General features: G+C 44.5%; 55 protein-coding genes, 1 riboswitch and 1 other annotated feature (2 of these 57 running past the window's edge). Of the genes, 40 read left to right on the forward strand and 15 right to left on the reverse strand.

All coding sequences use genetic code 11. The features are described 5' to 3' along the window. The 3 genes in view from lolC to lolE are tightly spaced (each overlapping or abutting the next) and all read left to right on the forward strand, a layout consistent with a single transcriptional unit that may run on beyond the window. On the forward strand, positions 1-567 hold the final stretch of the coding sequence (gene lolC / locus CWO08_RS09465) for a lipoprotein-releasing ABC transporter permease subunit LolC (protein WP_102478377.1). It extends 642 nt beyond the left edge of the window; 567 of the gene's 1,209 nt are visible here — the last part of the coding sequence; the start codon falls outside the window, past its left edge; it ends in the stop codon at positions 565-567. After that, the gene (gene lolD / locus CWO08_RS09470) at positions 560-1,252 is read left to right on the forward strand and encodes a lipoprotein-releasing ABC transporter ATP-binding protein LolD (RefSeq protein WP_102478378.1); all 693 of its coding nucleotides are present in this window, start codon (positions 560-562) and stop codon (positions 1,250-1,252) included. Before lolC ends, lolD begins: the two co-directional genes overlap by 8 nt. Beyond that, complete coding sequence (gene lolE, locus CWO08_RS09475; protein ID WP_102478379.1) at positions 1,253-2,497, forward strand: lipoprotein-releasing ABC transporter permease subunit LolE; 1,245 nt, start codon at positions 1,253-1,255, stop codon at positions 2,495-2,497. Positions 2,498-2,689: 192 nt separating this feature from the next. On the opposite strand, the gene CWO08_RS09480 is transcribed toward lolE, so the two are convergent. Then, the gene (locus CWO08_RS09480) at positions 2,690-3,202 is read right to left on the reverse strand and encodes a DUF2062 domain-containing protein (protein WP_048658288.1); all 513 of its coding nucleotides are present in this window, start codon (positions 3,200-3,202) and stop codon (positions 2,690-2,692) included. Between the two features lie 17 nt (positions 3,203-3,219). Between CWO08_RS09480 and CWO08_RS09485 the strand changes: the two genes are divergently transcribed. From CWO08_RS09485 to pyrF, 11 genes are all read left to right on the forward strand, one after another. After that, positions 3,220-5,550, forward strand: a complete 2,331-nt coding sequence (locus CWO08_RS09485; RefSeq protein WP_108020345.1) for a DNA internalization-related competence protein ComEC/Rec2 — start codon at positions 3,220-3,222, stop codon at positions 5,548-5,550. Positions 5,551-5,581: 31 nt separating this feature from the next. Continuing rightward, positions 5,582-7,330: a lipid A ABC transporter ATP-binding protein/permease MsbA gene (gene msbA / locus CWO08_RS09490; RefSeq protein ID WP_102478381.1), complete on the forward strand. Its 1,749-nt coding sequence runs from the start codon at positions 5,582-5,584 to the stop codon at positions 7,328-7,330. Between the two features lie 14 nt (positions 7,331-7,344). After that, positions 7,345-8,352 (forward strand): tetraacyldisaccharide 4'-kinase, encoded by a 1,008-nt coding sequence (lpxK, locus tag CWO08_RS09495; RefSeq protein WP_102432599.1) that lies wholly within the window; start codon positions 7,345-7,347, stop codon positions 8,350-8,352. Further along, positions 8,333-8,512, forward strand: a complete 180-nt coding sequence (locus CWO08_RS09500) for a Trm112 family protein (protein WP_004736429.1) — start codon at positions 8,333-8,335, stop codon at positions 8,510-8,512. Before lpxK ends, CWO08_RS09500 begins: the two co-directional genes overlap by 20 nt. Continuing rightward, positions 8,512-9,258: a 3-deoxy-manno-octulosonate cytidylyltransferase gene (kdsB, locus tag CWO08_RS09505; protein ID WP_009847141.1), complete on the forward strand. Its 747-nt coding sequence runs from the start codon at positions 8,512-8,514 to the stop codon at positions 9,256-9,258. Before CWO08_RS09500 ends, kdsB begins: the two co-directional genes overlap by 1 nt. Before the next feature lie 276 nt (positions 9,259-9,534). After that, on the forward strand, positions 9,535-10,215 hold the full coding sequence (cmk, locus tag CWO08_RS09510; RefSeq protein ID WP_017060237.1) for a (d)CMP kinase: 681 nt from the start codon (positions 9,535-9,537) through the stop codon (positions 10,213-10,215). Positions 10,216-10,321: 106 nt separating this feature from the next. After that, a complete protein-coding gene (gene rpsA, locus CWO08_RS09515; RefSeq protein WP_010439921.1) occupies positions 10,322-11,992 on the forward strand; it encodes a 30S ribosomal protein S1 in 1,671 nt (556 codons plus the stop codon). 121 nt (positions 11,993-12,113) lie between these two features. Then, on the forward strand, positions 12,114-12,398 hold the full coding sequence (gene ihfB / locus CWO08_RS09520; RefSeq protein WP_010439923.1) for an integration host factor subunit beta: 285 nt from the start codon (positions 12,114-12,116) through the stop codon (positions 12,396-12,398). A gap of 129 nt (positions 12,399-12,527) precedes the next feature. Next, entirely contained in the window at positions 12,528-12,800 is a 273-nt protein-coding gene (locus CWO08_RS09525) for a LapA family protein (RefSeq protein ID WP_017066774.1), read from the forward strand. 12 nt (positions 12,801-12,812) lie between these two features. Then, on the forward strand, positions 12,813-13,988 hold the full coding sequence (gene lapB, locus CWO08_RS09530; RefSeq protein WP_016769333.1) for a lipopolysaccharide assembly protein LapB: 1,176 nt from the start codon (positions 12,813-12,815) through the stop codon (positions 13,986-13,988). 123 nt (positions 13,989-14,111) lie between these two features. Further along, the gene (gene pyrF, locus CWO08_RS09535) at positions 14,112-14,807 is read left to right on the forward strand and encodes an orotidine-5'-phosphate decarboxylase (protein ID WP_017078954.1); all 696 of its coding nucleotides are present in this window, start codon (positions 14,112-14,114) and stop codon (positions 14,805-14,807) included. 104 nt (positions 14,808-14,911) lie between these two features. Here the strand turns inward: pyrF and CWO08_RS09540 are convergent, their stop codons facing one another. Both CWO08_RS09540 and CWO08_RS09545 read right to left on the reverse strand, forming a co-directional pair. Then, a complete protein-coding gene (locus tag CWO08_RS09540; protein WP_048658293.1) occupies positions 14,912-15,667 on the reverse strand; it encodes a tRNA-(ms[2]io[6]A)-hydroxylase in 756 nt (251 codons plus the stop codon). Positions 15,668-15,810: 143 nt separating this feature from the next. After that, on the reverse strand, positions 15,811-16,575 hold the full coding sequence (locus CWO08_RS09545; RefSeq protein WP_048658294.1) for a hypothetical protein: 765 nt from the start codon (positions 16,573-16,575) through the stop codon (positions 15,811-15,813). 322 nt (positions 16,576-16,897) lie between these two features. Here CWO08_RS09545 and cysB point away from each other — a divergent pair, with 322 nt between their 5' ends. Together cysB and CWO08_RS09555 are read left to right on the forward strand one after the other, a co-directional pair. Continuing rightward, the gene (cysB, locus tag CWO08_RS09550) at positions 16,898-17,872 is read left to right on the forward strand and encodes an HTH-type transcriptional regulator CysB (RefSeq protein WP_017060244.1); all 975 of its coding nucleotides are present in this window, start codon (positions 16,898-16,900) and stop codon (positions 17,870-17,872) included. A 152-nt stretch (positions 17,873-18,024) separates the two neighbouring features. Then, positions 18,025-19,227, forward strand: coding sequence for a methyltransferase (locus tag CWO08_RS09555; protein WP_108020346.1), 1,203 nt, complete (start codon positions 18,025-18,027; stop codon positions 19,225-19,227). Between the two features lie 158 nt (positions 19,228-19,385). Here CWO08_RS09555 and ald read toward each other — a convergent pair whose 3' ends face one another. After that, positions 19,386-20,510 (reverse strand): alanine dehydrogenase, encoded by a 1,125-nt coding sequence (gene ald, locus CWO08_RS09560; protein ID WP_017060246.1) that lies wholly within the window; start codon positions 20,508-20,510, stop codon positions 19,386-19,388. A gap of 156 nt (positions 20,511-20,666) precedes the next feature. Between ald and lrp the strand changes: the two genes are divergently transcribed. The 6 genes from lrp to CWO08_RS09590 all read left to right on the forward strand — a co-directional run bounded on the left by lrp (position 20,667) and on the right by CWO08_RS09590 (position 28,527). Beyond that, on the forward strand, positions 20,667-21,161 hold the full coding sequence (gene lrp / locus CWO08_RS09565) for a leucine-responsive transcriptional regulator Lrp (RefSeq protein WP_004734558.1): 495 nt from the start codon (positions 20,667-20,669) through the stop codon (positions 21,159-21,161). A 163-nt stretch (positions 21,162-21,324) separates the two neighbouring features. Further along, complete coding sequence (locus CWO08_RS09570) at positions 21,325-24,483, forward strand: DNA translocase FtsK 4TM domain-containing protein (protein WP_108020347.1); 3,159 nt, start codon at positions 21,325-21,327, stop codon at positions 24,481-24,483. A 75-nt stretch (positions 24,484-24,558) separates the two neighbouring features. Further along, complete coding sequence (gene lolA / locus CWO08_RS09575; protein WP_108020348.1) at positions 24,559-25,155, forward strand: outer membrane lipoprotein chaperone LolA; 597 nt, start codon at positions 24,559-24,561, stop codon at positions 25,153-25,155. A 64-nt stretch (positions 25,156-25,219) separates the two neighbouring features. Beyond that, positions 25,220-26,575: a replication-associated recombination protein A gene (locus CWO08_RS09580; protein ID WP_276605534.1), complete on the forward strand. Its 1,356-nt coding sequence runs from the start codon at positions 25,220-25,222 to the stop codon at positions 26,573-26,575. A gap of 142 nt (positions 26,576-26,717) precedes the next feature. Then, complete coding sequence (gene serS, locus CWO08_RS09585; RefSeq protein ID WP_010439959.1) at positions 26,718-28,025, forward strand: serine--tRNA ligase; 1,308 nt, start codon at positions 26,718-26,720, stop codon at positions 28,023-28,025. Positions 28,026-28,260: 235 nt separating this feature from the next. Beyond that, positions 28,261-28,527 carry a DksA/TraR family C4-type zinc finger protein gene (locus CWO08_RS09590; protein ID WP_048658302.1) on the forward strand — a complete coding sequence of 89 codons (267 nt, stop codon included), beginning with the start codon at positions 28,261-28,263 and terminating at the stop codon, positions 28,525-28,527. Positions 28,528-28,663: 136 nt separating this feature from the next. On the opposite strand, the gene bioA is transcribed toward CWO08_RS09590, so the two are convergent. After that, positions 28,664-29,941 (reverse strand): adenosylmethionine--8-amino-7-oxononanoate transaminase, encoded by a 1,278-nt coding sequence (gene bioA / locus CWO08_RS09595; RefSeq protein ID WP_102431575.1) that lies wholly within the window; start codon positions 29,939-29,941, stop codon positions 28,664-28,666. A 162-nt stretch (positions 29,942-30,103) separates the two neighbouring features. Between bioA and bioB the strand changes: the two genes are divergently transcribed. From bioB to bioD, 4 genes are read left to right on the forward strand one after another with little or no spacing between them, the layout of a single operon-like run. Continuing rightward, complete coding sequence (gene bioB, locus CWO08_RS09600; protein WP_048609384.1) at positions 30,104-31,156, forward strand: biotin synthase BioB; 1,053 nt, start codon at positions 30,104-30,106, stop codon at positions 31,154-31,156. Further along, positions 31,143-32,306 (forward strand): 8-amino-7-oxononanoate synthase, encoded by a 1,164-nt coding sequence (gene bioF / locus CWO08_RS09605; RefSeq protein WP_102431574.1) that lies wholly within the window; start codon positions 31,143-31,145, stop codon positions 32,304-32,306. The genes bioB and bioF overlap by 14 nt, the downstream gene beginning before the upstream one ends. Then, entirely contained in the window at positions 32,307-33,110 is an 804-nt protein-coding gene (bioC, locus tag CWO08_RS09610) for a malonyl-ACP O-methyltransferase BioC (RefSeq protein WP_102431573.1), read from the forward strand. It begins immediately after the preceding gene. Beyond that, positions 33,107-33,790: a dethiobiotin synthase gene (gene bioD / locus CWO08_RS09615; RefSeq protein WP_048658306.1), complete on the forward strand. Its 684-nt coding sequence runs from the start codon at positions 33,107-33,109 to the stop codon at positions 33,788-33,790. Before bioC ends, bioD begins: the two co-directional genes overlap by 4 nt. A gap of 113 nt (positions 33,791-33,903) precedes the next feature. Here the strand turns inward: bioD and CWO08_RS23965 are convergent, their stop codons facing one another. Beyond that, a complete protein-coding gene (locus tag CWO08_RS23965; RefSeq protein ID WP_017078977.1) occupies positions 33,904-34,071 on the reverse strand; it encodes a hypothetical protein in 168 nt (55 codons plus the stop codon). Between the two features lie 277 nt (positions 34,072-34,348). On the opposite strand from CWO08_RS23965, the gene htpX reads away from it, so the two are divergent. Further along, positions 34,349-35,212: a protease HtpX gene (gene htpX, locus CWO08_RS09620; RefSeq protein ID WP_108020349.1), complete on the forward strand. Its 864-nt coding sequence runs from the start codon at positions 34,349-34,351 to the stop codon at positions 35,210-35,212. A gap of 293 nt (positions 35,213-35,505) precedes the next feature. Here the strand turns inward: htpX and purB are convergent, their stop codons facing one another. The 3 genes from purB to mnmA form a co-directional block, all read right to left on the reverse strand. Next, on the reverse strand, positions 35,506-36,876 hold the full coding sequence (gene purB, locus CWO08_RS09625) for an adenylosuccinate lyase (protein ID WP_017057059.1): 1,371 nt from the start codon (positions 36,874-36,876) through the stop codon (positions 35,506-35,508). A gap of 143 nt (positions 36,877-37,019) precedes the next feature. Next, on the reverse strand, positions 37,020-37,637 hold the full coding sequence (gene hflD / locus CWO08_RS09630) for a high frequency lysogenization protein HflD (RefSeq protein ID WP_009848813.1): 618 nt from the start codon (positions 37,635-37,637) through the stop codon (positions 37,020-37,022). Positions 37,638-37,680: 43 nt separating this feature from the next. Beyond that, positions 37,681-38,817, reverse strand: a complete 1,137-nt coding sequence (gene mnmA / locus CWO08_RS09635; RefSeq protein WP_017068076.1) for a tRNA 2-thiouridine(34) synthase MnmA — start codon at positions 38,815-38,817, stop codon at positions 37,681-37,683. A 204-nt stretch (positions 38,818-39,021) separates the two neighbouring features. Here mnmA and CWO08_RS09640 point away from each other — a divergent pair, with 204 nt between their 5' ends. Together CWO08_RS09640 and CWO08_RS09645 are read left to right on the forward strand one after the other, a co-directional pair. Beyond that, the gene (locus CWO08_RS09640; RefSeq protein WP_010439986.1) at positions 39,022-39,291 is read left to right on the forward strand and encodes a hypothetical protein; all 270 of its coding nucleotides are present in this window, start codon (positions 39,022-39,024) and stop codon (positions 39,289-39,291) included. A 102-nt stretch (positions 39,292-39,393) separates the two neighbouring features. Then, positions 39,394-40,698, forward strand: coding sequence for an inosine/guanosine kinase (locus CWO08_RS09645; RefSeq protein WP_102431572.1), 1,305 nt, complete (start codon positions 39,394-39,396; stop codon positions 40,696-40,698). A 194-nt stretch (positions 40,699-40,892) separates the two neighbouring features. Here the strand turns inward: CWO08_RS09645 and CWO08_RS09650 are convergent, their stop codons facing one another. Then, on the reverse strand, positions 40,893-41,303 hold the full coding sequence (locus CWO08_RS09650; RefSeq protein ID WP_102433210.1) for an H-NS family nucleoid-associated regulatory protein: 411 nt from the start codon (positions 41,301-41,303) through the stop codon (positions 40,893-40,895). A 364-nt stretch (positions 41,304-41,667) separates the two neighbouring features. Next, a riboswitch (Lysine riboswitch) is annotated at positions 41,668-41,845 on the forward strand. A 112-nt stretch (positions 41,846-41,957) separates the two neighbouring features. On the opposite strand from CWO08_RS09650, the gene CWO08_RS09655 reads away from it, so the two are divergent. The 9 genes from CWO08_RS09655 (at position 41,958) to hisIE (ending at position 51,220) form a co-directional block, all read left to right on the forward strand. Then, the gene (locus CWO08_RS09655) at positions 41,958-43,550 is read left to right on the forward strand and encodes a Na+/H+ antiporter NhaC family protein (protein ID WP_102433209.1); all 1,593 of its coding nucleotides are present in this window, start codon (positions 41,958-41,960) and stop codon (positions 43,548-43,550) included. 190 nt (positions 43,551-43,740) lie between these two features. Beyond that, positions 43,741-43,876: a sequence feature (His leader region), on the forward strand. Between the two features lie 53 nt (positions 43,877-43,929). After that, positions 43,930-44,826 (forward strand): ATP phosphoribosyltransferase, encoded by an 897-nt coding sequence (hisG, locus tag CWO08_RS09660; RefSeq protein WP_009848806.1) that lies wholly within the window; start codon positions 43,930-43,932, stop codon positions 44,824-44,826. Next, positions 44,826-46,127 (forward strand): histidinol dehydrogenase, encoded by a 1,302-nt coding sequence (gene hisD / locus CWO08_RS09665; protein ID WP_102433208.1) that lies wholly within the window; start codon positions 44,826-44,828, stop codon positions 46,125-46,127. The genes hisG and hisD overlap by 1 nt, the downstream gene beginning before the upstream one ends. 9 nt (positions 46,128-46,136) lie before the next feature. After that, positions 46,137-47,177 (forward strand): histidinol-phosphate transaminase, encoded by a 1,041-nt coding sequence (gene hisC, locus CWO08_RS09670; RefSeq protein WP_102433207.1) that lies wholly within the window; start codon positions 46,137-46,139, stop codon positions 47,175-47,177. A gap of 131 nt (positions 47,178-47,308) precedes the next feature. Continuing rightward, positions 47,309-48,397, forward strand: a complete 1,089-nt coding sequence (gene hisB, locus CWO08_RS09675) for a bifunctional histidinol-phosphatase/imidazoleglycerol-phosphate dehydratase HisB (protein ID WP_108020350.1) — start codon at positions 47,309-47,311, stop codon at positions 48,395-48,397. 25 nt (positions 48,398-48,422) lie between these two features. Further along, complete coding sequence (gene hisH, locus CWO08_RS09680; protein ID WP_017630681.1) at positions 48,423-49,037, forward strand: imidazole glycerol phosphate synthase subunit HisH; 615 nt, start codon at positions 48,423-48,425, stop codon at positions 49,035-49,037. Between the two features lie 43 nt (positions 49,038-49,080). Continuing rightward, positions 49,081-49,818, forward strand: coding sequence for a 1-(5-phosphoribosyl)-5-[(5-phosphoribosylamino)methylideneamino]imidazole-4-carboxamide isomerase (gene hisA, locus CWO08_RS09685; protein ID WP_012604374.1), 738 nt, complete (start codon positions 49,081-49,083; stop codon positions 49,816-49,818). Further along, positions 49,800-50,573, forward strand: a complete 774-nt coding sequence (hisF, locus tag CWO08_RS09690) for an imidazole glycerol phosphate synthase subunit HisF (RefSeq protein ID WP_017630683.1) — start codon at positions 49,800-49,802, stop codon at positions 50,571-50,573. The genes hisA and hisF overlap by 19 nt, the downstream gene beginning before the upstream one ends. Further along, complete coding sequence (hisIE, locus tag CWO08_RS09695; RefSeq protein ID WP_009848800.1) at positions 50,570-51,220, forward strand: bifunctional phosphoribosyl-AMP cyclohydrolase/phosphoribosyl-ATP diphosphatase HisIE; 651 nt, start codon at positions 50,570-50,572, stop codon at positions 51,218-51,220. Before hisF ends, hisIE begins: the two co-directional genes overlap by 4 nt. 183 nt (positions 51,221-51,403) lie before the next feature. Here hisIE and CWO08_RS09700 read toward each other — a convergent pair whose 3' ends face one another. The 4 genes from CWO08_RS09700 to CWO08_RS09715 form a co-directional block, all read right to left on the reverse strand. Continuing rightward, positions 51,404-51,928 carry a YchJ family protein gene (locus CWO08_RS09700; RefSeq protein ID WP_102433205.1) on the reverse strand — a complete coding sequence of 175 codons (525 nt, stop codon included), beginning with the start codon at positions 51,926-51,928 and terminating at the stop codon, positions 51,404-51,406. A 118-nt stretch (positions 51,929-52,046) separates the two neighbouring features. After that, positions 52,047-53,264: an EAL and HDOD domain-containing protein gene (locus CWO08_RS09705; protein WP_019824325.1), complete on the reverse strand. Its 1,218-nt coding sequence runs from the start codon at positions 53,262-53,264 to the stop codon at positions 52,047-52,049. A gap of 123 nt (positions 53,265-53,387) precedes the next feature. Then, on the reverse strand, positions 53,388-54,122 hold the full coding sequence (gene lpxH / locus CWO08_RS09710) for a UDP-2,3-diacylglucosamine diphosphatase (protein ID WP_102433203.1): 735 nt from the start codon (positions 54,120-54,122) through the stop codon (positions 53,388-53,390). Positions 54,123-54,199: 77 nt separating this feature from the next. After that, positions 54,200-54,694 carry a peptidylprolyl isomerase gene (locus CWO08_RS09715; RefSeq protein ID WP_017060275.1) on the reverse strand — a complete coding sequence of 165 codons (495 nt, stop codon included), beginning with the start codon at positions 54,692-54,694 and terminating at the stop codon, positions 54,200-54,202. Between the two features lie 190 nt (positions 54,695-54,884). Between CWO08_RS09715 and cysS the strand changes: the two genes are divergently transcribed. Together cysS and CWO08_RS09725 are read left to right on the forward strand one after the other, a co-directional pair. Next, the gene (gene cysS / locus CWO08_RS09720) at positions 54,885-56,270 is read left to right on the forward strand and encodes a cysteine--tRNA ligase (protein ID WP_108020351.1); all 1,386 of its coding nucleotides are present in this window, start codon (positions 54,885-54,887) and stop codon (positions 56,268-56,270) included. Between the two features lie 97 nt (positions 56,271-56,367). Next, a complete protein-coding gene (locus CWO08_RS09725) occupies positions 56,368-56,946 on the forward strand; it encodes a thymidine kinase (RefSeq protein ID WP_048658319.1) in 579 nt (192 codons plus the stop codon). 125 nt (positions 56,947-57,071) lie between these two features. On the opposite strand, the gene CWO08_RS09730 is transcribed toward CWO08_RS09725, so the two are convergent. Further along, positions 57,072-57,671, reverse strand: partial view of a YdcF family protein gene (locus tag CWO08_RS09730; RefSeq protein ID WP_102433201.1) — the 3' portion only. Its footprint extends 66 nt past the window's final position; the window shows 600 of its 666 coding nt (coding positions 67-666); its start codon lies off the right edge, out of view; its stop codon occupies positions 57,072-57,074.

The following is a 57,671-nucleotide window of genomic DNA, read 5'->3' on the forward strand; positions in this document are numbered from 1 at the left end:
TACAAATCAGATACCATTTCAGGCTGGAGACTATTTTTTGAAGACCCGTTTGAAGTCGCAGAGTTATCGACTCAACCATTACCTGAAGGTTGGTTGTGGAGTGATTGGCGAGACCAACGTGGCGAGCTGTTTCAAGCGGTGCGCATGGAAAAGAATATGATGGGCTTGATGCTTGGTCTTATCATCGGTGTTGCTGCATTTAATATTATTTCCGCGCTTATTATGGTGGTGATGGAGAAGCAGTCTGAAGTCGCGATTCTTAAAACACAAGGCATGACCGATGGTCAAGTCATGGGAATCTTTATGGTTCAAGGTGCAAGTAGTGGCGTTATTGGGGCGCTCTCTGGTGGAGTGTTGGGCGTTGCCCTAGCAATGAACCTTAATACCATTTTAGAGGCGATGGGGGTTGCTCTATTCTCATTTGGTGGCCAACTACCAATTTTAATCAACCCAATTCAAATCGCCGTTGTTGTGGTTTTGGCTATCGCACTTAGCTTGATTGCCACTGTATTCCCTTCTTATCGTGCATCGTCTGTGAAACCTGCTGAGGCCCTTCGTTATGAGTAATTTTCTTCAATGTAATGATATCCGTAAAACGTACCGTGAAGGCTCGTTAGATACAGAGGTGCTCAAGGGAGTCAGCTTTGAAATCGAAAAGGGTGAGCTAGTAGCAATCATCGGCACCTCTGGCTCGGGCAAAAGTACCTTGCTACATATCTTAGGCGCGCTTGATGATGCCTCTGCAGGCAGTGTGAGTTTTCTTGGTCAGGACTTAGCATCTTTGAGTTCAAATAAGCAAGCGAAGCTTCGCAATCAACATCTCGGTTTTGTTTATCAATTCCACCACCTTCTTTCTGATTTTTCTGCACTAGAAAACGTAGCTATGCCGTTACTTATTGGCGGCGAGAAACCTGCGAAAGCAAAACAAGAAGCTCAACTGTTACTTGATAAAGTTGGGTTAAGTCACCGTGTTGATCACCGACCTTCAGAACTTTCTGGTGGTGAAAGACAGCGTGTGGCAATTGCTCGTGCATTGGTAAACAAACCTGCTTTAGTTTTAGCTGATGAGCCGACTGGTAACCTTGACCACAATACCGCACTGTCAATTTACGACTTAATGCGTGAGCTCAACCGTGAATACGATACCGCCTTTTTAGTGGTGACCCATGATGGCGAACTCGCAGCCAAAATGGACCGTCAATTGCACATGCAAGATGGCTTGTTGGTTAACGTAGAAAAAGAGGAGAGCTAAGTGTTTTCTTCTTTATCTCTATTGATAGGCGGTCGATTTAGCCGAGCGAAACAGCGAGACAAGATGGTGTCGTTCATCTCTTTGTCTTCGACAATCGGCATTGCGGTTGGTGTCGCCGTGATCATTATCGGCTTGTCGGCCATGAATGGTTTTGAGCGTGAGCTTGAATCACGCGTGCTTTCTGTTATTCCACACGGTGAGTTTGAGGGCGTGAACGAGCCAGTAACTCGCTGGGAACATGTGATCGAACAGTCCGAAAAAAACGACAAGGTTGTGGCAGCTGCGCCTTATGTAAAAATTACAGCGCTTGCTGAAAAGGGCAAAGAGTTGAAAGCGATCGAAGTGCGCGGCGTTGACCCTAAGCGTGAGCAAGAAGTCTCGAGCTTGTCTAACTTCATCGACAAACAAGCTTGGAGTGAATTTAAGTCGGGGCAACAACAGATCATCTTGGGCTCAGGTGTAGCATATGTGCTTGGCGCTAAAGTCGGTGATTATCTGACTTTGATGATTCCAACGGTGAATGGTTCTGTGAAGGTTCAGGCGCCAAAACGTGTTCGAGTGAAAGTGGTGGGTTTGCTGACGCTTAATGGTCAGATAGACCACAGCTTGGCTCTAATCCCTATTGGTGATGCTCAAGTCTACGCAAACTTAGGTGAAGCGGTGACTGGAGTCTCTTTAAAAGTGACCGATGTGCTGAACGCGAACTCTATTGTGCGCGAAGTGGGCAATCAGCTTGATGTGTACGTGTATCTACGAAGCTGGCAACAGAAGTTTGGCTTCTTGTATCGAGATATCCAATTGGTTCGCACCATCATGTATCTGGTGATGGTACTGGTTATTGGCGTCGCTTGTTTCAATATTGTCTCGACTTTAATGATGGCAGTGAAAGACAGAGCATCAGAGATCGCGATCTTAAGAACCATGGGTGCATCAGATGGTCTAGTGAAGCGCATCTTTGTTTGGCAGGGCGTATTCTCAGGTGTGTTAGGCAGTTTAGTGGGGAGTGCGATAGGTGTGTTGGTGGCACTTAACCTCACTACGCTTATTAAAGGGCTTGAAAAGCTGGTCGATCACCAGTTCTTGTCCGGTGACATTTACTTTGTCGACTTTTTGCCATCACAGTTGGATATGACGGATGTTGTTGTTGTGTCCGGTACTGCGATTGTGTTGAGTTTGCTGGCGACATGGTATCCAGCATCACGAGCGGCGAAGTTAAATCCGGCCTCGGTGCTTAGTTCTAAATAATCAGCAGTCAGTTCTCTAGTAGATACAAAAAAGGATCCCAATGGGATCCTTTTTTATTGAATTCAATTCGTGTTCTTTACGACTTTCGTTACATGCCAATCTTGCAGAGGTCAGCGGCTCATCTGATTTTAACTTGTGTGCATTTTAAGTGAAGCGCATACAAGGTTAGATTGAATGACAAGGAACGGTCGTTCAGTACCTTGCTTGTCGCTTTTTCCAACTTCTTACTACTGAGTAACGCCATAAACCGCGAATACCAAAGTAGCCAGTCATTGCTGAAACCACCCCACAAATCAGACAACCCAATAAGAACGGAGGCCCAATGGTGCTCATCTGCGCCAAGATGAAGTCCCAAGACAATTCGAAGTGAAAGGCTTGCGGCGGAACATGCATAACAAACGCCCCGACTTTATAAGCAAAGTAGAAGAGAACGGGCATGGTGACCGGGTTACTGATCCAAACAAGTGCGACAGCCAGAGGCAGATTAACGCCACATGCGACGGCAAGGCCTGCAGACATAATCATTTGACTTGGTAGAGGGACAAACGCCATGAATAACCCAACAGCGAACGCGCCAGCCGCAGAGCGACGATTAAGGCACCATAAGTTGGGGTTGTACAAAACATTGCCAAAAACTTTCAATGCTTTCTGACGCTTGATTAACTCATGGTCAGGCATAAATCGTTTGATAAACTTTCTTGGCATAGGAGGAAGCTACTCTCTTGTTTAACACTTGGTTCTTGATTTCATTTGCTGCGACAGTTGTGTCTGCCAGCTTCTGGCCTGTGATGCCACATTGGGTTTGGGCACCATTGATGCTGTTGCTACTGCTAGCATCAACAAAGTATAGCGTTTTCCGGAGTGCAAGAGGTCCAGTAACAGCATTGATACTAGTTATCTGCCTAGGGAATGCGATTGAAATACAAACGAGTCGCTTATTCCAATCAGGGCAGAATACTACCATAAATGCTTCGGTTGTTAGCCTTTTTAGTGAAAATAGCCACGGTTTTGAAAGCGTAATAGTAGCCAGATCAATTAGCGGCGAAAAATTAATCTCTCCTCAATTGATAAAATTGCGTTTATTCACCCCTTTTAAGTTAACGCTTGGAGATGATGTCAATTTATCTGTGTCCATAAAGCCTGTATGGGGCAAACTCAATGAAGCAGGCTTTGATTTAGAAAAGTACTTGTTTAGTGCAGGCGTGGTTGCCAATGCAACTTACAGGGCCGATACCAAATATCGAATACACTCTAGCACCAACTTGCGAGCCCAATGGTTTGAAACCAGCCTTGAAAGGTTAAGTCGGCTGACAAACCAAGACCTCATTATGGCTTTAAGCTTTGGGTATCGGGAGCTCATTCATCCTCATCGGTGGGATTTACTTAAAAGTAGTGGCTTAATTCATTTGATGGCTATCTCGGGACTCCATATCGGGATTGCCTTTGGTTTCGGTTATCAGTTAGGCAAGATATTCAGGTTACTTTCACCTTCATATCTTTGGCTTCCTACGATGTTCGGGCTCGGTTTGGCCTATTTCTATAGTTGGTTTGCTGGGTTCACGCTGCCAACTTTAAGAGCTTTAGTGATGTGCGTCATCGCCAGTTATTTTTTGTGGCGTGGGCAGAATATCAGTTTGCTTCGGTATGTCGCTTTAAGTCTGTGCGTGGTTCTGCTGATTTGGCCGTTTTCAGTCTTGTCGAGCAGTCTTTGGTTGTCCTTTGGTGCATTGGGCGCCGTTCTATATATCGCTTTAAATTGTCAGCCTTCATCTTCAGTCTCTACATTTTTCGATCGAGTATTGTTGCTCATTAAGATCCAACTGATACTTACACTCCTGATCGCGCCGTTTTCCATGCTGTTTTTCAAAGGGGTCAGTTTAGTCTCTGTTTTCTACAATTTACTTCTTTTGCCTTGGGTATCGATGGTGACGATCCCGCTGTTGTTTCTGGCAATGTTTCTTAGCTTAATATCGGAGTCAGTGTCTAGTACGCTTGAACTCGGAGTGATAGAGAATGGTTTTGTTAGCCAACTGTGGAAGTTGGTCGACTTGTCGCTTGAGCCTCTCGTATATAGCCTTCCTTTCTCTGAGCGATTTTGGATTCAAGTCGATAATCATACAATTGAGTTATTTGTATTCCTTATTTTGTTTTTCGGCTTTGTTGGTCGATACCTCAAGCAAGCACTATCGATATTGCTAATTGCGCTGTTTGTGCTGTGGTGGGAATTCAGCAAACCCCAGCAAGAAAAGCTAACCATCGATATATTGGATGTTGGACACGGGTTGTCTTTAGTGTTGGAAAAGAACAATCAGATTGTTGTTTATGATCTTGGCAATGCGTGGCCAGGAGGCTCGGTTGTTGAGTCTTTGTTGATTCCTACTTTGAATCAGCGGGGGATTCATGAATTAGAAGGCGTGATTGTGAGTCATTTCGATTCTGACCATGCTGGTGGTTATCCGGCGTTGCTTGAAAACTACAACCCTAAGTGGATAAGAACCAGTCAGAATATTAATCAACAACCCCAATCTACCACTCCAGCTCTGCCTAATATTCAAGCATGTACTCTTGGTGAGGTTTGGAACTGGCAAGGTATTGTTTTTGAAGTGTTATGGCCTCCCAAGCAAGTGAAGAGGGCGTACAACCCACATTCGTGCGTGGTCAAGATATCAGACTCAAATACAGATTTCTCGATGTTGCTCACTGGCGATGTTGAACTAGTAAGTGAGTGGTTACTTGCCCGTGAAGGTGAACGGCTTAGGAGTAATGTCATGTTGGTTCCGCATCATGGCAGTGATTCGTCATCGATTAAGTCGTTTATTGAGGCCGTGTCACCTCAGCTGGCGATAGCTTCTCTAGCCAAAGGAAATCAGTGGGGAATGCCAAGTGCGTCTGTTGTTGAACGCTATCAGGAAGCGGGGAGTACTTGGCTAGATACTGGAGACAGCGGACAAATAACCATCACTCTTAGCAAAGAAGGTTGGCAATATCATGCGATTAGAGAACAACAAGGCGGGCAGTGGTATAGGCAGATGCTTCGTAAGGGAGTAGAATAGATAGATTATTGTGAGAAAATTAAGCGATTCTATGTCAACACAAACAGATGAAACTACCTGGGTCACATTTAAAAGACTTTGGACTTATATTCGACTATATAAGGCCGGCCTAGGTGTTGCGGTAATTGCGCTTATTATAAATGCCGTTTCTGATACCTATATGATTTCCTTACTAAAGCCGTTACTTGATGAAGGCTTTGGTAATGCTGAATCTGACTTTTTACGTACACTTCCACTTATTATCTTTGCCATGATGTTCGTTCGTGGTGTCAGTGGTTTTGTTTCAACCTACTGTTTGAGCTGGGTCTCTGGCAATGTGGTTATGGAAATTCGTCGTAAAATATTCAGCCATTTCATGCACATGCCTGTGTCTTTCTTCGATAAAGAACAGACTGGTGCTCTGCTATCCCGAATTACTTACGATTCAGAGCAAGTGTCTGCAGCAACCAGTAAAGCGTTAGTCAGTATTGTCCGTGAAGGTGCAAGTATTATTGGCTTACTGACGCTGATGTTCTGGAACAGTTGGCAGTTGTCTTTGGTGTTATTCGCTGTAGCACCTCTTGTGGCGTGGGCGATCAGTATCGTATCGAAGCGATTCAGAAAGATCTCTAAGAACATGCAGACGAGTATGGGCCATGTGGCGTCGTCTGCAGAGCAAATGTTGAAAGGGCATAAAGTGGTTCTAACTTACGGTGGTCAAGATCTAGAAAAACACCGCTTTGATAAAGTTAGTAACCAAATGCGCCAACAAAGCATGAAGCTAATCACTGCTCAAGCGGCCGCTAACCCAATTATTCAAATGATCGCATCAGTTGCGATTGTTGTTGTTCTATTCCTTGCTAGTGTCGATTCTATTAAAGCAGAACTAACGCCAGGTACATTCACGGTTGTGTTCTCTGCAATGTTTGGTTTGTTGCGTCCACTAAAAGCGCTAACTAACGTAACATCTGAATTCCAACGCGGTATGGCAGCAAGTACGACGCTATTTGGTTTGATGGACCTAGATACAGAACAAAACAAAGGCACGTTGAAACCTGAAACCGTAACCGGTGAAGTTGCAGTAAAAGATGTGACGTTTACTTATGATGGTGCAGAGAAACCTGCTCTCGATAAGGTCAGCTTTAATATACCGAAAGGTAAGACAGTTGCGCTTGTTGGGCGGTCTGGTTCGGGTAAGAGTACCATTGCTAACCTATTCACTCGTTTTTATGACGTAGACTCTGGCTCAATTGAGCTTGATGGCCACGACATTCGCGATTACGAATTGAGAAATCTGCGTGAGCACTTTGCTCTCGTTTCTCAAAATGTGCATCTGTTTAACGATACAGTCGCGAACAACATCGCTTATGCAGCAGAAGAGCAATATACTCGCGAACAGATTGAACACGCGGCTAAACTTGCTCATGCAAGCGAATTTATCGAGGGCATGGAAAATGGCATTGATACGGTTGTGGGCGAGAATGGCGCGAGTCTTTCTGGTGGTCAAAGACAGCGTATTGCGATTGCCCGAGCTCTATTGAGAGATGCACCTGTTTTGATTCTTGATGAGGCAACATCTGCACTGGATACAGAGTCAGAGAGAGCGATTCAATCCGCACTAGAAGAGCTGCAGAAAGACAAAACAGTATTAGTTATTGCACACCGACTCTCTACCATCGAGCAAGCCGATGAAATTCTAGTGGTTGATGATGGTCATATTGTAGAAAGGGGAGCACATGCTGAGCTAATCGCGCATGATGGCGCCTATGCACAATTACACCGAATTCAGTTCAGTGGATAAGATTAGGTCTTGTTGTGATCGAAAAGATTTGGTTTAACAACCACCCGTTGAAATACCTTCTCTGGCCGCTGTTGTGGCCACTGAGTCTGCTGTTCAAAATGATCAGCGGTCAACGTCGTGATGCTTATCTATCGGGGAAGAAAGAGGCTTACCGTCCACCATTGCCAGTAATTGTTGTTGGTAATATTACCGCTGGTGGTAATGGTAAAACACCGGTCGTAATTTGGTTGGTTGAGATGCTCCAGGCCAATGGTTTTAAGCCTGGTGTCGTTTCTCGTGGCTACGGTGCAAAAGCACCAAGCTATCCGCTGGTTTTGGATGAGAATACGCCAGCAGAACACTCTGGTGATGAACCTCGTTTGATCCGAAAGCGAACAGGAGCTCCTGTTGCGGTCGACCCTGTGCGCGCGAATGCGGTGAAAGCTCTACTGAGCGAAGGGGTGAATGTCATCATCACTGATGATGGCCTTCAGCATTACGCGCTTGAACGCGATATTGAATTTGCAGTTATCGACGGCGCAAGACGCTTTGGTAGCGAGAGCTTGATTCCTTTAGGTCCATTACGAGAGCCTGTATCTCGTTTAGATGAAGTTGACTTTTTGGTGAATAATGGCGGTAAAGCGCATGGGCGAGAGTTCTCGATGTCTTTGCTTCCAAGCCAAGCGGTTAATCTGAAGACAGGCCAAAAAAGGTCTGTTTCAGAATTACAGAAGCTGGTGGCTTTTGCCGGTATTGGCCACCCACCGCGCTTTTTTAAGACATTGGAAGATCTTGATGGTGATGTGGTGTTCACACAGGGTTTCGCTGACCATCAAGATTTTGATAAAGATGAACTTCATGCCTTAGCTAAGAAAGGCATGAATCTGATTATGACAGAAAAAGACGCTGTAAAATGCGAAGAATATGCTCAAGATAACTGGTGGTATCTTCCAGTTTCTGCGCAGTTTGATGAAGATTCGCAACAGCAAATTTTAAAAAGAATAAAAGAGGTTATGGAATACTATGGATCACCGTCTACTTGAGATCGTTGCTTGCCCTGTATGTAAAGGTAAACTAACTTTTGACAAGGATAAGCAAGAGCTTGTTTGTAAAATTGATCGCCTTGCTTACCCAATTAAAGAGGGTATTCCTGTTCTTTTAGAACCTGAAGCTCGCACCGTTTCAATGGATGAGGGTAAGTAATGTCTTATACGGTTGTTATACCTGCAAGATACCAATCGAGCCGTTTACCAGGTAAGCCTCTGGCTGACATTGGTGGCAAGCCGATGATTCAATGGGTATACGAACAGTCGATGAAGGCAGGTGCTGATAACGTTATTATCGCTACCGACGACGCTCGAGTTGAAAAAGCGGCTAAAGCATTTGGCGCGACCGTTTGTATGACATCACCGAATCATGAATCAGGCACTGAGCGTCTAGCTGAAGTGATTGAAGTTATGAAGATTCCAGATGATCATATTATCGTGAATGTTCAAGGTGATGAGCCACTTATCCCACCTGCGATCATTAATCAGGTTGCGAATAACCTTGCGAACAGTACAGCTCCGATGGCAACGTTAGGTGTGGAAATTACTCATGCTGATGAAGTGTTTAATCCTAACGCAGTTAAAGTTGTAACCGATAAAGACGGTTACGCGTTATATTTTAGCCGAGCAACCATCCCTTGGGATCGCGATGCTTATGCGAACAACGGCACTGCAGCAGAATCGCCTTTGCTTCGTCATATTGGTATCTATGCTTACCGAGCGGGTTTTATCAATACCTACATCAATTGGGAACCAAGTACCCTAGAACGAATTGAGTGCCTAGAGCAACTACGCGTGCTTTGGTACGGTGAAAAAATCCACGTAGACGTTGCGGCTGAAGCGCCTGCTGCTGGGGTTGACACACCTGAAGACCTAGAAGCGGTTCGAGCTATTATTGGCTAAGCTTCTTTGAGCTGATCATAAAACACAGTAGAGCCTTGCTTGTTGCGAGGCTTTTTTCTATCTATCGAAAAGTACGCTATCGATAAGCGCGTGGGTGTCTTATTGACTTACGCAAACGGATATTGAGCTGGTTGCATTTGTTTATGCATCATCAACACGGAATTATCTGAGATTTACCTCGCTCGACTTCCAATTTTTCTCTATAATATGCCGCCTATAAAGTAGTGGCGAATCGCTAGTACAGAATAAAACTTACGACAAAACGTGGAGTAAAAGATGCCTTCTCAAAGCCCAGTGATTACGGTTGATGGACCAAGTGGTGCAGGTAAAGGTACCCTGTGTATGTTACTAGCAGATAAGCTAGGCTTTCATCTTCTAGATTCAGGCGCGATCTATCGCGTATTGGCTTTAGCGGCAATTCACCATGGTGTGGATACAGAATCAGAAGATGCTTTAGTACCGCTTGCTACACACTTAGACGTGCAGTTTATTGCTGAAGGCGACTTAGTTAAGGTTATCCTAGAAGGTGAAGATGTGTCTGGTGAACTTCGTAAAGAAGAGACTGGCATGGCGGCTTCAAAAGTTGCTGCTTTACCTCGCGTTCGAGAAGCACTGCTTCGTCGTCAACGTGCATTCAGCGCTGCGCCTGGCTTGGTTGCCGATGGCCGTGACATGGGAACGGTTGTGTTTCCTGAAGCTGAAGCGAAAATATTTTTAGATGCAAGTGCTGAAGAGCGTGCGAGTCGCCGCCTTAAACAGTTGCAACAGAAGGGGTTAGATGTTAAATTTGACGACCTTTTGAGCGAGATCCAAGAGCGAGACGACCGAGATCGTAATCGCCCAGTGGCGCCACTTCGCCCTGCAGAGGATGCTCTAGTGCTTGACTCCACCTCAATGAATATTGAGCAGGTAGTAGAAAAAGCACTACACTATATTGAATCGAAACTGGCTGGGTAATTTCGCCGAGCTAGTACGAACGTTGGTCGCAAGGATGATGACCGGCGAATTTATCAACCCCATGCGGTAGGATACCCATGGACGTTTAATTATTGAAGATTAAATAATGACTGAATCTTTTGCTCAACTCTTTGAAGAGTTTCTATCTGAAACTGAATTCCAACAAGGCAGCATCGTTAAAGGTACTGTAGTAGCTATCGAGAACGGTTTCGTTCTTGTAGACGCTGGTCTTAAGTCTGAATCTGCTATTCCTGCTGAACAATTCAAGAACGCTGCTGGCGAACTTGAAGTTGAAGTTGGTGCTGAAGTAGACGTAGCTCTAGACGCTGTTGAAGATGGTTTCGGTGAGACTCAACTTTCTCGTGAGAAAGCTAAGCGCCACGAAGCTTGGATCGTACTTGAGAAAGCTTGCGAAGAAGCTGAAACTGTTGTTGGTATCATCAACGGTAAAGTTAAAGGCGGTTTCACTGTTGAACTTAACGGTATCCGTGCTTTCCTTCCAGGTTCTCTAGTAGACGTACGTCCTATCCGTGACACTGCTCACCTAGAAAACAAAGAGCTAGAGTTCAAAGTAATCAAGCTAGACCAGAAGCGTAACAACGTTGTTGTTTCTCGTCGTGCTGTTATCGAATCTGAAAACAGTGTTGAGCGTGACGAACTTCTTGAAACTCTACAAGAAGGTACTGAAGTTAAAGGTATCGTTAAGAACCTTACTGACTACGGTGCATTCGTTGACCTTGGCGGTGTTGACGGTCTTCTACATATCACAGATATGGCTTGGAAGCGCGTTAAGCACCCATCAGAGATCGTTAACGTTGGTGACGAAATCCTAGTTAAAGTTCTTAAGTTCGATCGTGAGCGCACTCGTGTTTCACTAGGTCTTAAGCAACTAGGCGAAGATCCATGGGTAGCAATCGCTAAGCGTTACCCTGAAGGTCACAAGCTTTCTGGTCGTGTTACAAACCTAACTGACTACGGCTGCTTCGTTGAGATCGAAGAAGGCGTTGAAGGTCTAGTACACGTTTCTGAAATGGATTGGACTAACAAGAACATCCACCCTTCTAAAGTTGTTAATGTTGGCGACGAAGTTGAGGTTATGGTTCTTGATATCGACGAAGAACGTCGTCGTATCTCTCTAGGTCTGAAACAGTGTAAAGCTAACCCATGGCAGTCATTTGCAGAAATGCAAGCTAAGGGCGACAAAGTTACTGGTAAGATCAAGTCTATCACTGACTTTGGTATCTTCATCGGTCTAGAAGGCGGTATCGACGGTCTTGTACACCTATCTGACATTTCTTGGAACGCTGCCGGCGAAGAAGCTGTACGTGAATACAAGAAAGGCGACGAAATCTCTGCTGTTGTTCTAGCAGTAGATGCAGAGCGTGAGCGTATTTCTCTTGGCGTTAAGCAAATGGAAAACGACCCGTTCAACGCATACGTTGCTGACAACAAGAAAGGTGTTCTTGTAAACGGTACTGTTACTGCAGTTGACGCGAAAGGCGCTACTATCGAGCTAATCGAAGGCGTTGAAGGTTACATCCGCGCTTCTGAAGTTTCTCGCGACCGTATCGAAGATGCATCTCTAATCCTAAGCGTTGGCGACAGCGTTGAAGCGAAGTTCACTGGTGTAGACCGTAAGAACCGCGTAATCAACCTATCTATCAAAGCTAAAGATGAAGCTGATGAGCAAGAAGCAATGGCTTCACTGAACAAGTCTGAAGAAGGCGCGTTCGGTAACGCAATGGCAGACGCATTCAAAGCTGCTAAAGGCGAATAATAGCTTCTCGTTAAGAGAATTATAGCTATATAGCCAAGAAAGGAGCCGTAAGGCTCCTTTTTTTTTGCTTATTTTTCCGATAGGTCTATAATTTCTAAAAAGAAAACCAACGAGGGTAACTATGACTAAGTCTGAATTGATTGAAAGACTATGCGCTGAGCAAACGCATCTTTCTGCAAAAGAAATTGAAGACGCTGTAAAAGACATTTTAGAGCACATGGCTTCAACACTAGAAAGTGGTGATCGAATCGAAATTCGCGGCTTTGGCAGTTTTTCTCTGCATTACCGTGAACCTCGTGTTGGACGTAATCCTAAAACTGGTGACAAGGTAGAGTTGGAAGGCAAATACGTTCCTCACTTCAAACCAGGTAAAGAGCTACGCGAACGAGTAAACTCAGGACTGTAGCCTACTTATCGGAATTAAGAAAAGCGGCATACTATAATGTATGCCGCTTTTTTATGACCATAATATGGTGGTCTGATTAGTAATTTTCCTGCATAATCGTACAGCTAACCAACCAATGAGTGATGAACTATGAAAATTATAAAAATAGTCGCCGTTATCGCACTTTTCCTAATTGCACTGGCTTTAGGCTCTCAAAACCAAACAACTGTGAATTTCAACTATCTGCTAGCGCAAGGTGACTTCCACCTATCAAGTTTACTAGGCGTTGTATTCGTTTCAGGCTTTGCCCTTGCTTGGTTAGTCTTTGGCAATATGCACATGCGGTCTCAGCTAAAAATTCATCGCTTGAAGAAGCAACTCAATAAGCAATCAAAGCAGGTCGCTGCTGATACTAAAGCTTAAAGGCTATATTTGATGTTAGAGTTACTGTTCTTACTTTTGCCTATCGCAGCCGCTTATGGTTGGTATATGGGTAATCGTAATGCTCAGCAAGAAAAACAAAAACAATCACACCAGATCTCCCGTCAATACGTGACGGGTTTGAACCTATTACTGTCAGACCAATCTGACAAAGCGGTTGATCATTTTATTGAGCTACTTCAAGTAGACAATGAGACCATCGACACTCACTTAGCCTTGGGCAACTTGTTCCGCTCAAGAGGCGAAGTCGACCGCGCTATTCGAATTCACCAAAATCTTATCTCTCGTTCGGGGCTTACTCTCGACCAGAAAAATCTCGCACTGCAACAATTAGCTAAAGACTACATGGTCTCTGGTTTTCTTGATCGCGCCGAAAAAATCTTTGAACAGCTTGTAGAAGAACCCGACCACAAAGAGGGCGCTTTGCAGCAGTTAGTTGCTATTTATCAGCAAACTCGAGAGTGGAATAAGGCTATCCATTACGGAAATATCCTCGTTAAGCTTGGTAAGAAGAAAATGAAAATGCGTGCGACAGTAGCGCATTTTTGGTGTGAACTTGCGATGCAGGAGCAAGCTGATGGCAATCGCTCTAAAGCACTTCAGCACTTCAAGAAGGCGCTTTCTGAAGATCCTAAATGTGTTCGTGCAAGTATTGCTTTAGGTAAGTTCCACTTAGCGAATGAAGATTACCAAAAGACAATTGATTGTCTGGAGTCGGTACTCGAACAAGATATCGATTTTATCAGTGAGGTGTTGCCAACTCTTGCTGAGTGTTACCACAAACTTGGACAAGAAGCTCAACTGGTCGAGTTCCTGAAAGCGTGTATACAGAAGAAAGCCGGTGTATCTGCCGAACTGATGCTGGCGCAATTGGTTGCTCACCATGAAGATGTAGGCTCTGCGCAAGAGCTACTGACCAAGCAGCTTGTTAAAAACCCAACCATGAAAGGTTTTTATCGATTAATTGATTACCACCTAGCGGAAGCTGAAGAAGGTCGAGCGAAAGACAGCTTAACCACACTTCAGTCTATGGTTGGTGAACAACTTAAGGTTAAGCCCCATTATCGCTGTCGTCAGTGTGGTTTCTCAACACATTCAATGTATTGGCACTGCCCTTCATGTAAGGGGTGGGGAACGATCAAGCCTATTCGTGGGCTTGATGGTGAATAGATTTGTGGTCATTTTAAGACCAAATTATTAATTGCAGCTTTCGGGCTGCATTTTTATGACTGTTATTTATCACCTGATTTGGTGATTGAAATTTTTAGAAAGTTAACTGCGTTAGGAGATGAAATGAACGACCAAAAAATCATTGTAGCTTTGGATTATGACAACCAAGCGGATGCGTTAGCCTTTGTTGATCGTATTGATCCAGCATCTTGCCGCCTAAAAGTGGGCAAAGAGATGTTTACTCTGTTTGGCCCTGAATTTGTTCGTGAATTGCATAAGCGTGGTTTCTCAGTATTTTTAGACCTTAAGTTTCACGATATCCCGAACACATGTTCAAAGGCAGTCCGCGCTGCCGCTGAACTAGGTGTATGGATGGTGAACGTACACGCAAGTGGCGGTGAGCGCATGATGACGGCTTCTCGCGAAATCTTAGAACCGTATGGTAAAGATCGCCCGTTGCTAATCGGCGTAACTGTCCTAACCAGTATGGAGCAATCTGACTTAGCGGGTATTGGCTTGGATCTTGAACCACAGCAGCAAGTGATGCGCTTAGCTTCTCTAACGAAGAACTCTGGCTTAGACGGTGTTGTATGCTCTGCACAAGAGGCTTCTTTGCTTAAAGGCGCACTTGGTCAGGAGTTCAAACTAGTGACTCCAGGTATTCGTCCTGTAGGCGCTGATGTTGGTGACCAGAAGCGTATCATGACCCCTTCTAAAGCGATTGAATCGGGGTCAGACTACCTTGTTATTGGTCGTCCTATTACTCAAGCTATTGACCCAGCTGCTGTACTTGCAGAGATCAACGGTACGCTAGCTTAAGTTTATATTTAGCTCGAGATATAAATAACAAAGGCCAGCATATTGCTGGCCTTAATTGTCTTGTCCGGATTAGTCTAAACTGGAATGAATTCTCTGCACAGAGTTTAAACTGGAGCACCACTATGGAATTTGAAGTCACTGTCTTCTGAAGTGATAAGTTCCGCTTCTACTTGCGCAAAATGAGCAATACGCTCTGAAATATCTTTACCTGCGATCTGTTCTGCTAGCTCAAGGTAATCTTGGTAGTGGCGAGCTTCTGAGCGAAGTAGAGACACGTAAAATTTCTCCATGTCTTCTTCCAAGAAAGGAGCCAATTTAGCGAATCGTTCACAAGAGCGAGCTTCAATAAACGCGCCGATGATAAGCTTATCAACCAGAGCATCAGGCTCGTAAGTCTTAACTTGTTTGATCAAGCCTTTAGCATAACGACCCGCCTCGATTGGCTGGTAAGTTACGCCTTTCTTCTCCATCAACTCCATGACTTGGTAGAAGTGATGCAGCTCTTCTTTGATCAGCAGTACCATCTTATCGATCAGATCAGCACCGTAATTACAGCCTTCTTTCGCTGTGATTTGCTTGGATACGTTGCTTTTACCACGCAGAGACTCTAAGTCTCCGATACGACGGTAAGCAAATTGCTCGTATGGCAAAATCCATTCATTCAGTTGTTTCGCACTTTCTTTATCAACTGCGTACTTGCGGATAAGGAACAAGGCACTCTGTGCTGCTTTAAGTTCACACAGCATGTGATCGCGTAGAATGATGTGCAGATTTTCAGGCTTTTTGGCTTCATCTATCCATGAATCTGGCGTTTCTGCTTTCAGAAAAGAGTGGATTGGAGCGAGTAGTTCTTGATACATGGTCAGGGAAAGTTTGTTGATAATACGGGGATTTTATCACAGCTCAAGAGATCTCCCTATACAGAGAAAGGAAATTCAACAGCTATAAAAAAGGCCGCCTATTTAATGTAAATAAGGCGGCCTTTAATTGTTGAGTTAGACTGTTACCATTTTTTCTTTTGACCGAAGAGGGCATCCATATCGTCTTCTCGCTCTTTAGATTCGATCTGTTGTAAATCTTGAGCGTTCTTATCTTGGCGTTTTTGATCAAGCTCGTCGAGCATCTGCTGTAGCTTTTCTTTTGCTTGATTAGAGTACGAATCATTTTTGGTTGCTAGCGCATCGATACCTTTACGCAGTAACTGAATTGCTGTTCCCGGTTGCCCACGAGAAATCGAGTCGTTTGCACGTTTGATAACGTTTTCAATGTTGATACGAATTTGAATTGTCTCTAGACGAGCGTTTTCAACCACATAAGCTTGAGTCTCGAAGCGACCCTTATTGTGTTCGTTGCGGACTGTATCACGTAGGCGCTTAACGAGCTTTAGCATCATGATTGCTTGCTTGTCACTACTTGGTACGCGGAAAACTGTGCTCTCACCACCTTTGTAGTTCTCTTTGAGCTGAGTGATCTGTTGTTTTACGCTTTCAATGCGTTGGGCAAGCTGCTTATTTTTTGGATCGAGTTGATACATGTTTTCTAATGCATCAAGAATCCGATTGTTTAAGCACACAAGAAGATCTTGGCTAAACGGCATGTGATGAGCGTTGCCAATCAGTTCTTCTGTACCGTCAATAATGGTTAGATAACGAGAAGCTTCCTGTTTCTTCGCTGTTTCTACCTTAACTTTATATTGAAGCATGATGTTGTAGCCTAAAACTAACACCAAAAGAACGGCTACTAAGGCGATTATTAAACCAATATTCATATATTTGAGTCTGCTTATTATTTTCTATAGCTAACCTGAGAGGATACACGATTCCATTGTGTATCGGCACTCGTAAATTGCAATTTCTGATTATCTCTTGTTGAGCGAAATCGGCAATCAAAACTTACCCACTAATGTATGAGAATGAGGGTTGGGTTGCAAAGCGTTAGTGATGTTTTTGTTTGTTAAGCTAGAAAAACTCAATTTTTCTGTCATTTTTGTGTTTGAAGCGTTATAACTATTAATTATATTACACGAGACTATAACGCTCTCTTTGCAAATAAGTTAGCACAGAAATGAGTAAAGGATTACGAGGTTAGATATGAAGTTACAGCAACTGAAGTACATTGTTGAGGTTGTAAACCATAACCTAAATGTTTCAGCTACAGCAGAGAGTTTGTACACATCTCAGCCAGGCATTAGTAAGCAAGTTAGATTACTTGAAGACGAGCTAGGCATTCAGATTTTTGAGCGTAGCGGTAAGCATTTAACACAGGTTACCCAAGCCGGTGAGGATATCATTCGCATCTCTCAAGAGATTTTGGCTCGTGTTGAGAGCATTAAAGCCGTAGCGGGTGAACACACTCATCCTGAGATGGGTACATTGAATATTTCAACCACTCATACCCAAGCTCGTTATGCTCTGCCTGATGTGATTAAAGGTTTCACTGCGCGTTATCCAAAAGTATCGCTTCACATGCACCAAGGCACACCAAGCCAGATGTCAGAAGCGGTAGCGAAGGGTACAGCGAACTTTGCGATTGCAACAGAAGCGCTGCACCTTTATCAAGATGCGATCATGCTGCCGTGTTACCACTGGAACCGTTCAATCGTTGTGACCAAAGATCACCCTCTGGCACAGAAGCGAAATATAACGATCGAAGATCTTGCGGCTTATTCTCTAGTGACCTACGTATTTGGTTTCACTGGTCGTTCTGAGCTTGATACTGCGTTCAATAAAGTTGGTCTAACACCGCGTGTTGTGTTTACCGCGACCGATGCGGACGTCATCAAAACGTATGTTCGCATGGGCATTGGTGTGGGTGTCATCGCAAGTATGGCGATTGACCACGAGCAAGATACCGATTTGGTTGCAATTGATGCGAGTCACCTATTTGGTGCTAGCACCACAAGCATTGGCTTTAGAAAAGGCACATTCCTGCGTTCTTACATGTTTGATTTTATGGAGCGTTTTGCGCCGCACCTAACTCGCCCAGTAGTTGAGCAAGCCATTTCTTTGAAGTCTAATGAAGAGATCGAAGAGATGTTTAAAGATATCGAACTACCTGTTCGTTAATCTCTTCATTTAAAGCTAGACTCTTATTCGGCCTGTATTTACAGGCCGTTTTGTTTTCGGCTTTATTGGGCGTGCGTTTTTTAGTTCTCTTTGTCTCGAACCTTTCCATTTGAAGCTCTTACCCCTACAATCCACGCACCATAGGGGGAATCATGCATTCACGATTTACAATTCTCGACTCATTTTTGTTAGAGCACCAAGTTTATTGGCGTTCAGAGCCTTTTCACCTATGCCAAACTCAACAGCAACCATGGCAAGAGGCCAATAGTCCACTTGTTGACTGGTTAGAAGACTTAAGCATTGAAAGCATTCAAACTTTAAAAGAAAACCCTGAGCTGTTGGCCGAGGAACTGATTCGTTTCCTTCCTGATTTAGAGCTCGCGAATCAAAATATTCAGTTTGATAATACAGCTTTGGTAGGGCTCCACCTCCCTCGTGGTACTGCCGATGGTATTCCAGGTAGAAAGTTGCAACAAATCGTGTCGATGGGAGAGGCGGTACTTGATCACCACCATGGTAAAGAGTGGCTGGAGTGGTGTTCTGGTAAAGGCTTCCTTGGTCGAATCTTATCTCAACAATCGAAGCAAAAAGTGACCAGCTTCGAGTGGCAACAATCGCTGTGCGAAAGCGGCCAAAAGATTGCAGATGCACAACGTTTAGAAATGACGTTTGTTCAAGGTGATGCCTTTTCTGAGAGTGTTGATGAGGTGTTTAATTCCAATCAACATGCGGTAGCACTGCATGCCTGTGGTGATCTCCATGTTGAGTTAGTTAAAAAGTCCGTGTCGCATGGGCTTCCTGCTGTGACTATATCCCCTTGTTGTTATCACCTTATTCGTGACGACAACTACAAAGCGATGTCATCAGTGGCACAAGCCTCGGCTTTAACATTGAGCAAGAGTGATTTACGAATTCCACTCCAAGAAACCGTTACTGGTGGCGAAAGGGTAAAGCGACATCGCCAATTGGAGATGAGTTATCGCCTAGGCTTCAGTCAGTTACTCAAGGCTGAAATGGGGATTGATGAATACATTCCCGTGCCGAGCATCAAAAAATCAGAATTGTCTGCGGGCTTTAAAGCTTTTTGTTTATGGGCTTCAGAGATTAAAGAGCTCCCAATTCGTTTGGATACCGATTTTGAGTCTTATCTTGTTCAAGGGGAGCAACTTTTCTGGGAGATGGAAAAACTAAGCCTGGTTCAGCAAGTCTTTAGACGACCATTAGAGATATGGCTAGCGTTGGATCGCGCGATTTATTTAAAAGAACAAGGCTACGAAGCCACCATCGAAGAGTTTTGTGAACGTAGTGTCACACCTCGAAATCTGTTGGTTCATGGTGTTAAGAGCGATAGATAAACGATGCGGTTATTAGAAAGCGTGCTAATCATAGCTTTCGAACGATAGTGTTATAGAGACAAAAAAGCCAGTTCGACAAAATCGGACTGGCTTTTTAATGTGTGGATTAACTGAACGCTTCAACGAGAAAATTTGACGCTCAGTTAGTTACTACATCATTAGTTAAACATTGCGATAGCTTCTGCTGGATCTACGTATTCAAGGTCAAAGCTTTCTGCAACTTCTTTACAAGTTACTTTACCGTGAATGACGTTTAGACCTTCTAGGAAGCCTTCATCAGATAGAAGTGCTTCGCGGTAGCCTTTGTTCGCTAGCTTAACAATGTAAGGAAGTGTTGCATTGTTTAGTGCGTAAGTTGAAGTACGCGCTACAGCACCTGGCATGTTTGCAACACAGTAGTGAACTACGTCATCAACGATGTAAGTTGGGTCTGCGTGAGTGGTTGCGTGAGAAGTCTCGAAACAACCGCCTTGGTCGATTGCAACATCAACAACTGCTGAACCTGGCTTCATCTTAGCGATGTGCTCTTTTGTAACCAGTTTAGGCGCTGCTGCACCAGGGATTAGTACTGCACCAATCACTAGGTCTGCTTCTAGAACATGCTTCTCGATAGCGTCTTCAGTAGAATAAACCACTTTTGCGCGACCTTGGAATTCTTCATCAAGACGACGAAGTGTATCTACGTTACGGTCAAGGATTGTAACATCAGCGCGAAGGCCAACAGCCATACGTGCTGCGTTAGCACCTACAACACCGCCACCAACAACAACAACTTTTGCTGGTTCAACACCTGGAACGCCACCAAGAAGAAGACCACAACCACCGTTAGATTTCTCTAATGTTTGTGCACCTGCTTGAATAGACATGCGACCAGCTACTTCAGACATTGGTGCTAATAGTGGCAAGCGACCCATATTATCTGTTACAGTCTCATAGGCTACGCAGACAGCTTTGCTCTTGATAAGCTCTTCAGTTTGTGGAAAATCTGGTGCAAGGTGTAAATAGGTAAATAATATTTGCCCTTCGCGAAGCATAGCTCGCTCGACAGCTTGAGGTTCTTTAACCTTTACAATCATCTCTGCTTTCGCGAAAACGTCAGCAGCAGTAGGAAGAATGGATGCGCCTACAGCGATGTAATCATCGTCTGAAAAACCGATACCAGTACCGGCATTGGTTTCTACAAAAACTTGGTGGCCGTGTGAGATTAGTTCTCTCACGCTAGCTGGGGTCATACCAACGCGGTATTCGTGGTTCTTGATTTCCTTAGGTACGCCAATGATCATCCTGACTCCTCATTTTATTTTGGTTGTTTTATCTATGTGTAGGGTAATTCTGTCGAATTAATATCTAGTATAGATAGGTTCAGATAAAATTTGATACTGAATATTAAAAAGTTGTAGTATATTTTTTTGCAAGGAAGTAATAAGGTGGAATAAAAAATGGCAGACAATTATAAGAAGCCGTCCAAGGAACTAGATCGTATTGACCGCAACATTCTTAATGAGTTGCAAAAAGACGGTCGTATCTCAAACGTTGAACTCTCAAAACGAGTAGGACTTTCTCCAACTCCATGTCTTGAACGTGTTCGTCGTTTAGAACGTCAAGGTTACATTACTGGGTACACAGCATTGCTGAACCCACAGTACCTTGATGCTTCACTTTTAGTGTTTGTTGAAATTACGTTGAACCGTGGTGCGCCAGATGTGTTCGAACAATTCAACACCGCTGTGCAGAAACTGGATGACATCCAAGAGTGTCATTTAGTGTCGGGTGATTTTGACTATCTTCTAAAAACACGTGTATCTGATATGGGTGCTTACCGTAAGCTACTGGGTGATACGTTACTTCGTCTACCGGGCGTAAACGACACTCGAACTTACGTTGTAATGGAAGAAGTGAAACAAACTAATCAACTTGTGATTAAAACTCGTTAGTCACAATTGGTGAAATGAAAGAAAGCGGACATTTGTTCCGCTTTCTTGCTTTCTGGAATTGGGTTTTTCTGTTTGATATGGTTAAATCAACAGTAGTTTCATTGAAACGAGCGGCTTTTGCCGCTCGAGATGTTTTTATCCCGTTTAATTATTAAGTTGGTTTATGTTCAAGCAGAGCAGTAATAAAGTAGAAACAATCATTAAAACGAGTGAAGAGCCTCAGTCTCCTCGTTTGAGTGGTTCTCAACGTCTCAAAGAGTGCAGCCTGATTCTCGGTGTTCTCTTCTCTATTCTACTTGCCGTTGCGTTATTAACTTTTAGTCCAGCTGACCCATCATGGTCGCAAACGGCGTGGGGTGGTGACATTCAAAATGCGGGTGGTTATCTAGGTGCTTGGTTGGCGGATACACTTTTCTTCATATTTGGTTCTTTTGCTTACCCTTTGCCTATCTTGGTGACGGTTGCTGCGTGGGTATTATTCCGCAAACGTAATGAAGACGAGCAGATCGACTTCATGCTGTGGGGCACTCGCTTACTTGGCCTGACTATCCTAATCCTTACTAGTTGTGGTCTAGCGGATATTAACTTTGACGACATCTGGTACTTTTCATCAGGTGGAGTCGTGGGTGACGTCTTAACAAGCCTTGCACTTCCGACGTTGAATGTTCTTGGTAGTACGCTGGTTCTTCTTTTCTTATGGGGTGCTGGTTTTACTCTATTAACTGGTATTTCTTGGTTAAGCATTGTGGAATGGTTAGGTGAATGTGCCATCCAATTCTTCACGTCTGCTGTTAATAAGGCTCGTGGCCAAGATCAAGAGCTACTAGAGCCTCAGCTAAGAGAAACAGCAGACCGCGATTTAATCGAAGAACGTCATCAAGAGCCGAGTTACCGTGATGTTCCTGCTTTAGAAGATAACAAAGAATCAACAGAGCATGATCCACTAGATCCTGCAATGAGCTTTTCTGCGACCAATGATTCGTCAGATGCGGCTGCAAGTGCGCTAGAGAGCGCTGCGACACCGAAGCGCCATTACAATATTCACATGCCTGTTGAGGCGCCAGCGAAGCAAGAAGCTTCAGAACAAGAAGAACCTCAGGTTCAGCGCCAACCTCAAGTTGCACCTGAGTCGATCCCTGTAGCACCTGTTTACCAAGCGCCAGAGGAGCCTTTAGAAGAAGGTGTGGAGCGTTCTAAGCAGCTTAATGCCACTATCGAGCAGCTAGAAAACGCCGCTATGTATGAAGATGACCTTGCGGAGCAAGAGCAGGTTGATGCGCATGAATCTCAAATCGCGTATCAGCAATACATGCAGAATGAGCAACAAGACGTTACCTCTACTGATACGGCTCTTGAAAGTGCAGAACCAGAGGTCAATAGCTCGCCAGAAGTAACGAATGAATTCGATGTTGAAGATGTTCAGCCAGAATCTCTATACGCTTCACCAATGGGTGAGCCAGAAGCAACTGTGGAAGACGATTTCTCTGCACAAGCTTCACCATTTGATGTAACGGAAGAGCAGGCTGACGAACAGACTTTCGCTCCTGAAGCTCAGCAGACTGAAACCGAGCAAGCTGATGCAGAATTAGCTGATGAGCAATTTGAACCTTTCTCTTATCAAGAAGAACATTCAGAGCCTGAACAGCCAACAGCACAAAGCCAAGAGTCAGCTGTTGATCTTCCTTGGGAAGAAGTTACGGAAGAAGAGCCTTCGCATCAAGATCAGGATGTCGCCGCATTCCAAAGCATTGTTTCTGAAGCCCAAGCGAATATGGCTGCGGCGCAGAACCCGTTCTTGGTTCAACAAGATGTTAATTTACCGAAGCCTGCTGAGCCATTACCAACACTTGAATTGTTATTCCACCCTGAAAAGCGTGAAACCTTTATTGACCGTGACGCACTAGAGGCAATTGCTCGTCTTGTGGAATCTAAGCTAGCGGACTACAAGATCAAAGCCGATGTGGTTGATATTTTCCCAGGTCCAGTAATCACTCGATTCGAGCTGGATCTTGCTCCAGGCGTGAAAGTGAGCCGTATTTCTGGCCTTTCTATGGACTTGGCTCGTTCGCTCTCTGCATTGGCTGTACGTGTTGTCGAGGTGATTCCGGGTAAACCTTATGTTGGCTTAGAGCTGCCGAACATGAGTCGTCAAACGGTATTCTTCTCAGATGTGGTTGCTAGCCCTCAGTTCCAAGAAGCGAAATCGCCGACGACAGTGGTTCTAGGACAAGACATCGCAGGTGAAGCCGTCATTGCTGATCTATCGAAAATGCCTCACGTTCTGGTTGCTGGTACAACCGGTTCTGGTAAGTCGGTAGGTGTGAACGTAATGATTCTGAGTATGCTTTACAAAGCATCACCGGAAGATGTTCGATTCATCATGATCGACCCGAAAATGCTTGAGTTATCGGTTTACGAAGGTATCCCTCATCTATTGTCTGAAGTGGTAACCGACATGAAAGATGCGTCGAACGCCCTTCGTTGGTGTGTTGGCGAGATGGAACGCCGTTATAAGCTGATGTCAGCGTTAGGCGTTCGTAACATTAAAGGTTACAACGATAAGCTTAAGATGGCTGCGGAAGCGGGTCACCCAATTCACGATCCACTGTGGAAGCCGGGCGACAGCATGGACCCTGAAGCCCCATTGCTTGAGAAGCTGCCTTACATTGTGGTTATCGTTGATGAATTTGCCGACCTAATCATGGTGGTCGGTAAGAAGGTTGAAGAGCTGATCGCGCGTTTGGCACAAAAAGCACGTGCGGCGGGTGTTCACTTGATCCTAGCGACGCAACGTCCTTCGGTGGATGTTATTACCGGCCTTATCAAAGCGAACATTCCAACCCGTGTGGCCTTTACGGTATCAACCAAAACGGATTCAAGAACTATCCTTGACCAAGGTGGTGCGGAATCACTATTGGGCATGGGTGATATGCTTTACTTGCCACCGGGCTCTAGTCATACAACTCGTGTTCACGGTGCCTTTGCATCTGATGATGATGTACACGCAGTTGTGAATAACTGGAAAGCGCGTGGTAAGCCAAACTATATTGATGAGATCACTAACGGCGAACAAACCCCAGAAACCTTGCTTCCGGGTGAGAAGATGGAAGGTGATGAAGAGGTCGACCCTCTGTTTGATCAAGTGGTAGAACACGTTGTTCATTCACGTCGTGGCTCAGTTTCAGGCGTACAGCGTCGATTCAAGATTGGTTACAACCGTGCTGCACGTATTGTCGAGCAACTTGAAGCTCAAGGTATCGTAAGTGCTCCAGGCCATAACGGTAACCGAGAAGTCTTGGCACCAGCTCCACCAAAAGATTAGTTCCACTAGGAACTCATACCCATTAAGTCGGTCAAATCGAAAATATGACCGACTTATGTTCTAACAGGATTATTGATGAAAAAAGTATTCGCACTTTTATTTATGAGCTTCTCAGTGCTTGCTTCTCCGAAAGAAGAGTTGAGTAGCCGTTTGGCATTGAACGCAGGCTTTAGTGCTGACTTTAAACAAGTCGTGACCAGCCCTGATGGTGATGTTGTCATGGAAGGCGAGGGCACGGTAGAGATTGCTCGCCCTAGCTTATTCCGCTGGGAAACCACTTTCCCTGATGAAAACCTATTGGTATCTGATGGCCAAAGCTTGTGGTACTACAGCCCGTTCATTGAGCAAGTGAGTATTTATTGGCAAGAGCAAGCGACATCGCAAACACCTTTTGTTTTGCTTACACGTAACCAAGAAAACGATTGGGATAACTACAACGTCGCGCAAACAGGTAACCAATTTACACTAACACCAACGGCAGCGGACTCTAATCAGGGTGACTTCCAGATTAATATCACCGAGAAAGGCATTGTTCAGGGCTTTAATGTGATTGAACAAGACGGTCAAAAAGGTGAGTTTACCTTTAGCAATGTTGACTTGGGTAAACCTGCAGCAGACCGTTTTACTTTTGTGGCGCCGGAAGGTGTCGAGGTCGACGACCAAAGAAACTGATCTAAAGAAGCAGATCGTTTGGTAGTACGTCGATAGGCATTAATGCCATCAACGAATCAAGAGATTGCAATTGAGTAATTACAGCTTAGATTTTGCGGGGGACGAAGATTTTCGTCCCCTTGCTGCTCGTATGAGACCGGAAACTGTCGAACAGTATATCGGTCAGCAGCATATATTAGGCCCAGGTAAACCACTTCGCAGAGCATTGGAAGCGGGTCATATCCACTCGATGATTTTGTGGGGGCCTCCGGGCACCGGTAAAACGACGTTAGCCGAAGTAGCGGCAAACTATGCGAATGCAGAAGTTGAACGCGTATCGGCGGTAACTTCGGGCGTAAAAGACATTCGTATTGCGATTGAAAAAGCGCGTGAGAACAAGCAAGCAGGGCGCAGAACCATCCTGTTTGTGGACGAAGTCCATCGCTTTAACAAAAGTCAGCAGGATGCTTTTCTGCCTCATATCGAAGATGGTACCGTGACCTTTATTGGTGCGACGACAGAAAACCCTTCTTTTGAGTTGAACAACGCTTTGTTGTCACGTGCGCGTGTCTACAAACTGACTTCTCTCAATACCGAGGATATTTCCCTCGTCATCCGCCAAGCGATTGAAGATAAGCAACGTGGGTTAGGTGATGTGCCTGCTGATTTTGCTGATAATGTTTTAGATCGCCTTGCAGAACTGGTTAACGGCGACGCGCGTATGTCGCTTAATTATCTTGAACTGCTGTATGACATGGCAGAAGACAACGATAAAGGTGAGAAATCGATAACCTTGCAGCTGTTGGCTGAAGTGGCCGGTGAGAAAGTCGCTCGTTTTGATAATAAAGGCGATATTTGGTATGACCTAATATCTGCAGTTCATAAGTCAATTCGTGGTTCAAACCCTGATGCGGCTTTATATTGGTCGGCACGCATGATTGCGGCAGGTTGCGATCCTCTGTATATCGTTAGACGCTTGCTGGCGATTGCTTCTGAAGATATTGGCAATGCTGACCCTCGCGCAATGCAAGTCGCGATGTCGGCTTGGGATTGTTTTACACGTATTGGCCCTGCTGAAGGGGAGCGTGCGATTGCACAGGCGGTTGTTTATCTCGCGTGTGCACCAAAGAGTAACGCCGTTTATACAGCTTGGAAGCAAGCGTTAACAGACGCGCACAATCTGCCTGAATATGAAGTCCCTCATCATTTACGGAATGCACCCACAACTTTGATGAAGGACATGGGCTACGGGCAAGAATACCGTTATGCTCATGACGAACCTGGAGCCTACGCGGCTGGGGAAAAGTATCTGCCTCCTGAAATGGGAGAGAAGCAATACTATTTCCCAACAAAACGAGGCTTAGAGACCAAAATTGGCGAGAAGCTAGATTATCTGGCGGATTTGGACGCAAAAAGCCCACAAAAACGCTATGAAAAGTAGTCTTTTTTGGATATCGTTACCTAGTCATAAAAATTCAATTAAATCGTTAGAAATTGGTCGAAATAGCACCAGTTTTAGGGGTTTAGCAGTGATTCAGTAGCAAACTACTGAATATTCAAATAACTAAAGCATAGGATTAGCAATGCTGGATTCTAAATTACTTCGAGCTGAGCTGGATGAAACAGCGGCAAAATTAGCACGTCGAGGCTTCACCCTTGATGTAGAGACAATTCGTGAACTTGAAGAAAAACGTAAGTCCCTTCAGATGAAAACTGAAGAGCTACAAGCGTTACGTAACTCTCGATCGAAGTCCATTGGTCAAGCGAAAGCAAAAGGCGACCATGAAGAAGCTGAGCGTATCCTTGCTGAAGTAGGCAACCTAGGCGCAGAACTAGACCAAGCTAAAGTAGCATTGGCCGATCTTCAATCTGAGCTAGAAACGATCACAATGTCTATTCCTAACCTACCTGATGCAGAAGTACCAGATGGTAAAGATGAAGACGACAACGTAGAAGTTTCTCGTTGGGGTCAACCTAAGACTTACGACTTTGAAGTGAAAGATCACGTAGATCTTGGCGAAATGTCTGGCGGTCTTGATTTTGCTAGCGCAGTTAAAATCTCTGGTTCTCGTTTCATCGTGATGAAAGGAAAATTTGCGCGCCTACACCGTGCTATTGCTCAGTTCATGCTAGACCTTCACACTGATGAGCACGGCTACACAGAAATGTACGTACCGTACCTAGTGAACCACGATAGCCTTTACGGTACTGGTCAACTTCCTAAGTTCGGCGAAGACTTGTTCCACACAAGCCCGCTAACTGAGCAAGTAAGTGATGTGCCTCTTAAGACTCTATCGCTTATCCCTACTGCGGAAGTACCGGTAACGAACATGGTTCGTGACACGATTACTGATGAAGCTGAACTGCCACTTAAGATGACAGCTCACACGCCATGTTTCCGTTCTGAAGCGGGCTCTTACGGTCGTGACACTCGTGGTCTTATCCGTATGCACCAATTCGACAAAGTTGAACTAGTACAAATCACTAAGCCAGAAGACTCAATGGCAGCACTTGAAGAGCTAACAGGTCACGCTGAGAAAGTACTTCAACTTCTAGAGCTTCCTTACCGTAAAGTGATTCTATGTACAGGTGATATGGGCTTCGGTTCTGCGAAAACTTACGACTTAGAAGTATGGGTTCCAGCACAAGAGACTTACCGTGAGATTTCTTCTTGTTCAAACATGTGGGATTTCCAAGCGCGTCGTATGCAAGCTCGTTTCCGTCGTAAAGGCGAGAAGAAACCTGAACTTGTACACACACTAAACGGTTCTGGTCTTGCTGTTGGTCGTACTATGGTTGCTATTCTTGAGAACAACCAAGAAGCTGACGGTCGTATTGCTATCCCAGCTGTACTTCAGCCATACATGGGCGGTGTAACGCACATCGGTTAATCGTTCGACGATTTAGTGAGTTCATAAATTATTGAAAACCCAGCCTATTGGCTGGGTTTTTTATTATCTGAAAAATATATTGGTGCGTTCTTTTACTACTTTCACCTAAATATTATTACGAAAAAGTAATAGTGTTTTATTATTTTTGCATATTATTACTTAATTGTAATGTGGCTATAATGTCCTCTTACCGCGGTAGGTAAAGATTTTCTCGTTTATGTACAGAGGAGGGCTTATGGCCGTAGGATGGGCTGGAGACGATAGTGTCAGCCAGCAAATACAAAATACCATTGATGATGAGATCTCTCGTGTCAGAGGAAACCTTCGAGGTGGTGAGAGTTTGCGTTATTGTGATGAGTGTGGTGATGAGATACCGGAACAAAGACGACTCGCGATCAAAGGCGTTCGTTTGTGTATCGAATGTCAGTCAATATTAGAGCATGACGCACATCGACATTCATTGTTTAACCGTCGAGCAAGTAAAGATAGCCAATTACGTTAAACTGACGGTTACCTTCAAAACAGTTAAGGCCTTACTTTTATGTAAGGCCTTTAAGTTTAATTAAGTGATTTATTATTGAAGATATATAGAAATAATCATCGCTCTTGTTCAGAACAATAAACGCATTATTTAATTACTATTTAAAGCAATGAGCATTTTGTAATGCAGTGTCGATAGCTGCGACCAATTGCTCAATATGTTGTGGTTCGCTAATAAACGGAGGCATCATATAAATTAACCTTCCGAACGGACGAATCCAAACACCTTGCTCAACAAAATGAGCTTGAATGGTTTCCATATCGACAGGTGTGTGTGTTTCAACAACGCCAATCGCTCCTAGCCAGCGTACGTCTTTTACAAGATCATGCTCTCGTAAAGGTGGCAGTAATTCAGAGAAGAGCTGTTCGATCTGTTGAGTCTGATTTTGCCAATCGCCTCGCTCTATGATCGACAAGCTTGCCGCACCGACTGCACAAGCTAATGGGTTCCCCATAAAGGTTGGCCCGTGCATAAAGCAGCCCGCTTCACCGCCACATACCGTATCAGCGACTTCTTTGCTCGCCAGTGTTGCTGAAAGGGTCATGTAGCCACCAGTCAGCGCTTTGCCAACACATAAAATATCAGGTTGAACATCGGCATGTTCACAAGCGAACAGTTTGCCTGTGCGGCCAAACCCGGTAGCAATCTCATCCAAGATCAGCAATACGTTGAATTCATCACACAGCAATCGAACCTGTTTTAGTAACTCAGGGTGGTAGATGCGCATACCGCCAGCACCTTGGACAATTGGCTCCAAGATCACGGCTGCGACTTCTTGATGATGTGTTGCTAGCTTTTCACGGAAGCTGTTTATGTCGTTAGCGTCCCATTGTTCCCAAAAACCTGTTTTCGGTGAATCTGCAAAAATATGTTCAGGCAAAAAGCCTTTGTAGAGGCTGTGCATCGAGTTGTCAGGGTCGGTCACTGACATCGCTGCAAAGGTATCACCGTGGTAGCCATCTCTGAGTGTGAGGAACTTCGAACGAGGTTGTCCTTTGGCATGCCAGTATTGAAGCGCCATTTTAAGACTCACTTCTACGGCAACTGAGCCTGAATCGGCCAAGAATACATGTTCAAGATTACTTGGTGCTAGGTTGAGAAGCTTCTTACATAAATCGATGGCAGGCTGGTGGGTGATACCACCAAACATAACGTGTGAAACCTTATCTATTTGGCTATGAGCAGCGGCATTTAGCTCTGGATGATTGTAGCCGTGGATAGTTGACCACCAAGACGACATACCATCAATAATTCGTTTTCCGCCTTCTAATTCTAAGTAAACACCGTCTGCATTGGTGACTGGGTAGCAGGTCAGAGGTGTTAACGTTGATGTGTAGGGATGCCAGATATGCTGGCGATCAAAGGCGAGATCCATAGTAACTTCCATTCTTGGTGTGATTAAAAAACAATCAGATGTAAACTTTTGATATTATCAATGTGTTGACAGTCTAAAGCTTGTCGGTAGACTAGCCAAGCATAAATGCAAACTCTAGACGCAGAGTTGTAACATCAAAAAAATAAAAAAAAGGATCGACACGTGGAAGTTCGTCATGACTGGACAGTTGCTGAAGTAACAGCGCTGCTTGAAAAACCGTTTATGGATTTAATGTTTGAAGCTCAAGTCGTTCATAGACAGTACCAAGAGCACAACCACGTGCAGGTGAGTACGCTTTTGTCGATAAAGACAGGTGCTTGTCCTGAAGATTGTAAGTACTGCCCTCAAAGTGCTCACTACCGAACGGATGTCGACAAAGAACGCTTAATGGAAGTTGAGCGTGTTTTGGATGCAGCGCAAAAAGCCAAGAATGCGGGCTCAACTCGTTTTTGTATGGGCGCTGCATGGAAAAACCCGAAAGAACGCGATATGCCTCACCTAACTGACATGATCAAAGGTGTGAAAGGCATGGGTCTAGAAACCTGTATGACCCTGGGCATGTTAACGCCGGATCAAGCAGGTGAGCTAGCCGACGCAGGTTTGGACTACTACAACCATAACCTTGATACGTCTCCAGAGTTTTACGGCAGCATTATTACCACTCGTACTTACCAAGATCGTTTAGATACGCTATCTCACGTGCGTGATGCCGGAATGAAGATCTGTTCTGGTGGCATCATCGGTATGGGCGAAAGCACCAATGACCGCGCAGGCCTTCTTGTAGAACTGGCGAACCTTCCAGTACACCCTGAAAGTGTACCAATCAACATGCTTGTAAAAGTGAAAGGCACACCGATGGAAAACGTCGATGATGTCGAGTCTTTCGACTTCATCAAGCTGATTGCAATTGCACGTATTATGATGCCTATGTCTGCGGTTCGCTTATCTGCAGGCCGTGAGAACATGAACGAACAGATGCAAGCGATGTGTTTCATGGCGGGTGCGAACTCTATCTTCTACGGTTGTAAGCTACTGACGACGCCAAACCCTGATGAAGACACGGATATGCAGTTGTTTAAGAAGCTGGGTATCAACAGCCAAGAAGTGGCTCAAAAGCCAGACGAAATTCAAGAAAACGAACTGTTAGATCAAGTGGTGGAGCGCGTTGCGGCTCGTCCAACTAAAGATGACATGTTCTACGATGCCACTGTTTAAAGCTCGCATTAAAGAAGCCCTTGTTCATCGCCATGAGCAAGGGTTGACTCGCCAACTCAAGGTGCTCGAAAACAGCAATGGACCTTTGCTGAATAGCGAAGGTTCTAGTTTCATCAATTTTTCGAGTAATGATTATTTAGGCTTGGCGAACGATCCTGAACTGGTGGATGCATGGCAAACGGGTCTTTCACAATATGGAGCTGGAAGTGCGGCGTCGCCATTGGTTACAGGCTTTAGTCCTGCTCATCGAAATTTAGAGGCTCAACTGTGTGAATGGTTGGGCTTTGAACGTGCCATTCTCTTTAGCTCTGGTTTCAGCGCCAATCAAGCCTTGTTGTTCTCTCTTCTTGAGAAAGACGACTCACTGTTGCAAGACAAACTTAACCACGCTTCTTTGATGGAGGCGGGGATGCTTTCTCCTGCAACAATGAAACGTTTTAAGCATAACGATACGCAACATCTAGAGTCGCTACTGAGCCGTTCTCCACAATCCTTAGTTGTGACGGAAGGCGTGTTCAGCATGGACGGCGACCAAGCTCCTCTCAATCAAATATCTCGCCTGACCAATCAATACGACAGTTGGCTAGCGGTTGATGATGCCCACGGTATTGGCGTACTAGGTGATAAAGGGGCGGGGAGCTGTAACGCGGCACAAATAACGCCTGATATCTTAATTGTGACTTTTGGTAAAGCCTTTGGTCTTTCTGGAGCTGCGATTCTTTGTTCATCAGAAGTGGGTGATTACTTAACTCAGTTCGCTCGTCATCATGTGTATTCGACGGCAATGCCACCTTCACAAGCAGTGGCTTTGTCTCATGCGTGTCAGATGATTCAAACACAAGAGTGGCGTCGCGAGAAGCTAACCGAGTTAGGGGCTCTTTATGCAGAGCAGCTGAATGGCGTGAAAGGCTTTGTTGATACTCAGACTCCAATTAAGCCATTTGTGATAGGTGAAGCTCAGGCTGCATTATCTATAGCTGAAGAGTTAAAGCAAAACCAAGTTTGGGTGACCGCAATAAGGCCGCCAACCGTTCCAGCCGGAACCGCTCGATTACGAATCACGCTAACGGCTAACCACAGTCAGAAACAGATTCTTCAGTTAACCAGCTCGTTGCTTAAAGCAATAGAGCTAAATAATGAGGCTCAGTAAATGTCACAAGAAGCAGTAGTGCATGATTACATAGGCCAAGATAAAAGTGCGATTGCCGAAGCTTTCGGTAAAGCAGCAACAACCTATGATAAACACGCTGAGTTTCAGCGCGATGTTGGTCACCGGCTATTGGATAAGTTACCGAGCGACCTCTCAGGGTTAAAGGTGCTCGATTTAGGTTGTGGGACTGGCTATTTCTCCGAACAGATGGTGAAACGCGGTGCTGAAGTGGTATGCGCTGATCTTTCTGATGGAATGCTGCAAAAAGCAGAACAGCGCTGTGGCGCAAGTGTTTGTCTATATCAACAAGCTGATGCCGAACAATTACCGTTTGAAGATGGGTCTTTTGACATCGTTTTTTCAAGCCTTGCGTTGCAATGGTGTGACGATTTATCGTCGCCTTTGAGAGAAATGAAGCGTGTTGCTGCCGCTGGTGGGCGTGTTATTTTCTCAACTTTGCTTGATGGGTCACTGTTTGAGTTGAAAAAGTCGTGGTCTAAAATTGACTCACATCAACACGTTAACCATTTTATTACAATCAATCAGGTAAAAATTGCGTTAGCGCAATCTAGCTGTACAGCTCATCAACTAGACTTGCCCACCATCACCGTTTGGTACGACACTGCGTTTGAACTGATGCGCGACCTTAAAGGTATTGGCGCTAATCACGTAAGTGGTCGCTCACAAGGTTTAACAAGTCGTCGCATGTTGCAGCTTGTTGAACGGGAATATCGAGAGTTTAAAAACCATCAAGGTTTCTTGCCAGCAACATATCAAGTTTGTTTAGGGGTTATTCAATTATGATTGATGCATTATTTATTGCAGGTACGGATACCGAAGTGGGAAAAACTGTGGTTTCAAAAGCGATTCTTCAAGCTTTGGCCGCACAAGATCTATCAACAATTGGTTACAAGCCAGTTGCAGCAGGGAGTGAGAAATCCCCTGAAGGTTTACGTAATAGTGATGCTCTGCATCTTCAAGAAGCAGCGACGCAAGATATTGCTTACGAAGACGTCAACCCGTATGCGCTATTGTTACCGTCATCGCCTCACATCGCTGCTAAACATGACGGTGTTGTAATTGATGAAGCGGTATTATCAGCGAAGCTAGAACAGCATAAGCAAAATTCTGACATCGTGTTAGTTGAAGGTGCTGGTGGCTGGCGTGTACCGGTTTCAGATGATGAATATTTGTCTAGCTGGGTTAAAAAAGAGCAGTTGCCAGTAGTACTTACTGTGGGTATTAAGCTTGGTTGTTTGAGCCACGCTCTATTAACGGCAGAAGCGATTCGTGCTGATGGCCTAAACCTAGTCGGTTGGGTCGCAAACCGTATCAATCCGGGTACTGAGCACTACGCAGATATTATTGCGATGCTTGAAGATAAGCTAGGTGCGCCAAAGTTAGGTGAAATCCCTTACGTACCAAAAGCGAAGTCTAAGAACATTGGTAAGTACATTGATGTGCAGCCTTTGCTTGCGCTTTAATTATCACCTTATGTACTAAATAAGAAAAGGGCTGCGATTGCAGCCCTTTTGCTATTTTAAGCCTTTAGATCTTAAGTTGATAAACAACCGGTCTTTTAATAGAAAGCTTGGGATTAATGTTCTTTTGTCAGTCCCATTAAAGCTTGCTGTGTTTCTGTTATCTTTGTCTGTGCAGTTTGCGGTGTTAGGATTCCGATCTGCTTTTTCGCTTCTTCTTCAGTAATCCCTAGGTGACAGCACAGTAAATCGATAGCCATTTGAGTGTTAGTACCTTCAACCATGATTCTTCCCTTTTTGTACATGGACTAGCCAATAAATCATCTGAAGTCACTGTAAACGGATTGTTATATCGACACCATACGACTTAGGTCTAATAGATTAGATTTAATTCGGATATGGTCTCGTAATCAAATGTTGCAATTTAATGCTTAACCTTGTTTTCTTAATCTAAGACTATATGTATAAGTAAGTATAAGTCTTCAAGGTTGGAATCTATTGCTGTCTACCTTGTCTATAACAATAAGTTTTATAAAAACAGCTTTCATGCGGAGATAAGTAATGAAGCGAGTAATGTTGTTCCTTGCAACCAACCTAGCGGTTGTATTGGTTCTAAGTGTTGTTCTTAATATTGTATACGCAGTCACAGGTATGCAACCCGGTAGCCTCTCAGGCTTATTGGTGATGGCTGCGGTATTTGGTGTTGGCGGCTCATTCATTTCATTAATGATGTCAAAGAAAATGGCGCTACGCTCTGTAGGCGGCATGGTCATTGAAAGCCCGCGCAACGAAACAGAACATTGGTTGATGGAGACGGTAAGCCGTCAATCTCAACAGGTTGGTATTGGTATGCCAACAGTGGCGATCTACGACTCGCCAGACATCAACGCATTCGCGACAGGCGCTAAGCGTGACGATTCATTGGTCGCAGTATCAACAGGCCTGCTGCACAACATGACGCGTGATGAAGCTGAAGCGGTATTGGCTCATGAAGTTAGCCATATCGCGAACGGCGACATGGTGACAATGACTCTAATGCAGGGTGTTGTGAACACGTTCGTTATCTTCCTATCTCGTTTCATCGCCAACATTGTTGCGTCGAATGACAACGAAGAAGAGGGTGGCAGCAACATGATGGTGTACTTCGGTGTGTCTATGGTGCTGGAATTGGTATTTGGTTTCCTAGCGAGCTTCATTACGATGTGGTATAGCCGCCATCGTGAGTTCCATGCTGATGCAGGTGCTGCGCACTTGGTAGGTAAAGATAAGATGATTGCAGCGCTAGAACGTCTAAAAGTGAGCCACGAGCCGCAATTAGAAGGTTCTATGATGGCGTTTGGTATTAACGGTAAGAAGTCTCTTACTGAGCTATTAATGAGCCATCCGCCACTAGATAAGCGTATTGCGTCTCTGCGTAACATGTAATTTCTAATATGATTAGCCATCGCTAGTCGAAAAGATAAATCTAAAGGCTTCCTTCGGGAGGCCTTTTTTGATCTTGGCGCTTAAGATAACAAGTGTTGAGACATGAAGTATGAGATACGAGGTGTAGTTGTCGTTAGGTGATTAAATTGAATAAGCAGGGGGCGAGTAGATCAATTGGAGGAGAATTGGTGTTCTTATGTTTACGATTCTTGTGTCGATAGATTTAATTCCGCGCAATAAAAAGGCTTCCACATGGGAAGCCTTAGTCTATTCTGCGATTCGAAATTCGAATCTTACAGCTTGTCAGTTAGCTCGATTGCTTGACCGATGTAGTTTGCTGGAGTCATCTCTTTCAGGCGAACTTTCTCGTCTGCAGGGATTTCAAGACCGTCGATGAATGCACGCATGCCTTCGCCATCTACACGCTTACCACGAGTTAGCTCTTTTAGCTTCTCGTATGGCTTCTCGATGCCGTAACGACGCATTACTGTTTGTACTGGTTCAGCAAGAACTTCCCAGTTTTTGTCTAGTTCAGCAAGTAGTGCTTCACGGTTAACTTCTAGCTTGCTAATACCTTTCAGAGTTGAAGTGTATGCAATTATTGCGTAGCCAACACCAACACCTAGGTTACGAAGAACTGTAGAGTCAGTTAGGTCACGTTGCCAGCGAGAAACTGGAAGTTTTTGTGCAAGGTGGCTAAATACTGCGTTAGCTAGACCAAGGTTGCCTTCAGAGTTTTCGAAGTCAATTGGGTTAACTTTATGCGGCATTGTAGAAGAACCGATTTCGCCAGCAATAGTCTTCTGCTTGAAGTGACCAAGAGCAATGTAGCCCCAAACGTCACGGTCGAAGTCTAGAAGAATCGTGTTGAAACGAGCAACCGCGTCGAATAGCTCAGCGATGTAATCGTGAGGTTCGATTTGAGTTGTGTACGGGTTCCAAGTTACGCCAAGAGATTCAGTGATGAACTCTTCAGAGAACTGGTGCCATTCAACTTCTGGGTATGCAGAAAGGTGTGCGTTGTAGTTACCTACCGCGCCGTTGATTTTCGCTAGGATCTCAACGCTTTCGATTTGCTTGTATTGACGTTCCATACGGTACGCAACGTTAGCCATCTCTTTCCCCATAGTAGAAGGAGAAGCTGGCTGACCGTGTGTACGAGAAAGAAGAGGAATGTCACGGTACTCGTTCGCAAGTGCTTTGATAGCATCAATTACGTTACGAATTTCTGGAAGAATCACTGTGTCACGAGCTTCTTTAAGCATAAGCGCGTGAGATGTGTTGTTGATGTCTTCAGAAGTACATGCAAAGTGAATGAATTCGTTAACTGCGTGAAGCTCAGGAACGCCCGCAACTTTCTCTTTCAAGAAGTACTCAACCGCTTTTACGTCGTGGTTTGTCGTGCGCTCGATCTCTTTGATACGCAGAGCGTCTTCTTCGCTGAAGTTAGCGGCTAGTTCATCAAGAAACTGGTTAGCTTCTGCACTGAACGCTGGTACTTCCTTGATTGCATCAGTAGCTGCAAGCTTTTGTAACCAACGAATTTCAACGATAGAGCGGTACTTTAGTAGTCCAAACTCACTAAAGATGCTGCGTAATGCAATAGTCTTACTTCCGTAACGGCCGTCTACTGGTGAAACAGCAGTCAATGCTGACAGTTCCATGGTGTTCTCCTGAATTGAGTTTTCTAAATTTTGAGAGGTTTATACCAGTAACAATCTCAATTGTCACGCACATTGCGCAATCGTTTGCGTGAGAGTTGTGTTGATACAAAAAACAAGCTCGCGACAAGGCGCGAGCTAATAAATTACATTCGAGCTAGTAGGATTTGAGCCTGCTCGATCATCTTCTTGCGACCGAAGATAAGGTGGCGGCGTTTACCACCAACCTGGCGCCATAACACAGCGCTTCGAATCCCTGATAGAAGCAGTGCGCGAACCTTATGTTGGCTCGAGGTTTGTTGAAGTACAGCTGGTGTGCCAGAAACCTGAATACGAGGGCCTATTGGGCTCACAACATCAAGGTAGATGCTCGCAAGGTTGCTGATCATTTGCTCGTCAAACAGATCAAAGTGTTCAGTTTGGCGCTCTGCAGTTTGAATGCGGTCACCAAGCTGAGACATAGAGTCGTTGCGAGAAGATAGCTTACGCTCAAGAGCCATCAAGCTGATAATGTAACGAGTAATATCGCTACCAGCTGGAGTACTATCGATACCTTTTACTAAGCACTCAAGGCCAAGCTTTAGGTTCGCTTCACGTCCAAATACGCCAACGGTGTTCGCCGGGTTGGTATTTAAAATAGCACTGAGTGAAGCTTCGAAGGCATCTTTATCACAATGGCCGTCTTTCGCTACTTGTTGAACCAAAGCCACAGCTTGGCAAATTCCGGCGAAAGCAATAGTACGGTCATAAAGTGTATTAGCCACGTAGTAACTCCTAGTTGTCTTCTATCGTTTGTCGTTCGATTAGTTAGATGCGTTTTTCGATGATACCGCCACCAAGACATACTTCGTCTAGGTAGAACACTGCCGATTGACCTGGGGTCACAGCAATCTGTGGTTCATCAAAAATAACCTTAATGTTCTCATCATCAATTGGGATGATTGTACAAGGAATATCAGTCTGACGGTAACGTGTTTTTACCGTGCATGTCATAACTTCAGTAATTGGTGTGCGATTTACCCAATGAAGCTGAGAAGCGATCAAACCTTCTGATTTCAAAAGAGGGTGGTCTTTACCTTGTACTGCGATCAAAACATTACGCTTGAGATCTTTTTCACCAACAAACCATGGTTCTTCATTACCGCCGCCACCTTTAGTGCCACCGATATGAAGGCCTTTGCGCTGACCTAGCGTGTGGTACATCAAACCTTGGTGTTGACCAATCACTTGGCCTTCAGGTGTTTCGATGTTACCCGGTTGTGCTGGTAGGTATTTGCCTAGGAATTCAGTGAACTTACGCTCACCGATAAAGCAGATGCCTGTAGAATCTTTCTTCTTCGCTGTGATCAAGTCTTGCTCTTCAGCAATACGTCGCACTTCTGGCTTTTCTAATTCACCGACAGGGAATAGGCTGCGTGCCACTTGATCTGAGCTTAGCGTGTATAGGAAGTAGCTTTGGTCTTTGTTGCTGTCTAGACCACGTAGCATTTCTGGTTTTACGCCAGCATCAAGCTCTTCTTGAGTTGGGAAAGTACGACGAACGTAGTGACCCATCGCAATATAGTCTGCGTCTAGCACTTCATCCGCAAACTCTAAGAATGCTTTGAACTTGATTTCTTTGTTACAAAGGATATCAGGGTTCGGTGTACGACCCGCTTTGTACTCTTCAAGGAAGTACTCGAATACATTGTCCCAGTATTCCGCAGCAAAGTTGATCGTGTGTAGGTGGATGCCTAGTTTGTCACATACCGCTTGAGCATCAGCAAGGTCTTCAGCTGCCGTGCAGTATTCTTCGTTATCATCTTCTTCCCAGTTTTTCATGAAAAGGCCTTCTACCTGATAGCCTTGTTGCTGAAGAAGATACGCCGATACTGACGAATCTACACCGCCGGACATACCGACAATTACTTTCTTTTCGCTGTTTCCAGAGCTGATATCTGACATGTCTAAACACCGTTACTATTACTTGGTCGCAGATTCTAACAGAAAGAGAAACGCCGTGACAGATCCGAGACCGGAATCACAGTTTCATTTGCACAAATAGTGCGCTGACTTTGTTAGAGAATCGCATGAGAGCGAGGTGAGTCGCTAGGATGTCAGAAGTATATGTGGCATAGTCGCTCGAAATCCAAGACCTGAGATAAAAAAATGTCTGAACAAAATGAATTTATGCAAGAAGAAGAGCTGATTGAGATTATCGAAAACCAGCTTGAAGATGGCGAACCTGTAAAAGTTAAAGAGACGCTGATGCGTTTAATGATGACTGGTACTCCTCGTGAAGAGGCAATTGCGGCTATGGCATGTGCACTGGCAATTGAAGTCTTTGACGTTATGAAAAACGGCGCGGAGTTCAATCAAAAACGTTACGCAGAGCATTTGGGTATGCTGCCTGATCTGAGCTTTATGGAAGGCGAATAAAAAAAACCTTCAGCAAACGTTTGCTATAGTTTGAAAGATTGCCGCGTTAAATATAGCGCGGTAGAATCCGCCACCTATTTCCCCTTGACTTAGACTAGCCCTATGAAATTCCCTGGACAACGTAAATCAAAGCACTACTTTCCGGTTCACGCTCGTGATCCTCTAGTGAGCCAAGCTCAAAGCAGTAAAAGAATGTCACGCACTCATATTATCGGTATTGACCAAACATTGGTGGATATTGAAGCAAAGGTGAGTTCTGAACTTATTGAGAAGTATGGTTTGAGCAAGGGACATTCACTGGTTATTGGTGACGCAGCCGCTGAATCTTTATATCAAGAATTAAAAGAACAGAGCCTGATTACCAATGAATACGCTGGTGGCACAATTGGTAACACATTACACAACTATTCAGTGCTAGCGGATGACCGTTCTACTCTACTGGGTGTAATGAGCCAAGATATTAAGATTGGTAGCTACGGTTACCGCTATTTATGTAATACATCAAGCAGAATGGATCTGAACCATTTACAAGGGGTAGATGGCGCAATTGGTCGCTGCTTTGCATTAATTACAGAAGACGGTGAACGTACTTTCGCAATTAGCGAAGGACAAATGAACCAATTAAAACCAGAAAGCATTCCTGAAAAGATCTTCAAAAGTGCTTCTGCTTTAGTTTTAACGGCTTATTTAGTTCGTTGTAAGCCAGGTGACCCTATGCCTGAAGCAACAATGAAAGCGATCGAATACGCGAAGAAATACGATGTGCCTGTTGTTTTAACCCTTGGTACTAAATTTGTTATTCAAGATGATCCAGAATTCTGGAAAGATTTCCTTGAGCAACACGTAACTGTTGTTGCAATGAATGAAGATGAAGCTGAAGCATTGACAGGCGAGAGTGATCCGCTTGCTGCTTCAGATAAAGCGTTAGAGTGGGTAGACCTTGTTCTATGTACCGCGGGACCTGTTGGCCTATTCATGGCGGGTTACACGGAAGATGCAGCTAAACGTGAAACGTCACTGCCTTTACTTCCAGGTTCAATCGCAGAGTTCAACCGTTTTGAATTTAGCCGTCCTGCGCATAAAGATTTATGTGAAAACCCAACCAAAGTGTATTCGCATATTGCGCCATACATGGGTGGTCCGGAAAAAATCAAAAATACCAATGGTGCAGGTGATGCTGCTTTATCGGCTTTATTACATGATATGGCTGCGAATAAGTACCACAAAGAAAACGTGCCAAACTCAAGTAAGCACCAACATTCATTTTTGACCTATTCTTCTTTCTCACAAGTTTGTAAATATTCAAACCGTGCTAGCTATGAAGTGTTGGTTCAACACTCTCCACGTTTATCTCGTGGTCTTCCTGAAAGAGAAGATAGCCTAGAAGAAGCGTACTGGGAAAGATAAGTTACTTTCTTTAATCAGTAGTACTATCAGTATCAGTTAGTTTCTAATACTGATAGTACAAATATAAAAAAGGCTCCGAAAGGAGCCTTTTTTGTTTCTGAATATATTGAAGCCGTAAATAATACTTTGGTCGACTAAAATATTAATTCTATTGCTTAGCGTGTAATTGATTACTCACTAAGTAAACTAAATGTTTAGATTGCAAACTCTTCTAGAGATTTACCAGCATCTAGCTGTTCTTGGATAGCTGAAGGCGTACGACCTTGACCTGTCCAAGTCTTCTCATCGCCATTTCCGTCTACATATTTGTATTTCGCAGGGCGAGGAGCGCGTTTAGCTTTAGTTGTTTTAGATTTTGCTTCACCAGAAAGTGCTGCAATTAGATCTGCAACATCAATTCCGTCTTTTGCAATTTGTTCAGCAATAGCAGAAAGCTTAGCTTCTTGCTCTGCTTTAGCAGCACGCTCTTCAGCTTCAGACTCTTGACGCTCTTGTACAACAATAGTCAGCTTGTCTAGCGCTTCTTCAAGTTGCTCAAGAGTTAATTCACGTGAGAACGCACGAAGGCTGCGGATATTTAATAGAGTTTTTGTTAATTCAGACATGATATTTTCCATCAAGGTAAACTAAATAATCCTCCTAATAATAAACAGAGCCTAGGAATAAAACAAATAGTATTTCTTCTATTACATATTTAAATATAAAAGTGAGATGAATAGTTGAAAATTCAGAGCCGTATTTCTATCGAATTTATAATAATTATTAAGATTATCTTAAAAACTGATATGTGACTGGTGGAGTAGTTAACTTATGTAGACTATTCTCTTATTGATTAGTTCATTAGCAAAAAGCTATTTTTCTCGGAATGATATGTTGCATTGTTGCTCTTGATGAGTACAATTGCGGCTACCTGATGCGAGGTATTGGTTAATTTGTTGTTAAACTCTGGTTTGCACGGTTAATAATGTTATCGCACGTAGAGGTGCAATTATAAAAAGTAACTTCCGTTGGGGTGATGCCAATGAACGGGAATGAAAGGTGTAATTGCCGAAGTAAATTGTATATCTAAGCAATTTGCTGGGGTTGTGCTCAATAGGTACAACACTGCCATAGTCTTAATTTTAAACTATGGAGCGCTACTGTAGGGTTGGGTGAAGTGTTCACTTCCCTTTCGCTTAGTTCAACATGAGCTTGGTCAGCCGTATCAAGTTTGTCTGCAGTAGATCTCTAGCCAAATAAAAAACTGGTTTTTGAAGATCATGAATTTAATAGATTTTGCAACATCACCTTTATCTTTGCTTCCGCCCCTTGTGGCTTTGAGCCTTGCTATTGTTACCCGCCGTGTATTGGTTTCTTTGGGTGTCGGTATCATCATGGGTGCGATTCTACTTGCTGACTACTCAGTAGGTAACGCAGTTAGTTACGTGTTTACTAAAGCATCTGGTGTTTTCATCGAAGATGGTGGCATCAACACTTGGAACATGAGCATCATTGCATTCCTAATTATTCTTGGAATGACAACTGCACTATTAACACTGTCTGGCGGTACTCGCGCATTCGCGGAGTGGGCACAGTCTCGCGTTAAGAGCAAACGTGGTTCAAAACTACTTGCTGCTTTCTTAGGTGTATTCATCTTCGTTGATGATTACTTTAACAGCCTAGCGGTTGGTGCCATCTCTCGTCCTGTAACAGACCGTTTCTACGTATCTCGCGCTAAGCTTGCTTATATCCTAGATTCAACGGCTGCTCCTATGTGTGTGATCATGCCTGCTTCTAGCTGGGGTGCTTACATCATCACTATCATTGGTGGCATCTTAGTGACACACGGTGTGACAGAGTATTCTGCACTGGGTGCATACGTTCGTCTTATCCCAATGAACTTCTACGCTGTATTCGCACTATTAATGGTGTTTGCAGTGGCATGGTTCGGTCTAGACGTTGGTAAGATGCGTGAGCATGAAATCGAAGCATCTCAAGGCCGTGGCTTTGAAGGCGACAACGATCAAAAGCAAGCACACGATCTAAACGAAGAGCTAGATATCGAAGAGAGCGAAAACGGTTCAGTTTCTGATCTGGTTATGCCAATCGTATCGCTAATTGTAGCGACAGTTGCAGCAATGCTTTACACAGGTGGCCAAGCGCTGGCTGCTGATGACCAAGCATTCAACCTTCTAGGTGCATTCGAAAACACGGATGTAGGTAAGTCTCTTGTTTACGGTGGTGTTATCGGTTTACTAGTAGCACTAGCGACAGTATTCAAGCAAAAGCTCTCTATGGCTGATATCGCAAGAACAATGTGGATCGGTGCTAGCTCTATGTTTGGCGCGATTCTGATTCTTGTGTTTGCATGGACTATCGGTTCTGTCATCGGCGACATGAAAACGGGTTCTTACCTATCGTCTCTAGTAACAGGCAGCATTGATTACCACTGGCTACCGGTTATGTTGTTCCTTCTAGCGGGCGTTATGGCGTTCTCGACAGGTACATCTTGGGGTACGTTCGGTATTATGTTACCTATCGCGGGCGACATGGCTGCAGCATCGGACATCGCGCTGATTCTTCCTATGCTAAGTGCGGTTCTAGCGGGTGCTGTATTTGGTGACCACTGTTCTCCAATCTCTGATACGACGATTCTGTCTTCTACTGGTGCTCGTTGTAATCACATCGACCACGTATCGACTCAGCTTCCATACGCGTTGTCTGTAGCGTTCGTATCGTGCATTGGTTTCATTACTCTAGGTATGACATCTTCAATTGGCATCGCATTTGGCGCAGCGTCTCTAACGTTTGTCGCTGTATGTTTTGCATTGGCTTACTTCTCTCGCTGTAAAATGGCGACGTGCAAAAGCTAAAACTGAAAGCTAATCAGTAAACTATCAGGGAGGCATTGGCCTCCCTTTTTTGTGCTTGTTAATTTAATTTTAAGTTTCGTGAAAAAAGTTAGAATAAATGGTTGAAAAAGGATCTCAGCTTAGTTAGTGTGGAGACAAGAAAGCAAACAACTGAAGAGCTTATAAGTATGCGTAAATTAGTAATGAACATTCATCACCATCATCACCCTATCTAGTCTTTCGGGGAGATTTACGTATACCCGGGAGCAAGAATTCTCCCGGAGGTTAAGTCAAAGAATTTAGATTTAAACCCTCGGGATGACAAAGTCTTCCGAGGGTTTTTTAGTTTTAGCGCTTTTAAATAATCAATAAATTCAAATATTTGCACAGGGATACAGCAATGCAGACACAACGCCTAAGAATCGCAATTCAAAAGAAAGGTCGCTTAAGTAAAGAGTGCCAAGACCTACTTAAAAAATGTGGTGTTAAATTTAACATCATGGGTGAGCGCCTAGTTGTTCATTCACTAAATATGCCAATCGACTTGTTATTAGTTCGTGATGATGACATCCCAGGTCTTATCATGGATGGTGTGGTTGACCTTGGTTTCATCGGTGAAAATGAACTAGAAGAAGTTCGACTAGACCGTGTTGCTCTAAAAGAGCCATCAGAGTTTCGCACACTACGTCGTTTAGACTTCGGTGGTTGCCGTCTTTCTATCGCAATCAACAAAGATGAAGTCTACAACGGGCCACAAGATCTTGCGGGCAAGCGTATTGCGACAACTTACCCACAACTACTGAAAGCCTACATGGATGAGCAGGGTGTTGAATTCAGCACTTGTATGCTAACAGGCTCGGTTGAAGTAGCGCCTCGTGCAGGTCTAGCAGACGCTATCGCTGATTTAGTTTCTACAGGTGCAACGCTTGAAGCGAATGGCCTAAAAGAAGCTGAAGCTATCTTCCAATCGAAAGCAACACTTATTCAACGTGTTGGTGATTTCGACGCAGACAAAACCGCACTGATTGAAAAACTACTGACTCGTATGCAGGGTGTTCAACAAGCGAAAGAGTCGAAGTACATCATGCTTCACGCGCCAACTTCTCAACTAGAGCAAATCAAAGCACTACTGCCTGGTGCTGAAGATCCAACGGTTCTTCCACTATCTACAGACAAAGACAAAGTTGCCGTTCACCTAGTAAGTACAGAGAACTTGTTCTGGGAAACAATGGAGCAGCTGAAAGAGTTGGGTGCAAGCTCGATTCTAGTATTACCAATCGAAAAAATGATGGGGTAGTGACGATGAGAACCGTTGTTTGGCAATCTTTAAGTGAATCACAGCAAGACTCGGTATTAGAGCGTCCAGCTATTACTGAAGGTGCAAACATCACCGCGACTGTTTCTGATGTGATTGCAAAAGTACGAAATGAAGGCGATGCCGCGCTTAGAGAGCTGACTGCAAAGTTTGATGGTGTGACTCCAGAATCCATTCGAGTCAGTTCGGGTGAGATCGAAGAGGCGTGTGCTCGTCTAACACCAGAGATGAAGCAAGCGTTAGAGCAAGCTTATAGCAACATTGCGAAGTTTCACGAAGCTCAAAAGCCGCAGCCAATTAAGGTTGAGACACAGCCTGGTGTTGTGTGTGAGCAAGTGACGCGCGCTATTAATACTGTTGGCCTTTATATTCCAGGTGGCAGTGCGCCACTTCCGTCAACGGTTCTTATGTTAGGTGTTCCCGCTCAAATCGCAGGTTGCCGCAAGGTTGTGCTTTGTTCACCTCCACCAATCGCAGATGAAATCTTGTATGTCGCTAAGCTTTGTAAGATCGACGAGGTTTACAACGTTGGTGGTGGTCAAGCGGTGGCTGCAATGGCTTACGGTACCGAGAGTGTAGCTAAAGTCGATAAGATCTTCGGCCCTGGCAACGCGTACGTAACGGAAGCGAAACGCCAAGTTAGCAACGACTTCCGCGGTGCGGCGATTGATATGCCTGCTGGCCCGTCTGAAGTGTTAGTGATTGCCGATGAAACTGCAGATGCAGATTTCATCGCGGCGGATTTACTGAGCCAAGCGGAGCACGGTCCTGATTCTCAGGTTGTGCTAGTAACACCATCTCCAGTGGTTGCTGACCAAGTAACAGAAGCGGTTCAGAAGCAATTGAAAGAACTGTCTCGTGCGAACATCGCTCAGCAAGCATTGGCTTCAAGCTTAATTATCATTGCTGAATCGATCACTCAAGCGATTGCGATTTCGAACTTCTACGGTCCTGAGCACTTGATTGTTCAAACCAAGAATCCACGTGAATTGCTGCCATTGCTAGATAATGCAGGCTCAATCTTCCTTGGTGACTGGTCTCCAGAATCTGCAGGTGACTACGCATCAGGCACAAACCACGTTCTTCCGACTTACGGTTACACGAAAACGTATTCAAGCCTGGGTTTAGCTGATTTCTCTAAGAGAATGACGGTGCAAGAGCTAACGGCTGACGGTTTGAAAGGCCTAGCGCCAACGGTAGTAACAATGGCGGAAGCCGAAGGCTTGGATGCACACAAACGCGCTGTGACCATCCGAGTTGAAAAGTTAAATAAAGCGAAATAAGGGTAGGGCATGGAAAAGTTAGCAAGAAAACAAGTTCAGGCTCTTACACCTTACTTGTCTGCAAGACGCATTGGCGGTACTGGTGATGTATGGCTCAATGCCAACGAATCTCCGTTTGATAACGAGTACAACCTAAACCTGTCTCGTCTTAATCGCTACAGCGAATGTCAGCCTAAAGAGTTGATTGACGCTTATGCACAATACGCCGGTGTGAAATCAGAGCAAACACTAACGACTCGTGGTGCTGATGAAGGCATCGAGTTATTGATTCGTGCTTTCTGTGAGCCGAACGAAGACGCTATTCTTTACTGCCCACCTACTTACGGTATGTACGCAATCAGTGCAGAGACGATTGGTGTTGAGCGTAAAGTTGTGCCTCTAACTTCTGAATGGCAACTGGATCTTCCTGCGATTGAAGCTCAACTCGACAACGTAAAGGTGGTGTTTGTTTGTAGCCCAAACAACCCAACCGGTAATTTGGTTAATCGTAAAGACATCATCAAGTTGCTTGAAATGACTCAAGACAAAGCGATCGTGGTGATGGACGAAGCGTATATCGATTTTTGTCCAGAAGCGTCAACCGTTGATTTGCTTGAGCAATATCCAAACCTCGCGATCCTACGCACCTTGTCGAAGGCTTTTGCTTTAGCGGGTTTACGTTGTGGTTTTACGCTGGCGAATAAAGCGCTTATCGATGTGCTGTTGAAAGTGATTGCTCCTTACCCAGTGCCAATCCCTGTTGCTGACATTGCCGTTCAAGCACTTTCAGAGCAAGGACTTGCACGAGCTAAGTTCCAGGTCCTGGATTTAAGTGCGAACCGAGCGTATTTGCAAGCGGGTCTATTAGGTATGCCTCAAGTGACGGTATTTGATGGTTGGGGTAACTACCTACTGGTTAAATTCCCGAACGGCGATAAGTTGTTTAAAGCGGCTTGGGATACGGGCATCATCTTGCGTAATTCACCAATTGAAGACTGTGTTCGCATTAGTATTGGTAACCGCGAAGAGTGCGAAAAGACACTTGGATTCATTCGTAACTTTTATCAGTAACGAAAGGCTTACCAGTAATAACATTTACCAGTTTGATTTGATTAATCGCAGGCTGGTAAGTGAAACCAATATTTTGGGTTAGCGTTTGATTTTAGCTAGGCCACCAGATTTAAAATTAAAAGGAAGTTCAAGTGAATAAACAACAGAAAATACTTTTTATAGACCGCGACGGCACCTTAATTGTTGAGCCGCCAGTTGACTTTCAAGTAGACCGTTTAGACAAGCTAAAATTCGAACCGCTAGTGATTCCTAGCCTGCTTGCACTGCAAGATGCTGGTTACCGTCTAGTGATGGTGACTAACCAAGACGGCCTAGGTACCGATAGCTACCCACAAGAAGATTTCGATGCGCCACACAATATGATGATGGAGTTCTTCGAATCTCAAGGCGTTAAGTTTGACGACGTGCTTATTTGCCCTCACTTTGACGAAGACAACTGCTCTTGCCGCAAGCCTAAATTAGGTATGGTTAAAGAGTATTTACAAGGCGGTAAAGTCGACTTCCAACACTCTGTTGTGATTGGCGACCGAATGACGGATCTTCAACTTGCAGAGAATATGGCAATCCGCGGTATTCAATATGGCCCTGATGCAGAAACGGAAGGTACGCTTAACTGGCCACAAATCGTTAAAGATCTGACGGTTAATGCTCGCGTTGCTGAAGTGGTTCGTACAACTAAAGAAACCGACATTAAGGTAGCTGTAAACCTTGATGAAACCGGTGGTAATAAGATCGATACCGGCATGGGTTTCTTCGACCACATGCTTGATCAAATCGCGACACACGGTGGTTTCCAAATGAACCTGACGGTGAAAGGCGATCTACACATTGATGATCACCACACAGTGGAAGATACGGCACTTGCGTTAGGCCAAGCTCTGAAAGATGCACTAGGTGACAAACGTGGTATTGGCCGTTTTGGTTTTAGCCTGCCAATGGATGAATGTTTGGCTCAGTGTGCGCTAGACCTTTCTGGTCGTCCATACCTGAAGTTCGATGCTAAATTCAGTCGTGAGCAAGTGGGTGATCTTTCAACAGAGATGGTGGTTCACTTCTTCCGTTCTCTAACCGACACTCTGGCTTGTACGCTACACCTTTCTTCTGCTGGCAATAATGATCACCACATCATTGAGAGCCTGTTCAAAGCGTTTGGCCGTACTCTTCGCCAAGCAATCAAAGTTGAAGGTAATGAGTTACCAAGCAGCAAAGGCGTCCTGTAAGGCTAACGTTAGCAAGGAAAAAACAATGAAAGATCAAAAAGTCGTCATCATTGATACTGGGTGTGCCAACGTTTCTTCGGTTAAATTTGCCATTGAACGTTTGGGTTACGCAGTTGAAATTTCAAAAGAACCTGAAGTTGTTCTTGCTGCCGATAAGCTATTCCTACCCGGTGTAGGTACAGCAAGTGAGGCAATGAAGAACCTGCAAGAGCGCGACCTTGTTTCTCTTGTGAAGAAAGTAGAGAAGCCTCTGCTTGGTATTTGTTTAGGTATGCAACTGTTAGGCAAATTATCTCAAGAGAAAGGCCAAAAGGCTGACGAGTTAGTTGAATGTCTAGGTTTGTGTGATGGTGAAGTGCGTTTACTCGAAACGGGCGATTTGCCATTACCACACATGGGTTGGAACACAGTAACTTCGACACCTAACCATCCTTTGTTTAAAGATATTGAAGAAGGCGAATATTTCTACTTCGTTCACAGCTTCGCAATGCCAGTGGGCGACTACACAATCGCACAATGTGATTACGGTAATCCGTTTACAGCGGCGGTTCAAAGTGGCAATTATTATGGTGTTCAGTTCCACCCAGAGCGATCTTCGAAAGCTGGCTCTAAGCTGATTCAGAACTTCTTGGAATTGTAATAAGGATTAGGCAGCGGCTAACGTTGCCATATAAGGAATGTAAATGATTATTCCCGCGTTAGATTTAATTGAAGGTCAAGTAGTTCGCTTATTCCAAGGAGACTACGGGCAAGTAACAGAATACAAAGTAGACCCAGCAGAGCAGTTTAACCTGTATCACCAAGCTGGCGCAGGTTGGCTGCATCTTGTTGACTTAACGGGTGCAAAAGACACAACGGCTCGTCAGTTAGACTTGATTGCTAAGCTACTTGCTAGCACGCCTGCGAACATCCAGATTGGTGGTGGCGTGCGTAACGAACAAGATGTCGTTGACCTACTGGAAGCTGGTGCACAGCGCGTTGTGGTTGGTTCTACAGCAGTTAAGCAACCAGAGCTGGTTAAAGGTTGGATGGAAAAGTACGGCGCTGAAAAAATCGTGCTTGCTCTGGACATCAACATCGATGAAAGCGGCACACGTAAAGTGGCAATTTCAGGTTGGCAAGAAGATTCAGGCGTGACTATTGAAGCGCTGATTGAAGACTACCTAACAGTGGGTCTTAAACACGTTCTATGTACTGACATTTCACGTGATGGCACGCTAGAAGGGTCAAACGTCGAGCTTTATGTTGACCTTTGTAAACAATACCCACAGGTTCAATTCCAATCATCGGGCGGCATTGGCAGCTTAGCGGATATCGAAGCTCTAAAAGGCAGCGGTGTTGCTGGTGTGATTGTTGGTCGTGCGTTACTTGATGGCAAGTTTACCGCAGAGGAGGCATTTGCATGTTGGCAAAGCGAATAATCCCTTGTTTGGATGTCCGTGACGGACAAGTGGTGAAGGGCGTTCAGTTCCGTAACCACGAAATCATTGGCGACATCGTTCCGTTAGCACAGCGCTATGCGGAAGAGGGCGCTGATGAGCTCGTATTTTATGACATCACGGCATCGAGTGATGGCCGTGTCGTCGATAAAAGCTGGGTGAAGCGCGTAGCAGAAGTGATTGACATTCCTTTCTGTGTTGCTGGTGGTATTAAATCAGCAGAAGATGCAGCGCGCATTCTTGAATTTGGTGCCGATAAAGTATCGATCAACTCGCCTGCACTTGCTAACCCTCAATTGATCACTGACCTTGCTGATAAGTTCGGCGTGCAGTGTATTGTTGTCGGTATCGATTCATACTTCGATAAAGAAACCGGTAAATATCAGGTTTACCAATTCACTGGCGATGAGGCGCGTACTAAAGCGACCAAATGGGAAACCAAAGATTGGGTGCAGGAAGTACAGAAACGTGGCGCAGGTGAGATTGTGTTAAACATGATGAACCAAGATGGCGTTCGTAACGGCTATGACATCGAACAGTTAAACATGGTACGTGAAGTATGCAATGTACCTCTGATTGCTTCTGGTGGCGCAGGTGCAATGGAGCACTTTGCTGAAGCCTATAAGAAGACCAACGTGGACGGAGCGCTAGCAGCTTCGGTATTCCACAAGCAAGTCATCAATATTGGTGAACTTAAACAGTATTTAAAACAACAAGATGTAGAGGTGCGACTATGAGTTTTGAAACCGCAAGCTTATCAAAAACAGAAGTAGGCGCATTATCAGAGCGTATTAACTGGGAAAAAGTAGATGGCTTAGTACCAGCTATTGTTCAAGATTACCAATCGAGCCAAGTGTTAATGATGGGATACATGAACCCAGCAGCACTTGAGAAAACAGGTGAAACTGGCAATGTGACGTTTTTCTCTCGCACCAAAGAGCGCCTTTGGACGAAAGGTGAAACGTCAGGCAACGTATTACAACTGCAAAACATCGCCTTGGACTGTGACAGCGACACTTTACTGGTTAAAGTTAATCCCATTGGTCCAACGTGCCACACAGGTACAACAACGTGTTGGGATGGAGACAAGCAAGAAGAGTCTCAGATGGTGTGGCTTCATCAGCTTGAGCAGCTACTGGCTGCCCGCAAGGACGCAGACCCTGAGTCTTCTTATACTGCCAGTCTATATGCCCGTGGCACCAAGCGTATTTCGCAAAAAGTGGGCGAAGAAGGCGTTGAAGTCGCGCTTGCGGCGACGTCGGGCGATAAGGCGGAACTAGTGTGTGAATCAGCAGATTTGATTTACCACCTAATGGTTCTTCTTCAAGACCAAGGTCTATCGATGAACGACGTGGTAAATAAACTTAAAGAGCGTCATAAGTAAGCCTCTTTAGATTTATCGAACCGCGTAAAAAATAGATAAAAGCCCCGTAAACAACCATGTTTACGGGGCTTTTTAATCATCTAAGATATTAATCTACTTTAAAAGCACTGAACATCGTCATTCCGAGGAGCTTAGGTGACATCAGGAATCTATCTCAGCGCTTAGCTACCTTAAATCTCAGTATTACCCGCAGCACTTTTTATATTTCTTCCCACTACCACAAATGCAAGGGTCATTACGGCCAATCTTGAAGCTCTCTACGGTTTGGTTTAGGCGAGGGTCAATCTCTGGTTCTGTTAGCTTTTCATGTTCGTTTTCTTGCTCTGGGAACTCGCCATCGATATAAAACCATAGGCCGTTTTCACGAACGAAACGCGAGCGCTCTTGCATACAGTACTGCGCGCCGTCTTCATTGAAGTAAGCTTTAAATTCAACAAAGCCTTCGTCTTGGTGCGAGCCTGCCGCCGTATCGATGACTTCAAGACCTGCCCAATCACTGTCGATAGATTCGGTAATGCCTTCTCTTTGCGACTCAGCATCACAGCTAGGGTGATAGGTAGCAATTACATAATCAACCAATCCTAAAACGTGCGCGGAATAACGAGAGCGCATCAGCTGCTTTGGAGTTTCAACTGAGCTGTGATCGAGGTGCGCTGATTCACAGCACTGTTGGTAAGTATTATTACTACCGCATGGGCATAAAGACATAGTCAGATCCTGTAAAAATGGCCTCTATTAAGAGGCCATAAATGAATGCGTGGGAGTTTACCAAGAAACGATCGCTCACCAAAGTTAAGTTTCTATTGAAGTTGTTGTGTGAATTACGCTATTTCAGGGCTGGAGATAATAGTTCTTGGGCCCAAGTCGTCGCTTCGTCATAAGCTTGACCAAGTTGAGCTTCACTCAGTTTGAGAAGCTGGCGAATACGAGTCGCTTCATCCCAACGAGCTTGTTCATAAGCAACCACCATCGCCAACACAGCACCTAACACGCCTTTACGTTGAATTAAGGCTTGTTTGATCTCTACGTCGATCGGCACTGAATCGAGTACTTGTTTCAATGGTTGGTCAAAGAGTGAGTCCAATAGAGAGAACATACCGGTCAAAAAGGCTTGTCCAGGCTCAACCTTAACATTCATCTTCTCGACTAAGAGTTCACATTGACGTGCGCGTATTACCGCTAAACCATAGAGAGAGTCCGGCTTATCTTCTTTCGCGGAGGCGATAGCCACAAGAGAAACGAACTTACGCAGCTTTTGTTCGCCAAGGTAAATAAGCGCTTGGCGGAATGAGCGAATCGTCGTTGCTGAACCACCTGCAGAGTTTACGTAGGTAAGTAGCTTATACGACATGGTCACATCAAGCGTAATTAAACGCTCTACTTCACCAAAGTCGATAGGGTCGTGTGCAATCTCTTTTAACAGCTGAACGGTCGTCAGGAATGCAGGGTTGAGCGCACGCGTTTGGATCATTTCTGGCTTGCTAAAGAAGTAACCTTGAAAGTAAGTGAAGCCTGCTTTCTTCGCTTCTTGGTATTCTTCGTACGTTTCTACCTTCTCAGCTAGGAACTTGATATCTAGCCCTTTGAGTGAGTTCATAAACATCGCTGCTTTGGCAATTGGCGTCAAACGGATATCGAACTTGATAATCGAAACGTAGGGTAAGAAGCGCTTCCAAGCTTTACTTGGTACAAAGTCATCTAACGCGATGGTATAACCTGCATCAAAGATAGTTTTGATTGCTTCAAGTAACTCGTCTGTCGGTTCGCAGTCTTCAAGAACCTCTACAACGAGGCTTTCTTTGGGAAACAGAGTAGGGACCAAGTTGATTAGGCTTGCGTAAGGGAAGTTCACGAACCCAAGCTTATCACCCAACGTATTATAGTGGGTCGATAAGAAGTGATCGGAAAGCAAACGGCTAGTAGCGAGCTCCGGCTCTACTTCAGGGAAAGTGTTCTTAGGACCATCCCTGAATAGCAACTCGTAACCTATGGTCTTCTTGTCTGTATCGAGTATTGGTTGACGCGCTACGTATGAATATTTCAACTTGGTACTGTGTTCGGTTTATTTCTGGTAGAGAGATAATAGCTAATTCAGTAGAAATTACCATACACTTTCTAAGAAAGTCTGACCGACAATAATAATCAAACTGAAAGTTTAAGAGTGACGTTAAAAGCTATTGCTAAACGCTCGATTCTGTAGTTCAAAACTTTGCGGCGTGAACACCAGCACGGAACCTTGCGTATACCAATCGCCAAGTACGATACGGGTTTTAGTGCAATTGTTGGCACTAAATGTATGGATGTCTGGACGATGAGTATGGCCGTGGATCATCAGATCAACGTTGTTTCGTTCCATCACATCTTCGACTTCTTGTTGTGTCACATCCATGATGTCGAGAGACTTAGTCTGCTTGTCATCTTTGATATCGGATTGAACCTTCGAGACGATCTTCTTCTTGATGAAAAATGGAATTCTGTTGAAGACCCATTGAAGCCATGGTTGATGTACTTTTTCTCTGAAGGCGAGATACTTTACATCTTCGGTGCATAGAGTATCACCATGTAACACAACCGCTTTTTGGCCATAAATATCGATAGTCGATACTTCGTCTAGCAGTTTCACACCGGTTTGCTTGGCAAATTTTTTGCCGACAAGGAAATCACGGTTACCTTGAGTGAAGTAGCAAGGTACGCCTGTTTTTACCAAATCAATAAATGCTTGGCGGATAGAAGTCGCGAACTCACTTTTGTCGTCGTCACCAATCCAGAATTCGAAAAGGTCACCTAATACGTAGAGTGCATCCGCCTCTACCGCTTCGTTCTTCATGAAGGTTAGGAAGCAGTCGGTGATGTCTTGTCGTGAGGGAGCAAGGTGCAGATCTGATATAAAATATGTTTTCATAGGTCTAAAAAAAGGGAGCGATTCGCTCCCTATATCCTGATTTTATCGGCTCATCAATACTAACCGAAAGCGATGAATTAAGCTTCGATTGTAGTACCAGTGATGATCACTTCTTCTAGAGGTACATCTTGGTGCATACCCATAGAACCAGTGCTAACACCTTTGATCTTGTTTACGATGTCCATGCCTTCAACAACTTCTGCGAATACACAGTAGCCCCAACCGTCTAGGCTTTCGCTACGGAAGTTTAGGAAAGAGTTGTCGTTAACGTTGATGAAGAACTGAGAGCTCGCTGAATGCGGTTCCATAGTACGAGCCATTGCTAGCGTACCAACTTTGTTCGCTAGACCGTTGTTTGCTTCGTTCTTGATAGTTGCACGAGTTGCCTTTTCTTTAAGGCCAGAAGTCATGCCGCCGCCTTGAATCATGAAACCATCGATAACACGGTGGAATAGTGTGTTGTCGTAGAAACCGTCACGGCAATACTGTAGGAAGTTTGCGCTTGTTTCTGGTGCTTTTTCTTCGTTTAGTTGAACTTTGATGTCACCAAAATTTGTGTGAAGGATGATCATGATTGTTACCTTACTGTCTTTTTAATATGAAGTTCGAATTCTAGCGCATGTTGGCGGACTTTCAAATCATCAAATCATTCACTTAACTCAGATGTTTGAGGTAATTCCTGCTTTTGGGGATTACCTATTAAGGTATGACTTGTTATACTGCGAGCTTATTTTTGATTAATACACAAAATAGATAGAGATCATGCTGAAGATATATAACACGCTCACAAGACAGAAAGAGGAATTCAAACCAATTACAGCTGGCAAAGTCGGCATGTATGTCTGTGGGGTAACCATATACGATCTCTGTCACATTGGTCATGGTCGTACGTTCGTTTCTTTCGACGTAGTAACTCGTTACCTTCGTTACCTTGGTTACGATTTGAACTTCGTTCGTAACATCACAGATATTGATGACAAAATCATCAAGCGCGCTAACGAAAACGGCGAGTCTTGTGACTCTCTGACTGATCGTCTAATCGGCGAAATGCACGCTGATTTCGATGCGTTGAACATGAAGCGTCCAGACGTTGAACCTCGTGCAACGGATTTCATCACTGAAATCATCGAACTTGTTGAAAAGCTGATTGAACGCGGCTACGCATATGTTGCAAGTAACGGTGACGTAATGTTCGAAGTTAAGAAGTTCGAAGAATACGGTAAGCTTTCTAAGCAAGACCTTGATCAGCTTCAAGCTGGCGCTCGTGTTGACATAGACTCTGCAAAACGTAGTCCGCTAGATTTCGTGGTTTGGAAGATGTCTAAGCCAGGTGAACCAACATGGGAATCACCATGGGGTCCAGGTCGTCCAGGTTGGCACATTGAATGTTCAGCAATGAACTCGTCTATTCTAGGTAATCACTTCGATATCCACGGTGGCGGCTCAGATCTACAATTCCCACACCACGAGAATGAAATCGCGCAATCTTGCTGTGCACATGGTACTGACTATGTAAACACATGGATGCACAGTGGCATGGTGATGGTAGACAGAGAAAAAATGTCTAAGTCACTAGGTAACTTCTTCACTATCCGTGATGTGCTAGCACACTACGATGCTGAAACAGTGCGTTACTTCCTAATGTCTGGTCACTACCGTAGCCAACTGAACTACAATGAAGACAACCTAAACCAAGCTCGCGCATCGCTAGAGCGTCTATACACGTCACTTCGTGGCCTAGACCTTACCGCAGCTCCTGCTGGTGGCGAAGAGTACGTAACTCGCTTCTCTACTGCGATGAACGATGATTTCAACACGCCTGAAGCTTACTCAGTGCTGTTTGAAATGGCGCGTGAAATCAACCGTATCAAGCCTGAAAGCATCGAAAAAGCAAGCGGACTTGGTGCATTGATGCGTGAACTAGCGGACATCATCGGTATTCTTCACCAAGAGCCAGAAGCCTTCCTACAAGGTGATGCGGCTGGTAACGATGACGAAGTGGCTGAAATCGAAGCGTTGATCAAACTGCGTAACGACTCTCGAGCTTCAAAGGATTGGGCAAATGCCGACCTTGCACGTGATAAGTTAAACGAGTTAGGCATCGTTCTAGAAGACGGCCCAGAAGGTACGACTTGGCGTCGCAAGTAAATCTTATAAAAAAGGGCTGATTTTCAGCCCTTTTTTCTAGCAAAAATTCTCTAATTTCACCTTTTCATATTCAATTTTATTTAACAGGAATATTTCTGTGGCTCAGATGTATTTTTACTACTCGGCAATGAATGCGGGTAAATCAACAACGCTTCTTCAATCGTCATTCAACTACCAAGAACGTGGTATGACGCCAGTGATCTTCACGGCTGCATTGGATGATCGCTATGGTATCGGTAAAGTAAGCTCAAGAATTGGTCTGCAATCTGAAGCTCAACTTTTTAAAAATGACACTAACATGTTTGATGCGATCAAAAAGCTGAACGACGAAGAGAAGCGTCACTGTGTGTTGATCGATGAGTGTCAATTCTTGTCGAAAGAGCAGGTGTATCAGCTTACAGAAGTAGTGGATAAACTTCATATTCCTGTGCTGTGTTATGGCTTACGCACTGACTTCTTGGGCGAGCTGTTTGAAGGTAGCCGTTACTTACTGTCTTGGGCGGACAAGCTGGTGGAGCTGAAAACCATCTGTCATTGTGGCCGTAAAGCGAACATGGTTATTCGTACCGATGAGCACGGTGTCGCGATCGCTGAAGGTGATCAAGTGGCAATTGGTGGCAATGACAAATACGTTTCTGTTTGCCGTCTGCACTACAAAGAAGCATTAGGTAAATAAGCAAAACTATTTGCTGTTGTTACTAACAGGAAAGAATGAAAAACGGTGACCAAGTGTCACCGTTTTTGTTTACTGAACTTATGTTTTTACTTTATGCCAAGCCTAGCTTTTACTTTATTGGAGACTTATTCGAATCCGAGCTTCTTCAATGCTTGATAGGCGTGGTCAACGTCATCGGGGATGGGCATCTCAACCTGAAAGCCTTTCTCTGGGTAGGATTTGATTCGTTCGTAATCAGCAATCAATGCACCTAACACCATGTCTAACGGCAACTCTTCATTAAAGTAATCATCCCAATTTTGCCAACGTGATGTCACGGTTATCTCGGACGTTTCGTCAGGCCACTGTTTACTAAAGGTCGCGTAAGTTCGTTTTTCCATAAAGGGCTTCTGAACTAAGGTTAGCCTCTTCGGTGATAACCCTTGCTCTTTCAGTAACTCATGAGTGAAGCGGACATTTTCCCCAGTGTTTGTCGCGTGTTTCTCTATGATAATGTCAGAGTCAGGCACACCACAATCTCGTGCGATAGAAGCGAATGTTTCAGCTTCTGAGCGCTCAAAGCTTCCTTCGGTAAAGCGTCCCACACCACCAGAAAAAACAATGTAAGGCGCGATCTGTTGGTGATAAAGCTCAGCTGCATATTCAGCGACGCGAGTATCATTGCTGCACAATACAAAGATGCAGTCTGAAGGCGTAACCTTGTGACCCATCGACATAAAGTTCCA

Source organism: Vibrio sp. 10N.286.48.B8 (genome assembly GCF_003050085.1).
In the GTDB taxonomy this organism is placed as follows: Bacteria; Pseudomonadota; Gammaproteobacteria; order Enterobacterales; family Vibrionaceae; genus Vibrio; species Vibrio crassostreae.

Bases quoted from the DNA above. Each gene is read 5' to 3' on its own strand.
- lolD (WP_102478378.1), top strand. From the start codon at position 560: ATGAGTAATTTTCTTCAATGTAATGATATCCGTAAAACGTACCGTGAA.
- CWO08_RS09480 (WP_048658288.1), bottom strand. From the start codon at position 3,202: ATGCCAAGAAAGTTTATCAAACGATTTATGCCTGACCATGAGTTAATC.
- msbA (WP_102478381.1), top strand. From the start codon at position 5,582: ATGTCAACACAAACAGATGAAACTACCTGGGTCACATTTAAAAGACTT.
- CWO08_RS09500 (WP_004736429.1), top strand. From the start codon at position 8,333: ATGGATCACCGTCTACTTGAGATCGTTGCTTGCCCTGTATGTAAAGGT.
- kdsB (WP_009847141.1), top strand. From the start codon at position 8,512: ATGTCTTATACGGTTGTTATACCTGCAAGATACCAATCGAGCCGTTTA.
- cmk (WP_017060237.1), top strand. From the start codon at position 9,535: ATGCCTTCTCAAAGCCCAGTGATTACGGTTGATGGACCAAGTGGTGCA.
- rpsA (WP_010439921.1), top strand. From the start codon at position 10,322: ATGACTGAATCTTTTGCTCAACTCTTTGAAGAGTTTCTATCTGAAACT.
- ihfB (WP_010439923.1), top strand. From the start codon at position 12,114: ATGACTAAGTCTGAATTGATTGAAAGACTATGCGCTGAGCAAACGCAT.
- CWO08_RS09525 (WP_017066774.1), top strand. From the start codon at position 12,528: ATGAAAATTATAAAAATAGTCGCCGTTATCGCACTTTTCCTAATTGCA.
- lapB (WP_016769333.1), top strand. From the start codon at position 12,813: ATGTTAGAGTTACTGTTCTTACTTTTGCCTATCGCAGCCGCTTATGGT.
- pyrF (WP_017078954.1), top strand. From the start codon at position 14,112: ATGAACGACCAAAAAATCATTGTAGCTTTGGATTATGACAACCAAGCG.
- CWO08_RS09540 (WP_048658293.1), bottom strand. From the start codon at position 15,667: ATGTATCAAGAACTACTCGCTCCAATCCACTCTTTTCTGAAAGCAGAA.
- CWO08_RS09545 (WP_048658294.1), bottom strand. From the start codon at position 16,575: ATGAATATTGGTTTAATAATCGCCTTAGTAGCCGTTCTTTTGGTGTTA.
- cysB (WP_017060244.1), top strand. From the start codon at position 16,898: ATGAAGTTACAGCAACTGAAGTACATTGTTGAGGTTGTAAACCATAAC.
- CWO08_RS09555 (WP_108020346.1), top strand. From the start codon at position 18,025: ATGCATTCACGATTTACAATTCTCGACTCATTTTTGTTAGAGCACCAA.
- ald (WP_017060246.1), bottom strand. From the start codon at position 20,510: ATGATCATTGGCGTACCTAAGGAAATCAAGAACCACGAATACCGCGTT.
- lrp (WP_004734558.1), top strand. From the start codon at position 20,667: ATGGCAGACAATTATAAGAAGCCGTCCAAGGAACTAGATCGTATTGAC.
- CWO08_RS09570 (WP_108020347.1), top strand. From the start codon at position 21,325: ATGTTCAAGCAGAGCAGTAATAAAGTAGAAACAATCATTAAAACGAGT.
- lolA (WP_108020348.1), top strand. From the start codon at position 24,559: ATGAAAAAAGTATTCGCACTTTTATTTATGAGCTTCTCAGTGCTTGCT.
- serS (WP_010439959.1), top strand. From the start codon at position 26,718: ATGCTGGATTCTAAATTACTTCGAGCTGAGCTGGATGAAACAGCGGCA.
- CWO08_RS09590 (WP_048658302.1), top strand. From the start codon at position 28,261: ATGGCCGTAGGATGGGCTGGAGACGATAGTGTCAGCCAGCAAATACAA.
- bioA (WP_102431575.1), bottom strand. From the start codon at position 29,941: ATGGATCTCGCCTTTGATCGCCAGCATATCTGGCATCCCTACACATCA.
- bioF (WP_102431574.1), top strand. From the start codon at position 31,143: ATGCCACTGTTTAAAGCTCGCATTAAAGAAGCCCTTGTTCATCGCCAT.
- bioC (WP_102431573.1), top strand. From the start codon at position 32,307: ATGTCACAAGAAGCAGTAGTGCATGATTACATAGGCCAAGATAAAAGT.
- bioD (WP_048658306.1), top strand. From the start codon at position 33,107: ATGATTGATGCATTATTTATTGCAGGTACGGATACCGAAGTGGGAAAA.
- CWO08_RS23965 (WP_017078977.1), bottom strand. From the start codon at position 34,071: ATGGTTGAAGGTACTAACACTCAAATGGCTATCGATTTACTGTGCTGT.
- htpX (WP_108020349.1), top strand. From the start codon at position 34,349: ATGAAGCGAGTAATGTTGTTCCTTGCAACCAACCTAGCGGTTGTATTG.
- purB (WP_017057059.1), bottom strand. From the start codon at position 36,876: ATGGAACTGTCAGCATTGACTGCTGTTTCACCAGTAGACGGCCGTTAC.
- mnmA (WP_017068076.1), bottom strand. From the start codon at position 38,817: ATGTCAGATATCAGCTCTGGAAACAGCGAAAAGAAAGTAATTGTCGGT.
- CWO08_RS09640 (WP_010439986.1), top strand. From the start codon at position 39,022: ATGTCTGAACAAAATGAATTTATGCAAGAAGAAGAGCTGATTGAGATT.
- CWO08_RS09645 (WP_102431572.1), top strand. From the start codon at position 39,394: ATGAAATTCCCTGGACAACGTAAATCAAAGCACTACTTTCCGGTTCAC.
- CWO08_RS09650 (WP_102433210.1), bottom strand. From the start codon at position 41,303: ATGTCTGAATTAACAAAAACTCTATTAAATATCCGCAGCCTTCGTGCG.
- CWO08_RS09655 (WP_102433209.1), top strand. From the start codon at position 41,958: ATGAATTTAATAGATTTTGCAACATCACCTTTATCTTTGCTTCCGCCC.
- hisG (WP_009848806.1), top strand. From the start codon at position 43,930: ATGCAGACACAACGCCTAAGAATCGCAATTCAAAAGAAAGGTCGCTTA.
- hisC (WP_102433207.1), top strand. From the start codon at position 46,137: ATGGAAAAGTTAGCAAGAAAACAAGTTCAGGCTCTTACACCTTACTTG.
- hisH (WP_017630681.1), top strand. From the start codon at position 48,423: ATGAAAGATCAAAAAGTCGTCATCATTGATACTGGGTGTGCCAACGTT.
- hisA (WP_012604374.1), top strand. From the start codon at position 49,081: ATGATTATTCCCGCGTTAGATTTAATTGAAGGTCAAGTAGTTCGCTTA.
- hisF (WP_017630683.1), top strand. From the start codon at position 49,800: ATGTTGGCAAAGCGAATAATCCCTTGTTTGGATGTCCGTGACGGACAA.
- hisIE (WP_009848800.1), top strand. From the start codon at position 50,570: ATGAGTTTTGAAACCGCAAGCTTATCAAAAACAGAAGTAGGCGCATTA.
- CWO08_RS09700 (WP_102433205.1), bottom strand. From the start codon at position 51,928: ATGTCTTTATGCCCATGCGGTAGTAATAATACTTACCAACAGTGCTGT.
- lpxH (WP_102433203.1), bottom strand. From the start codon at position 54,122: ATGAAAACATATTTTATATCAGATCTGCACCTTGCTCCCTCACGACAA.
- CWO08_RS09715 (WP_017060275.1), bottom strand. From the start codon at position 54,694: ATGATCATCCTTCACACAAATTTTGGTGACATCAAAGTTCAACTAAAC.
- cysS (WP_108020351.1), top strand. From the start codon at position 54,885: ATGCTGAAGATATATAACACGCTCACAAGACAGAAAGAGGAATTCAAA.